Genomic DNA, 57671 nt, shown 5'->3' with positions numbered 1-57671 from the left:
ATTAGTAACACGCTGCGCATGTGGACCACCATAAACGTTAACCATTACAGGGTATTTTTTACCAGCCTCAAGCGCTTTCGGTTTAAACAAACGGTAATGCATTTGTTGGCCGTCATCAGCTTTTAATGTACCGTATTCTGGTTCAACTAGGTCGTTTAAATACGGTGTAAGAGGGTGGTTGTTATCAAGGCGATTCGGTTCTAACCAAGTAATAAAATTACCTAGGTTGTCACGTAGCGATACTTGTGCCGGTTGGTTTACACTTGAACTACGGTCAATAAAGGTTTTGTTATCTTTCGCCATAACGACCGAGTGGAATTTACCTGTGTCGGTTAAACGGCGAGGTTTTGATTCTTCAAATAGCTTTGCCGAGTAAAGATGGCTCTCAAGTGGTGTGTCAGCACGGCCTGAAAAGTAAATAAGGCCATTTTTTTCGTCAATGCTCTTAATGCTTTCAACAATCCAATCACCTTGCGTGATTTGACGCACTAAGGTGCCATCTACTTTATAAAGATATAGGTGTTTAAAACCATCGCGCTCAGATGCCCAAACAAAATGCTTTTTATCGTTTAAAAAACGTAAATCGAAATGCAAGTTAATCCAAGTATCGCTGGTTTCAGTGAGTGCAACTGTTTGTTTTTTGCTTTCACTGTTATAAAAACGCAATTCTAAACGTTGTTGAGAACGGTTTTGCCATTGGTATGAGAGTGTCTTGTCGTCGTTTAACCATTTAGCACGCGCAAGATAGATATCTTTATCTTCGCCCATATCAACCCAGTCAATCTGCTGCGAGTTAAGGCTAACCACACCTAATTGAATAGCAACATTGTTGGTGCCAGTGAACGGGTAGCGCTGATTAAAAAGCTTTACTTCGTCTGCGTATATTTCGTTACGAATAGCTTCAGCAACAGGTGATTCATCGATACGAGTGAATGCGATTTTCGCTTCATCGCCGCTCCACCAATAACCTGTCATTCGGCTCATTTCTTCTTGTGCAACAAACTCGGCCATACCGTTTTTAATGGTATCTGCGCCGTCGGTTGTTAGCTGGACTTCTTTACCCGTAGTTAGGTTTTGTACATATAAATTTTGCGCGCGAATATAAGATACAAAATTACCTTTTGGTGAAATCTTAGCGTCGGTTTCAAACTCTGGTGTATCGGTAAGTTTGCGCGATTGCTGTTTAGCTAGGTCGTAATAAAAAATATCACCATTAAGTGGGAATAAAAGCGCTTTGCCGTCTTTAGACCAAATGTATTCCATTATGCCTTTACCGAATACGCGCATACGTTCACGACGTGCTTTTTCTTCATCTGATAAAGTTTCTGGACCTGAAAAAATACTGTTTGAATCAACTAATAGTCGATTAGTTTTATCTTTTAGGTTGTATTCCCATAAGTCGTAACGGTTGTAGTCTTCTTTTTTGCCTTGCAGATAGGTTACACGGCTACCATCAGGTGAAAATTTTAATTTTACCGGTGCTTTTCCTGCCAAACTTGGATCAGAAAAAATGCGCTCAAGAGACAGTGGCTGAGCCAGTGCACTCGTGCTGATTAAGCTTGCACTTGCCAAAGCAATCAATCTTTTATTCATTATTTACTCTTAGTTGCTGTTATGTGTGATAACCAGATGGTATGAAGATATAGAATTAATGGCAACAAATTGCTATAAACGACGTAAATAAATTATAAGGTAATGTGATGTTTGAATTAGCAAAAGAGCTAAAACGTGACTGTATAGAGATCGCTGACTGGTCACTTTGTAAAGTGCTTTTAATGAATGATAGCCAATATCCTTGGTTTATTTTGGTACCAAAGGTTGACGGTGCGCGGGATATTATTGATTTAACAGAGCAGCAGCAGAATCAATTACAACTTGAGTCACGTCAATTACAGCATTTAATTCGTGAGGTATTCTCGCCTTATAAACTAAATGTGGCAGCGCTTGGTAATGTAGTGGAGCAATTACATATTCATCACATTGCGCGTTATCAAAACGATATTGCATGGCCACAACCTGTGTGGGGCGCTTTCCCAGTGAAACCATATAGTAATGAACAATTACTACAATTAATTGAGCAATTTAACTTAACTGAATAAATTGTTTAGCGCAGCAAAATTTATAGGCTAAGCTTAGTTTAAAGCGCTTTGAAATATAACATAAAACTACTTGGATATGCTGGCAAAAACCTGTTGGTTAATCGGTGCAACAAGTTCGCTTGAGCAAACAGAAAACTATAAAAAGGACGATCTTTATATGTCTACAGAAAACGCATTACTTACCATTTTGGTTGAAAAAATTAACAACGATACACTGGTATTACCAACCCTTCCGGAAGTTGCAGTAAAGGTAAGAGAAGCTGCTGACAACCCTGAGGTTAATTTAATGGATATGGGAGATGTTATTGCTCATGATCCCGCACTGTCTGCGCGCATGATTAAAGTAGCTAATAGTGCGTTTTTAGGACGTGCCGTTAAAGTATCAACACTTAATCAAGCGGTAACACGTATTGGTTTAAGGCAAATTAAAAATATTGCAACAGCGATGGCAATGGAACAACTGTTTATTTCAAAAAACAAAGTGGTAAAAGAGTATTTATCCAAAAGTTGGCAAAAGACAGTTGATGTCGCCTCTTCGGCTATTACGCTGTTAAGCCTGCATTTAAAAGATAACAAGCATAGCTCGCTTAACATCGACACCATTACCTTGGCATCGCTGGTTTATAATATTGGTATTTTACCAATTTTAACCGAAGCAGAGCGCCACCAAGAGGTGTTTGCTAACCCACAATTTTTAGCGCAAGCGATTCAAAAACTCGGTGGCCGTATCGGTGGTCATATTATGCGTGCATGGGATTTTACCGACGAGTTTGTGGAAGTAGCAGAGCTATGGGCTAACCCAGAATATAAGCCTGAAAACCCATGTTATGTTGATTTTATTCGTATGGCTGCGATTAGTGAGGGCTTACTGACTGTTGCAGATAAAGAAAAATCACTGCAAGCCTATGTAGATAAAGGTGTGCTCAGTGATGTAAGTGTTTTAGAGAGTGATGAATATACAGAGCTACTCAATGATGTAAAATCAATGTTTGCCTAACAACCTACAACATCACATAGCATTTTATGTGGTGTTGTTATTCCGCCGTAGTTTGATTCGCGAGTTGCATCGGCTTATCGCCGATTAACTCCGATACAGGCACCAGTTCAATACCTTGCTCTTTTAATGCAGTAATGGCATGGGGCAGGAATTTAATGGTTTCTGGGTAGGGGTGAGCAATGGCGATACCGCTTCCCGATTTTTTAGCAATATGAATTAATTGCTTTAAACGAAACATCATCTGTTTCTCATTCGGAATATTATCTATAAATACCTGACGCGATGCATTGGCAACGCCAAAAAGCTTTGCCATATTTTGAGCCTGGCTGTCTTTGGTGGTTTTACTATCGATAAAAAACAATGAGCGCTCACGAAGGATCTCCATGGTCCACGCCATAGGTACTACTTTTTGTGTTAAAAACGAGCCCATATGATTATTGATGCCAATCACATCAGGGTAATCGTTCAATGCTTCAACCAATTGCGTTTGCAATGCCTGTTTGTCCATATCTGACGTTAGTGCGCCAGGACCTAGCGCTTTACCACTGATTGCTTCCATTGGTACATGCAGAATGACATCGCGTGATAGTTGTGATGCTCTGGTTGCAAAGGGTTTAGCGTACGGGGTATAAGGCAAAATTGCGTATGACAATTCACCTGAGATATCTAACGCTGTTAAGTCGTTAGCGTGGTTACCAATATCATCAATTAAAATCGCCACACGAGCTGCAAAACAGTTGCTGCTGAAAAGGGTTACTGCTAGTAGAAATAAACAAGTAATTGAACGCACAGGTATTCTTATTATTCTTTTTAATTATTATACCAATTAACCTAAGTGACCAATTACCTTAGGCACTTAACAAACGGGTATTTAGTCAAGGCTCATCCTGAGCCTTTCTCGAAACTCTACTAATAATGACTTATTTTTCTAGTAATTGCCACGCTTTTTCAAGTTGTAAATCATGGACTTTTGCATTAATGAATATCTCTGTTTGTGGCTGTGTGAAATCGCCATTGTGGGCAAAGTTATGCTGTAAAACAGGGTAATCAGGTAGTATGCCTGAACCTTCGATTGAGCGACCACTAGGGGTGTAATATTTAGCTGTCGTAAGTTTTAACGCAGTTTGTCCATCACCCAGTGGAATAAGTGATTGCACAGAGCCTTTGCCATACGAACGTGTACCCACTAATTGTGCACGTTGATTGTCTTGCAGCGCACCGGCAAGAATTTCAGCAGCAGATGCAGACCCTTCGTTAATCAACACAATAATCGGCGCACCGCCTAGTACGTCACCTTCTTGTGCATAATATTCTTGATTGGCTTCAGCAAAGCGCCCTTTAGTGCTTACTATGACGCCGCTTTCTAAAAATAAATCAGAGACTTCAATTGCACTATCAAGAATGCCACCAGGGTTGTCACGTAAATCGATAATTAGTCCGTTAATTTCACCGGCGACAATTTGCGAAAGATGGGCAAGCTCTTTGGCAACATCATACAAAGTATGATTGTTGAAATTGATAATGCGTAAGTAGGCGATACCTTGGCTGTTAATATTACCTTTTACGCTTTTGAGGTCGATTTTTTTACGCTCAACCTCGAAAAGTAATGGTTGTTCATGGCCATTTCGTGCAATGGTGAGTTTAACGTGTGGTTTTTGCTGCTGGTTAATTAATTGAGATACTTGCTTGATTGGTTGGTTGATAACTGAAATGTCGTTTACTTTTAGTAGAATATCACCTTTTGTTAAGCCCGCTGTTTGAGCTGGTGAGTTTTCAATCGCAGCCACAATTACAATGTGCTTCTCACGTTGCTCTACCTCTATACCTAACCCGGTGTAGCGGCCATTGGCAACATTGAACAAGGCTTCAAGTTCAGTTTGGTCAAGAAACTCAGAATGGGGATCGAGTTGTTTGAAAATGGATTCGATAGCATGCTGGTTAAGTTTATTTGCGTCGATATCATCAACGTAAAAATGCTCGATATTGGCGAGCACTTCAGCCATCGAAATATGAGATGTAGTCTTCGAGTCAGCTGATACAGCCGACACCCAGAATAAACATGCAAAAGCACAGATTTTTAAACTATTAAGAAAAAAAGTCATTGGCTCACTCCTCAAATGAGGTGTAGCCAATTATGAATCCTAAATTCGTCTACACCATTTAATAGGGTTTACCGCTCTTCCCTTATGCCGTATTTCAAAGTATAGACTAGGATTTGATTGTCCACCGCTTTGTCCGACTAAAGCAATTTGTTCTCCGGCTCTTACTTTATCGCCAACTTCCTTCAAGAGCGCTTGGCTGTGGCCGTACAGGCTCATAAACCCTTTGCCATGATCAATTACAATTACCCAGCCAAATCCTTTTAACCAATCGGCAAATAAGACTTGTCCATCGGCAATTGTTTTTACCGGTGCACCTTCTTTACCATTCATTAAAATGCCTTTCCAGCGCAGACTACCGTGTTTTTTTTGGCCGAACCTATGGGCTAATTTTCCGTGTGATGGCCAATCGAGTTTGCCTTTTTGTTTTTGTAGGCCAACCAGCTTAACTTCGCTTTCTATGAGTTCTTGATTAAGCTGTTCAAGGGTTTGTTTTAATACTTGTTCGTTTTGCTTTAAATACACAAGTTGAGATTGGGTTTTTTGTAAAGTGCTTTTCAGCGATTGGTAATTCGCTTTTTGTTCTTTTTTGGCAACCAGTAGTTTTTCTTGCTGCTGTTGTTGCGTATTCAGCAGTTCTTCAAGCTGGGTTTGGTTTTGTGCTAGTAACTGTCGGCTATTTTCTAATTCAATCAGTGTTGCTTTTAATTTTTCGAGTTCTTTTATGCGCGCGTTATTTAAATATTGATAGTAATTTAATGTGCGCTCAACATTTTGCACCTGATCTTGGCTTAAGAGTAACTTGCCATAATCATGGTTGCCGGTCATAAAAGCGCTGCGTAGTTGCGCGGCAAGTGCTGACTGCTGATTTTTCTTGTCGATTTCGAGCGATTTTATTTTATCTTTAAGCGTTGCCTGTTCCGTTAGATTTAACTCAACATCAAACTTTAGTTGTTTTAGTTTTTTAGAGCTTTCGGCAATAGCGAGATCGGCTTTTTTAAGGTCTTTTTCAGTTTTATCTAGCAGTGCTTGCTGCTCTTTAAAGGTTTTATTAGTGTTCTTAAGTTGCTCTTGAACTTGGTTAAGATCATCTTTAGTACGCTCGGTATTAGCTTGCGAAGCGCAAGCTAATACCAATAAAACAACAAATAAATAACAGCGACGCATGGCTTAGTTTAACTTCATAATTGTTTCGCCAGTCATTTCGCTTGGCTGCTCCATGCCCATCAAGTGAAGCATTGTAGGTGCTACATCGCTTAACTTTTTACCCTGTAACGGTGTTGCATTGCGGCCAACATAAATAAAAGGCACTGGCTCACTGGTGTGTGCGGTGTGTGCTTGACCGGTTGTTGGGTTAACCATTTGCTCGGCGTTACCATGGTCGGCTGTAATAAGTGCTTCTGCCCCTGTTTTTTCTAACGCTTCGACAACACGGCCGATGCAGCTGTCAACTGCTTCGCAAGCTTTTACCGCGGCATCAAATACCCCAGAGTGGCCAACCATATCGCCGTTCGGGTAGTTACAAATAATTGCATCGTATTTACCTGACTCAATGGCTTCAACTAATTTGTCGGTTAGCATTGCTGAATTCATTTCTGGTTGAAGGTCGTACGTTGCTACTTGCGGTGACGGAATGAGTACGCGCTCTTCGCCTTCAAACTCCGCTTCACGACCGCCACTAAAGAAGAAAGTTACGTGCGCATACTTTTCTGTTTCAGAAATGCGAAGTTGGGTTTTATTGTGTTTTTCTAACCACTCACCAAACACGTTTGCTAGTTTCTCTGGTGGGAAAGCCACGGTTGTTTTGATGTCTGCAGCGTACTCAGTCAACATCACAAAATCAGCAAGTTGTGGTGATTTTTGTTTAGTAAAGCCAGCGAAATCAGCATCCACAAACGCACGTGTCATTTGACGCGCGCGGTCAGCTCGGAAGTTCATAAATAAAACAGCATCGCCATCATTAATGGTTGCTGGGCTGTCGTTATCAAGAATTGCGGATGCTGAAATAAATTCATCATTTTCGTCGCGCGCGTAGGCTGCATTTAGCGCCTCTAACGGACAAGTATAAGAATGTTCAGCAGTGCCTAATGTCATTAGATTATAGGCGCTTTCTACACGTTCCCAGCGGTTATCGCGGTCCATTGCAAAGTAACGGCCAACTAGGCTTGCAATGCGGCCTACACCGAGCTCTTCGCACTTTTGTAAAACATATTTAATTGGTTGCTCTGCACTTCTTGGCGCGGTATCACGACCATCTAAAAAGCCGTGTACATAGATTTTCTTTGCGCCACGCTTTGCGGCAACTTCAATCGCTGCAATAATATGTTCATGGTGAGAGTGTACGCCGCCTGGACTTAAAAGGCCCATTAGGTGAACGGCTTTATCATTGGCAACTGCTTTATCAATTGCGTTTACAATTGCTGGGTTTTCGGCAAATTCACCGTCATCAATTGCTTTAGTAATGCGTGTGAAGTCTTGGTATACAATGCGGCCAGCGCCTAAATTAACGTGACCTACTTCAGAGTTACCCATTTGGCCATGAGGTAAGCCAACATCTAAACCTGAGCCTGAAATAAGGGTACTTGGGTATTCTTGCCACAAACGGTCCATAACCGGTGTGTTAGCCGCTAAAATAGCATTGCTTTCTGTTTTTTCACTGTATCCCCAACCATCTAAGATAATCAGTACCAAAGGTTTTTTCTGTAACGACATTCTCATTCCTCATCCAAATAGAATTGCGCGTATCAGCACGGCGCACAAAATAGCGCGACATTTATACCATTTTTTAACCACAGATTCAGCAGTTAAGGTATTCACATTTAAAATTTTCAACTGAAACTCTAGCAGAGCTAGAATTTATTCATATCATCCGTGTATACTTGGCCACTTTTAATGTAAAGAAAAATTGAGAAAGTGATGGCACAATTTGTCGAATTTGTAACTAACAACCTGATTTTATGTTTAATTTGGGTTGGCTTATTAGGCGCCATTGTACTTGGGTGGTTTAAATCTCGCTTTTCAGCGGTAAAACAGGTTAATCCTCAACAATTGACACATTTAGTCAACCGTGAGAACGGTTTAGTTGTTGATATTCGTGCCTTAAAAGACTTTAATCAAGGTCATATTGCAGGCAGCGTTCACTTAGCTGCTGAAAAAGCCAAGCAAGGTGAATTTGTAGGCCTTGAAAAGTCAAAGAACGACCCAATTATCTTGGTATGTGTTTCAGGCATGACTGCGCAGTCTATTGCAAATGGGCTGGTTAAAGCAGGCTATGAACAGGTTAATGTACTATCGGGTGGTATTACTGCGTGGCAAAACGCTAACTTACCGCTGACTACAGGAAAATAATCATGGCAAATATTGTTATTTATACGAAACCAACATGTCCTTTTTGTGTGCGAGCAAAAATGCTGTTAGCGCAAAAAGGTGTTGAGTACACGGAAATTGATATTGCCGCTCAGCCTGAACTTCGCGATGAAATGATTGCTAAAGCAAACGGTGGATACACAGTGCCGCAAATTTTTATTAACGACCAACACATTGGTGGTTGTGATGATATGTTTGCACTAGAACAGTCTGGTCGTTTAGACGGTTTGCTTGTTTAAAACAAAATTTAGGAAAATAAAATGACAGAAGAGAATCAAAACTTAGGCGCAGAACAACAAGCAGAAGGTCCTCAGTTTGCAGTTCAACGTATTTACGTGAAAGACGTTTCTTTCGAAACACCAAACTCACCAACTATTTTCCAAAAGGAATGGACACCAGAAGTTAAACTTGACTTAGATACTCGTTCTAACAAGTTAGAAGACGGTGTATTTGAAGTAGTACTTTCAGTAACAGTTCATGCGACACTTGGTGAAGAAACAGCATTTTTATGTGAAGTTCAACAAGCTGGTATTTTTGCAATTGGTGTTGCAAACGAAGGTCAACTAGCGCATATGCTGGGTGCTTTCTGCCCGAACGTATTATTCCCATATGCACGTGAAACTGTGTCAAACATGGTTAACCGTGGTACTTTCCCACAGTTAAACCTAGCGCCAGTTAACTTTGATGCGCTATTTGCACAATACGTGCAACAGCAAGCCGCACAAGCTGCTGACGCATAATTAATTATGACTACTTCAGCAGATAATGCTGTTGCAGTACTAGGGGCGGGCTCTTACGGGACCGCCCTTGCTATTTGTTTTGCACGAAATGGTCACAATGTCGTCCTGTGGGGCCGCAATAAAGATCATATTGAAGCATTAGCAACAGCACGTGAAAACCAGCAATACTTGCCTGGTGCACAGTTTCCTGAATCACTATCATTAAATGATGATTTAGCTGCGACAGTGGCATCGTCTGATGTGGTGCTGGTGGTTGTGCCAAGTCACGCATTTTCCGAAACGCTTAAAGCGATTAAACCGCATTTAACAGCGGGGGCGAGAGTGCTATGGGCAACTAAAGGGCTAGAGCCCAATACCGGGCGCTTGTTACAGCAACTTGCTGCGGAAGTGTTGGGTGATGATGTGAGCCTAGGTGTGCTCTCGGGGCCCACATTTGCAAAAGAAATGGCTATTGGTTTACCGACCGCTATTTCACTGTCATCAGCGGATAAAAAATTAGTTGATGATGTATCTGAGATGCTTCACTGTGGCCGTTCATTCCGTGTTTACTCGAACGATGATTTAGTTGGTGTGCAGCTTGGTGGTGCGATTAAAAATGTGATCGCAATTGGAGCCGGTATTTCTGACGGCTTTGGTTTTGGTGCGAATGCACGTACTGCGTTAATCACCCGTGGATTGGCCGAAATGTCGCGCTTAGGTGTTGCTCTTGGTGCTAAACCTGAGACTTTTATGGGAATGGCCGGTTTAGGTGACTTAATCTTAACCTGCACCGACAATCAATCGCGTAATCGCCGTTTTGGTTTAGCGCTTGGTAAAGGTCAGTCAGTTGAGCAAGCACAACAAGAAATTGGCCAAGTGGTTGAAGGTTATCGCAATACCAAAGAAGTGTTTTTACTTGCTGAGCGCAGTGGTATTGAAATGCCAATTTGTGAGCAAATTTACAATGTGCTTTATAAAGGGCAAGACGTAAAACTAGCTGCAATGAACTTACTTGGCAGGCAGAAAAAAGCGGAAGCTTAGATCTAATTTCAAAAATAGCTATATCTGTTTAAAAAGGCTTTACCGCTTATGTGTGGTAAAGCCTTTATTTTTGTTAGCCTTGAATATCTTTTGATAAAGTAGCGCTATTCAATTGGTTTACACTGCGCCTTCAAAATCAAACTGACGCCACGCTTCGTAAATAAATACGGCAACGGCATTGGATAAATTCATGCTGCGACTATCTGGCATCATTGGAATACGCAGCCTTTGCTCTGTTGGCAGTGACTCAATCACGTCATTTGGTAAGCCGCGAGTTTCAGGGCCAAACATTAAACAGTCGCCGCGTTCGAATTTAGCTTTGTGGTAATGGCCTGAGCCTTTTGTGGTGCAGGCAAAAACGCGCTTTGGTTGTACTTTAGCAAAAAAGGCATCTAAATTTGCGTGACGTTCAACGTGGCTAAACTCATGGTAATCCAGTCCAGCTCTACGCACCCTTTTGTCGTCCCATTCAAAGCCTAATGGCTCAATAAGGTGAAGGTTAAAACCAGAATTAGCGCACAGGCGAATAATATTTCCGGTGTTGGGTGGGATTTCTGGTTGATAGAGTACAATGTCTAACATGGGAAGTCTCAAATTTATAATTTCTCTTAGTTTAACAAAGCTTTCAGGTTAGATACTATATGTTTTGAGCGTGATGCAGGTAAGGTATATCATATTAAAAATGAAAGAAAAAGATTATGCATATTGGGTTAAGCTTTCGAGTAGTTTAACCCTTGTTTTAGCAAGCACCATGGTTGCAGCAAAGTTTTGGGCCTGGATGAGCACTGGCTCAACTACTATGTTGGGTTCGTTAACTGATTCTTTGCTTGATATCACGGCATCTGCCATTAACTTTTGGGTGCTTCGAATTGCACTTGTACCAGCAGATGATGATCACCGCTTTGGTCACGGTAAAGCTGAATCACTAGTAGGGCTTGGGCAAGCAGCATTTATTGCTGGTAGCGCGTGCTTGCTGGCGTTCTATGGTGTAGAGCGATTATTTAACCCGGTAAAAAGCGAAGCAGTTTTTACTGGCGTTGTTGTTAGTATTTATGCCGTAGTGTGTACCTTGTTAATTATCGCAATTCAGCATTGGGCATTAAAGCAAACTAAATCGGTAGCGATAAAGGCTGATTCAGTGCATTACAAAGGCGACTTACTGCTAAATTTAAGTGTTATTGTTGCCCTTATACTGGCGAACATTGGTTGGGTATACAGTGATGGTGTATTTACCTTACTGATTGCGGGTTATTTATTTTACAACGCTTATGATGTTGCAAAAGAGTCAACAGATTATTTAATGGACAAAGAGTTAGCTGATGACATTAAGTTGCAAATTGAACAGGCGGTGTTATCTCACTCTGAGGTGCTTGGTTTTCATGAGTTACGCACCCGCCAAAGTGGGCCTACCAAATTTATTCAATTGCATTTAGAGCTTGATAGTAACCTTACTTTAGCAAATGCTCATCGTATTTCGGTTGAGGTGGAAGAGGCCATTCACAGTATTATTGATGGCGAAGTGGATGTGCTTATTCACAAAGATCCGTTTTAAAAAATTTAAAAATATCATTAAGAGCAAGATCGCGAATAGCATCTTGCTCAAACAAAATTTCATGCAAACTGCCGTGATAACATTTCTTTTTCATTGTTTTGTTGCGTGCTACAACCTTATCTTGCCATGTGTTGGCAACTATCGTATCACGCTCGGCCTGCATCAATAAAATAGGTAAGTCTGCAGAGGTGGATTGGATCTGGTCAATTGCCTGAAATGCTTGTTTGAGCCAACCTACAGTTACCCCACCGAGCTGCAGTGTTGGATTTTCTTTATATAGAGTGCGAAATGCATTGTAGCGCGTTTCACATTGCATAAGTGGATTGTCCTGAAATGGCTTTTCTAGGTATCCAGATTGGCCAAAAAAGTAATGTGTATTTAAGCCAAGTAAACTGAGTATATTTATGATTAATTTTGCTACAGGGTACGGAAAACCAGGCGTTGGAATGCCAAACATAGGGGCACTGAGCACAGCTTTCTCAAATGGGTGTGTATGATTTGCTAAGTACAAATAGCTAATTGCAGCGCCCATCGAGTGTGCCAGTAAATAGTGCTTACCTTGCCAATTTTGCTTTACGACTTGTTCAACAAAGAGTGAAAGCCCTTGTATATAGTCTTCGAAGCTATGAATGTAGCCCTTATCAGCAACGGGTAATAAACGGCTCGACACACCTTGTCCTAGATGATCGCACATAAAGACGGCAAATCCTTTGCTATAAAAGTCATAGGCGAGCTCTTGGTATTTTAAATAGCTTTCACAGCGACCATTTACTATGGTCACAGCCGCTTTGGCGTTATTCGGTATTATAAACGCGTAGCCAAGTTGATTGCCATGAAACGCTAACTTAGCGTGTGTTACAGTTGACCAAAATTGTTCGATGTTATGTTGTTTAGTCATGATTTAGGGTAATGGTTACTTTTAAGCCTGAATTGTGTTGATTTTCGAGTGCAATGGTACCTTTGTGTATTTCTACAGCATGTTTGGTAATTGCTAGGCCTAACCCAGTACCGCCGCTATTGCGCTCTCGCGATTGTGAAATGCGGTAAAAAGGTTCAAGTAGCATAGGTAATTCTGACGCTTCAACACCTTCACCATCATCGCTAATCGTTACAATTACGGCTTTGTCGTAATCTTTAATATCGCAGCTAATCGTTGTTTTTGCATATCTAATTGCGTTACGCAAAATATTTTCAAATGCGCTGGCGATAAGAGCGGCATCTAACTCGAGTTGTTTGCTGGTAGAGCCGTTTACTTTGAGCTGTTTATGCTGTTGTTCCGATTCAAATTCCGCATCTTTGAGCACTTGCTGCAGAATTGATTGCAGTGGCTGAAGATCTTTTTGAATATACTGATTATTCGCTTCTAACCTTGATAGCTTTAATACATCGGAGATCATCTGATCGAGATTGTTCGCTTCTTTTTCGATGCGTGATAAATAACTTTCTTGCTCACTCGATTGTTTAAGTTGTGCAAGCCCTGTGGCCATTTGTAAGCGTGTTAAAGGGGAGCGTAGCTCATGCGATACATCGGCCATTAGGCGTTTTTGGCTGGTGACCAGAGATTCTAGGCGCTGCGCCATGACATTGAAGTCGCTTGCAAGCATCGTGAGCTCATCGCCTGATTTACGATTCATTTCAATACGTGTATCAAGTTGTCCATTAGCAAGTTGTGTTGTTGCGCGTTTAATTTTATTTATTGGCTTTATTAGTGTTCGACTAAATAACAAGCTTAAAAGTAGGGTTGCACCGATAACGACCAGTGTTTTTAGCCATGCTGGCATTAAAATAATACGTAAACCAAGTGGCGGTGAACGCCAAGGTTCAATCTCGTACATCAGGAATGTTTGTTGCTGATACGATACTTTAACTGGCCCTAACGCGCGGTACTTATCTGTAGTGGTGATTTGTGGCTCTAGCTGTTGGGTAAATGCGAGTAAACTTACATCAGGCTGTTGTGTAGTTTGCTGGTTAAAAAACGACAGGTTGGAATCGATTTGCGTAAAATACAACAAACGATGACGGGCAATGCGCGGGTGTGATGCTAGTTGTTCAAGCGTTTTATCGGGTTTTTTATGCTGCGCGCGCTCTAAACCACTTGCCAAACGTTTTAGATTGATTAGCTTGGGGCCATGAAGTTTATGACTATCAACATTAGATTCAGTAAGCTGACTAAAAATAAACAGCACAGATAATGTGAATAAAATGGTTAGCCAAAACCAACTAAACACTTTAAAAAAGAGGTAATTTCTTGGGTTAAATTTATTTAGCATCAGTTAATTTCCGAGCAAAATATAGCCTGCACCACGCACGGTTTTAATTTTTTCTTGCTCGATGTGCTCTGCTATTTTTTTACGAATATTACTGACATGCATGTCGATAGAGCGATCAAAGGCCGCGAGTTTTCGGCCAAGCACCTGCTCGCTAATTGTCTCTTTGCTCACGATTTCGCCTTGGTTGTTTAACAGTAAAAATAAAATTTCAAACTCAGTACCAGTAAGCTCAATTTTTTGTTCTGCAGCAAATGCTTCGCGGGTATGCGGCGTTAGCCTAATGCCATTTTCTTCAATAATTGCGTTGCTGTGCATTTGCTGAATATTTTCGATTCGGCGTGTGATTGCTTTTACCCGAGCCAATAATTCGCGGTGATTAAATGGCTTTGCTAAATAATCATCAGCGCCAAGTTCTAAGCCAAATATACGGTCAAAATCTTCACCTTTTGCGGTTAGCATAATAACAGGAGTAAGTTTGCTTTGGCGCAGCTGTTTTAATACTTCGAACCCGTCAAGGCCAGGTAACATCACATCAAGTAAAATAACATCATAGTTTTGTGCAAGCGCGTGCTCTAAGCCCGTATCCCCGCGGTGACACGCTTTGATATTAAACTCATGAGAAGAAAGGTACTCGGTAAGTAACTCGCTAAGTTCTATGTCATCATCAATTAGAAGTACGTTCATTTCTTTGCCTTGCAATACAACTGATACGCTTATTTTAAGGGGAATTTACGCAGCCAAAAAGCAATTTACACAACCTTTACATTGCTTTGCGTTGCTTTTCGTTGAGCTTGCTAAAGTAACCATAACACCAAATAAGACCCAACTGGAGAATGTTATGAAATTTAAAATGTTAGTTTCGGCGGCAGTATTATCAATTGCGGCACTTTCAAGCAGCGTAGTAATGGCGAAACCTCATAAAGAGGGCTTTAACATGTACCGAATGTTACTTTCAGAGCGCGGTATTTCACGTTTAGATTTAACCAAGGTGCAACAAGATAAAATAAAAAGTATTGCTGATGCAGAAAAAACAGCGCTAAAAGCATTTAAAGAGCGCAATCCTAATTCGCGCGCCGATGTTAAGGCACTTGTGCATGCTGAAGTATTTGACGAAGTGGCATTTAGGCAAATGCTTGCCAAACAGCAAACTGAACGCACCGAGCTTGCTGTTATGAAGGCGAAAAATAAAAATGCAGTTTGGAATACGTTAACGACGGAGCAGCAGGAAAAGCTTAAAAAAGTAATGAAACGTAAAAATAAGCAAAAGCGCTCAAAGCAACATGCAGAAAAGTAGCTAACAGATTATGTAACTAACCAAATATACTGTTTGTATTTGGTTAGTGCATCTTTTTATCGTATTAATTTATGTTTGTGAATTTTTGTACAGTTTGAGCTGCGTGAGGTGTACGAATTTTATTCATTTAATCACAAAGTTAAACACTTTTTTCTAGTCCAAAGCGCTAATGTAATTTCAGGTCAATAAGGAAATTACATTATGAATAATATCAAGAACAAACTAGGATCGGCATTTGTTGTGCCGGCATTATGTGTACTGTCTATTGCGTGTGATAGTGACTCGCATCAATATCGAGATACGTCTCAACCGGTTGTCATCGACTTTAATGATGACCATCATGATTTTTCAGCGCTATTCTCGGACTACCCACAAGGGCAGGAGGATTTTTTCGAACTGGCATCTTCTTACCAACAGTTACCAACACCTTATGAAGATAAGCATGGTTATCGTCTGTATGGCAGTAACCGTTCAGATGATTTATTTATGGGGCTTTATGGAAAAATAGATAATTTAAAGCCAGCAAAGCGCTATAACCTTTTGTTTAAAGCCACCATAGTGACTAATATTCAATCAAATTGTGCGGGCATCGGCGGGCCACCAGGTGAGTCCGTTTATATCAAAGTCGCAGCTCACTCGGAGTTGCCTAAAAATAGCCTTAAAGATGGAATGTATCGCCTTAATTGGGATGTAGGCACACAAGGCGAACGAGGAGAGCATAGTCAGGTGGTTGGGGATATTAGTAACGGTATCGATTGTATGGCTGAAAATCGTTATGTTGCGAAAGAGATGACTTCCGAGGTAAGTATTCCTGTCACCGCAAATGATAATGGTGATGTATGGATTATGCTTGGCAGCGATTCGGGTTTTGAAGGGCCATCTGAATTATTTATTTCACATATTTCAGTGGCCTTTACTGATTAACCCGAATTCAGGTTAACTAATCTTTAAAAAAGCCTTCTTGGTTTGCAGCAAGCATTGCTTCAATGTCTTCTATAGACTCAGGAGTAAATGCTTGCTTGGGCGTCAGAGGTGTGGAAATCGTATGATTTTCTTCTGACCATTCGCCTAAATCAATAAGTTGACAGCGTTTAGAACAAAAAGGGCGAAATTTAGCGCTTTCTTGCCAGATAACCTCTTTTTGGCAAGTAGGGCACTTTACTGTTGTTGGCATAAAAATAACTTCAATTATGTTGATAGTGCAAATGTTAGAGAATAACTGTGTTTGAGTAAAGCGCTTGGTTTAAATCAGCCGTTCAATACCGCTTAGACAATGCAGGTCTGGCTCGTAGTTCTCCAAGCCAAAGTTTAAAGCGTAACTTAAGCTCTAAATTCACGCATTTAGTAACTGGTAACACGGTTTATCTCGGCAAGACTAGTTACCCCTGACGCCGCCTTTTCTAAACCTGAAAGTCGTAAACTATTAAATCCACTAGCTAACGATGCTTTGGCGATATCCAAAGAATTTCCGCCCGACATAATGATTTGTGATATTTCAGAGGTAATTCGCATTACTTCATAGATACCGACGCGACCTTTGTAACCTTCAGTACAATGTTCGCATCCAACGGCTTTAAATAACGTAATATTGCTAATCTGCTCGTCAGAGAAACCCTGTGATTTAAGCTCTTCGACTGGCAAAGCTTCAGGCGCTTTACAATTATTGCAAAGGCGACGAGCAAGGCGTTGCGCAATGATTAAGCTAATAGAGCTTGCAACATTGTATGCGGGTACGCCCATATTAAGTAAGCGGGTAAGAGTTTCGGGTGCTGAGTTGGTGTGTAGCGTACTTAACACTAAGTGACCCGTTTGCGCTGCTTTAATTGCGATTTCAGCGGTCTCCAAATCACGTATCTCACCAACCATAACAATGTCGGGATCTTGGCGAAGGAAAGCACGCAACGCGTTTGCAAATGTCATATCTGCTTTGGGATTTATTTGCACTTGGTTTACACCGACAAGGTTTATTTCGACAGGATCTTCGGCTGTGGAAATATTAACCTCAGCTTTGTTTAAAATATTTAAGCCAGTGTAGAGCGATACTGTTTTACCTGAACCTGTTGGACCAGTAACTAAAATCATGCCCTGGGGTTGTGACAGTGCTTCTAAATACATGGCTTTTTGTGCTGGCTCATAACCAAGCACATCAATACCGAGCATAGCACTACTCGAATCCAAAATACGCATTACAATTTTCTCTCCCCACAAAGTGGGGAGGGTAGAGACACGAAAATCGATACTTTTCTTTGCTGTAATTTTTAATTTGATACGGCCATCTTGTGGTTTACGCTTTTCTGCAATATCTAAACGAGACATTACTTTTACGCGAGCTGAAATGCGAGATGACAACATTTGCGGCGGCGATGCTACCTCATGCAAAATACCATCAATGCGAAAACGGATACGATAGGACTTTTCATAAGGTTCAAAATGTAAATCTGATGCACCTTTGCGTATCGCATCCATCAAAATTTTATTGATATAGACAATAATAGGGGCATCGTCTTTATCTGGTGTGCTGTCTTCAGATAAGTTAGCTTCGGTATCAGTTACTTCAATATCGCCAAATTGCTCAAACTCTTCATCTGATATTGCCAAGTCATCAGTTTTATTAAATATTGTTTCAATGAATTGCTCTAGCCCGTTGAAGTCGACGACAATAGCCTCTGTTTGAAGACCTGTATTGAATTCAAAATCCTCAAAGGCATCGAAATTTGTAGGATCTGATGTGGCTAGAAATAACGTTCTTCCGCGCTTTGATAAAGGGAGAAGATGATGCTTTTTAACTAACTCTTCGCTTATGTCATCAAGTGGTATGCTGCTTGGCTCTACCGTGGCAATATTTAGTACGGGCAGGTTAAACCAAGAAGAACAGTATCCTGCTAATTGTTTTGATGAAAGTTTACTGTTGTTTAAGATAAATTCGCTGATATGTGTGGTTGAACTCGCGGCTGAGATTACTTGTTCATGCGCGATAAACCCCATTGCTACACATTTACGAATAAGCGGAGAGTTTACATTCATCACTTGCCTCCAATTCAATCTACTTTAAGTGTTGTTGAGATTACTTGGATTGCAAGTTTTAAGAAAAATCAGGAGATTATTATGTTTTTGGGTGTAGAGTTTTAATTTTTAAATGGATTATGGAAGTTTTAGCTGTTAGATAACTTTTGGTGAATATCAGTGACTTGTGCATAGGTATTTTCAAGTGATAAGGTGTTGTCGATAACATAATCTGTTTTAGTTAATTTAATACTCCTAGACATTTGAGCAGCAATAATCTGTTTTATTTGTTCTTGATTGACACCGTCACGCTCACTACCTCGCATAATTTGCAGTTCCTCGGGAATATCCACCAATAGTGTTTTTTCACATAGCTTGTCAAGGTTGTTTTCAAATAATAGAGGCGCGTCCAAAATAACGTAGGGTCCACTTGCTGCATTTAACTGATCTAAGATTTCTTGGCGAATAACAGGATGCAATAAGTTATTAAGCCACATCTTCTCTGATTCGTTTGAGAAGATGATCTTTCTTAGTTCGGCTCGATTGAGTTCGCCGTTATTCAATATTATCTGAGAGCCAAAGTGTACTTTAATTTTTTCAAGGCTGGATGAGTTGGGGGTAACAACTTGTTTTGCTATCGCATCGGCATCAACAATAGTGATACCGAGTTTTTTGAAATAGTTTGATACAGTTGATTTTCCGGTGGCAATACCACCGGTTAATCCGATAACTGGAACAGGCATATTATAAAGTTAGGAAATTAAAATAAGCGGTTTGGATTTGTTCACCCCAAATGAGGGAAATCCAGCCAGCTATTGCAATGTAAGGCCCAAATGGAATCGGTGTTGCTTTGTCTTTCCCTTGAATCGAAAGAAGCGTAACCCCAATTACTGCGCCTACCAAACTCGACATTAACACTATCATGGGTAAATACTGCCAGCCTAAAAGAGCACCAAAAACAGCCATTAGCTTAAAGTCACCATAGCCCATACCCTCTTTGCCGGTGAGTAATTTAAATACCCAATATACCGACCAAAAAACGAGGTAACCTGCAGCTGCACCAATAATCGCTTGTGATGGTTCAATGGTAAGTCCCATAACAGACGCTATTAATACCATCCACAGTAATGGCAAAGTAATTTGGTCGGGTAGTAGCATATGATCAATATCAATGAAAATCAGTGATATTAGCGCGTAGGTCAGTATTAAGTACAAAGCTGCCTGCTCAGTTACGCCATAGTAATACGCTATCACAAGGCCAGCAAGACCCGTTAAAAGCTCAATACTCGGGTAACGAACAGAAATTTTGTTTCCACAGCAGGCCGCTTTACCGCGTAAAAAGAGCCAACCAAATACCGGTAAATTAAACCAAGGTTTAATTTGTGTATTACAGTGAGGACAGGTTGAACTAGGCGTAATTAAATTGAATACCTTTGTGCTTGCCTCATAAGGTGTTTCGAGATTATCAGCAAGTAACAAGCTGCATTCAGCTTTCCATTCGTTTTCCATCATTTTTGGTAAACGATAGATAACAACGTTCAGAAAACTGCCGATGCATATGCTGACTGAGAAAATGGTTAAGTAATAAAACCATAAAGAATCTTCGAAAAAACTAAGCATATTAAATTACGGAACCAAGTTGGAAAATAGGGAGATACATTGCAACAATAAGACCACCAACTAAAACGCCAAGTACAACCATAATTAATGGCTCCAACAAGCTTGACAATCCATCTACTGCATCATCAACCTCTTGCTCATAAATCGTAGCAACTTTACCTAGCATGTCATCTAATGAGCCAGATTCTTCACCTATCGCAACCATTTGCACTACCATATCAGGAAAAATCCCAGAGTTTCGCATAGCAAAGTTCATTTGGTTACCAGAGCTAACTTCATTTTTGATATCTAATATAGCTTCACGATATACCACGTTACCAGATGCTCCTGCCGCGGACTCTAATGCGTCCACTAAAGGTACCCCAGCTGCAAATGTAGTTGATAGTGTTCGAGCGTAACGAGCCACAGCTGCTTTATTTAATATGTCTCCTACGACTGGTAGCTTTAATATAGCTTTATCAGTGTTATCCCTCACATTTTTACTTTTAAAATGAGCTTGCTTAAATGCATAAAAAAGTATTCCAGTAAGTCCAAAAACAATATACCAATTGTTTTGCATAAAATCAGATATATTTATTACCAATTGAGTGAATGCTGGGAGTTCAGCTCCAAAGCTTTTAAATACCTCTTGAAACTGAGGTACAACAAAAATCAATAAAATAATTGTAACGGCGATAGCTACTGTTAGTACTGCAATTGGGTATATCATTGCTTTCTTTATTTTAGATTTTAGCGCTTCTGATTTTTCTTTATACAGCGCAACTCTGTCAAAAATTCTATCTAAAGCGCCAGATTTTTCACCAGATTCAACTAAATCACAATAAAGATCATCAAAGTGTTTAGGGTGAGCGCGAAGCGCCTTACTTAATGGGTCACCGGCTTTAACTTCATCTGTGATTTTAGTAATTAATTTTTCCAGGGATTTTTTTTCTGAACCCTTAGCAATCATTTCAAGCGCTTGTATCAGGCTAACACCAGCAAGAAGCATAGTAGCAACTTGTCGTGTGAATATCGCTATATCCTTGGGAACGATTTTTGGTTCATTGCTTAGACCTAAAAAAGGCTTTGCTTTTTTCTTTACTTTAGAGGGTGTTATGCCCTGTTTACGTAGCTGAGCTTTAACGATTGCAATACTTTGTCCATTCAATTCACCTTCCATTTTTTTGCCTCGTGCGTTAACTCCCACCCAGCTAAATGTTGTTAGGCTATTTTTTGTATCTTTCTTTGCCATTTATTTTCCTTTTTGAATATTTCAAAGTACATTTAAATATTAGCCCAATATTATTAAGTCATTAATAACTAGTAACGCGGTTAATTTCAACAATACTCGTAATACCATCTGCAGCTTTTTTTAAGCCTGACTTTCGTAAATTATTGATACCTTCTTTTTCTGCTATAGCGGCAATTTCTAAAGAATTACCGCCTTGCATTATAACATCAGCAATTTTTGGGGTGATAGGCATAACTTCATAAATACCTACCCGCCCTTTGTAGCCTTCAGTGCATTTGTCACAGCCTACTGCTTTATACAATTGCGCGGAAGTGACTTGCTCTGATGTAAAACCGAGATTTAATAACTCTTGTTCAGGAAGTGCTTCTGGCACTTTGCAAACAGGGCATAATCGTCTAGCAAGGCGCTGTGCAATAATTAAACTGACTGAGCTTGCAATGTTATATGAGGGCACACCCATATTAATTAAGCGCGTTAATGTTTCAGGTGCAGAATTGGTGTGGAGTGTACTTAAAACCAAGTGGCCTGTTTGTGCAGCCTTTATGGAAATTTCAGCAGTTTCTAAATCACGAATCTCACCGACCATTACGATATCAGGGTCTTGGCGCAAAAATGCACGTAATGCGTTGGCAAAAGTCATTTCAGCTTTTGCGTTAATTTGTACTTGGTTGATGCCTACTAAGTTTATTTCTACCGGGTCTTCGGCTGTTGAGATATTACGTTCAGGTTTATTAAGAATATTTAAGCCGGTGTAAAGTGATACTGTTTTACCTGAACCCGTTGGCCCGGTAACAAGTATCATGCCTTGTGGTTGGGCGAGCGCGTTTAAATAAAGTTCTTTTTGCTCAGGTTCATAACCCAATACATCGATACCCAGCATAGCACTTGATGAGTCGAGTATACGCATTACAATCTTCTCACCCCAAAGGGTAGGAAGTGTGGACACACGAAAATCAATGCTTTTCTTTGCAGTAATCTTTAATTTGATACGGCCATCTTGCGGTTTACGTTTTTCTGCAAGGTCTAGCTGCGACATTACTTTGATACGTGCTGAAATTCGACTCTCTAGGCCAACAGGGGGTTTAGCTATCTCATGTAAAACACCATCAACACGAAAGCGTATACGGTATTCTTTTTCATATGGTTCAAAATGTAAATCGGATGCGCCTCGTTTAATGGCATCCATCAATATTTTATTGATATAGACAATGATTGGCGCGTCGTCTTCTTTGCTATTTACATCGTTCTCGTCACTAACTTTTTCATCAACATCAGCTGTAACACCGTTTAACTCACTAAGTTGGTCATCACTTAATTCAATGCCATCTGAGGTGTCAAATAGGCTATCGATTGCTTTATCTAATTCATCATATGATGCCACTACAACTTCGGTTTGTAGGCCGGTATTAAATTCAAAGTCTTCAAAAGCATCAAAATTTGTGGGGTCTGCAGTGGCTAAAACAACAGTTCTACTTTTTAAAGCAACAGGTAGAACCTTATGCTTTTTTATTAGTTTTTCATTTTGAACTTTACCTTCAGGCAGAAAAGATAAGTCAACATCTTTGAGACTGATGATAGGAGCATTGAATAGTTGAGAAGCTTTGACAGCAATGTCTTGGGGAGTCAAATTTGATTCGTTGCAAATAACTTCAAAAACTGAGTTTGTTTTAGAGTTAGATAAAGCTTCGGGAGATACATAGCCAAAACTTGATAATTTACGAACAAGGGGAGAGTTTATTTGCATAAATTTTTACACGAAAGCTGCTTGCATTTAGCAAGCAGCTAATTAATTGTATTATAATAATATGAATAATTATTCAGGAAGCTTAGGTCTGTAACGAACGTCTACTGAACCACCAGAAATAGACCAAGACACTACATTGTTCGCATTTCTAACACCAGCGAAAATCACAGTTTGGCCAGCTAAATCATTATGTGCACCGTTTGCAACTGTATCAAATGTTGCTGTAACTGTAACGTTAGCATTATCTGTGTACGTTGCAGTTACGTCTGCCACATTACCCGTAGCAGCTGCTGTACCGCCAGTTAAACCGATTTCAGCATCATTGTTTGGCATACGGCCATTTGTCATAGCAAATTCACTAATACCAAGTTGCCAAGGGCGGATTGCATTGATGGCTTCACCTGCTGAAGCTCTTGCGGTGTAAGTGGTGTATTGAGGAATTGCTACAGCAGCAAGAATACCTATGATCGCGATAACGATCATTAATTCGATTAAAGTGAAACCCTTTTGGGCTGTTTGTTTCATGTTTTTCATAATGTACCTCTAACGAGTGTTTATGGGGCTAAGTTATTAAAAAGAGTTGCCTGTTAAGCTGGGCATACTCATTCCATTAATTAGTATAGTTAAACTTCTCTAATGAGAAAGTAAGTATTAGTAACTTTTCCCTAAGCGATTAATACCAAACCATAAAAAATTATTAATTTGTCTCTAAAAACCACCTAAAGGTACTACTAAGTTGGCTTACTAGGAACAAAACTAATTCCTTATTACTAGCCTGTACTTCCTGTACTCGCTATTTCTAATGAGATGCTAGCACGACATTTAAGACTTGTGTAGCATCTTTTTTTACAATTAGCTTACATGTTCCTAAATTAATACAAAAGGATTGCTCTTTCTGTATGAAAAAAGTTAAAGTTCACTAATTAGTCGCCATTATTTTCAAAACGCATTGATAAATCAAGCGCTTTTACATGTTTTGTTAAAGCACCTGACGAAATAAAGTCGACACCCGCTTGTGAATAGGTACGTAAAGTCTCTAATGTCATGTTACCCGACACTTCCAATTTGGCGCGTTTGTTGGTGATTGTTACCGCCTTGTTAATCATCTCAACTGTGAAATTATCGAGCATTATGATGTCAGCACCTGCATCAAGAGCCAACTGTAGTTCTGCTAAGTTTTCTACTTCTACTTCTACTTTTTTATCTGGATGATTTGTTTTCGCTTGTGCTACCGCTTTATCAATGCCACCGCAGGCAGCAATATGGTTTTCTTTAATTAGAAAAGCATCAAACAATCCGATGCGATGATTTTCGCCGCCACCGCATTTTACCGCATACTTTTGTAGTAAACGTAAACCCGGAATGGTTTTGCGAGTATCCAGTAATTGTGTGCCCGTACCAGTTAACTCTTTTACATAGTGGGCGGTAGTCGTTGCTGTGCCTGAAAGAGTTTGTGCAAAGTTAAGCGCGGTGCGCTCAGCAGTTAAAATTGCGCGAGCATTGCCAACCGCGGTGAATAACGTTTGGTTTTCTTCAATGGTATCGCCATCTTCAACAAGTACGTTTACTTCAACACTAGGGTCAACTTGCTCAAATACTTCTAAAATAAGTTGCTTGCCACAAAAAACACCCGCTTCGCGTGTAATTACTTTTGCGTTTGCTTGTTGAGTTGCTGGAATAAGCTGTGCAGTGATATCGCCGTCTGCACTTTGGTAGTTTAAGTCTTCGTCGAGTGCAGATTTAACGAGTTGAGAAATTAATTGTTGAGAGAGAGCCATAGTGAAATTACAGATAATGAACGTTGCAACAATTTTATCGTGTTGATTATAAGTTGGCTATGATTTTATTGGATTTCAGATTTCAGATTTCAGATTTCAGATTTCAGATTTCAGATTTCAGATTTCAGATTTCAGATTTCAGATTTCAGATTTCAGATTTCAGATTTCAGATTTCAGATTTCAGATTTCTTTCGGCAAGTGTTAATCTGAAATCTAAATTCTGTAAGCTTCTTCTAAACATGAAAATAGAACAACACGTATTACAAGGTATTAGCTTTTTATCTTCTCCTCATTTTAACGAACGACCAGATGAGCACGATATTTCCCTGATTGTGCTTCACAATATTTCGTTGCCAGCGGGTCAGTTTGGTTTGCCGTACATATCTGATTTATTTTTAGGCTGTTTGGATTGTAAGGCTGAACCGAGTTTTTCTGATTTAGATGGGCTTGAGGTATCGGCGCATTGTTTAATTCGCCGCGATGGCGAGGTTATTCAGTATGTACCATTTAACAAACGTGCGTGGCATGCTGGTGTATCTGAATATAAAGGTAGGCAGGGATGTAATGACTTTAGTATTGGTATTGAATTAGAGGGGAGCGATCATGTTCCTTTCACAAATGAGCAGTATGCTAGTCTTGAAGAACTGGTCAAAATGCTTTTAAAACATTATCCTAAGTTAAATTCAAAAGCGATCACGGGTCATAGTGATATCGCGCCAGGTCGGAAAACAGATCCTGGCCCACACTTTGATTGGGCCCGCTTTCATGCCTCATTAACCTAGTAGAGAACAAGATGATTTTAATTTCAGTAATCTTAGCACTTATTATTGAAAGACTAGCCGCAAAAGAAGATGCATGGCAGCTTAATACCTATGTTAAGCATTTTATTAGTGTAAGTGAGTCAAATGGCTTATTTAGTAAGATTTACTCGCGTCGAGTAGATTTCTTTATTTGGTTATTACTTCCCGTATTACTGCTCTTTGCTGTGAGCGAAACATTTGATTTTGTTTTGCTTGAACTTGCGATTAACGTGGTTGTGTTATTAGTGTGTTTTGGTTGTGCTTACTTGCGTGAAAAATATAAAGGGTATTTAAACGCGCTGCAGCGAGATGATGTTGAAGCTGCAACACTGTATGCGTTTCAACTAGGTCAAAAACGCACTGAACAGGAGGGTGGTGAAACGCTCGGCCAAACAATCGCATGGATTAACTTTCGTTATTATGGCGCGGTTATTTTTTGGTTTGTTATCTTTGGTGTGTGTGGCGCACTCGGTTATGCGTTGATTCGAAATTTTGCGGATTTAACCCGTAATGATCCTGAATCCGTCTTTCGAAAACACAAAAAGGAGCTTCATAAAACACTTTATTGGCTTGACTGGTTACCGGCACGTATTGTCAGCTTTGGTTATTTAATTATTGGTAACTTTAGCCAAGGCACGGCAACTTATTTAAAATATGTATTTAACTTTTCAGTACCAAATCGACGAGTCATCGGTGACATTGCCCATGCCGCTGAACGTGTAGAGCAAGAGTTTATCGGCTGCAGCTTTGAAGCCAAATGCATGGTGCGTTTAGTAAAGCGAAACATGCTATTAATGTTAGCGGCGATTGCAATCCTTACGTTACTGGGGTCGGTTGGTTAAAAAAAGAGTTGAGATTTCAGAGTTTAGGTTTCAGAATTTTTGCTGAACCCTGAACCCTGAACCCTGAACCCTGAACCCTGAACCCTGAACCCTGAACCCTGAACCCTGAACCCTGAACCCTGAACCCTGAACCCTGAACCCTGAACCCTGAACCCTGAACCCTGAACCCTGAACCCTGAACCCTGAACCCTGAACCCTGAACCCTGAACCCTGAACCCTGAACCCCACCTGGTCTGACCATTTTACTTTTTCACCAATTAAATAATTATTCTGTTATTTTTTGTCTACCTTTAATGGTGTTTGATTTCTTATCTCGTACGTAACCTGAGGTTTAGTGCATCGTTGCCAAACTATTTTTAGGCAAAAAACACCGCATTGAATAGTTATGCCATTAATCTTGATAATTTTGACTATTCACCGTATTTCTGATAATTTAAGCGCTAATTTTTGGTATGACCAATTTACCTTTTGCGAATTTGACACACTATTTGCTTGATTAGGAACGGAAAACAGAAGGTTACTTCAAAAGCCTATGTCATTTAAGATAAAAGCCGCTAAGCTGTCGGATGTGATTTTAGAACAACTTGAGAATATGATTCTTGAGGGCTCGTTGGCGCCCGGCGAAAAACTGCCGCCGGAGCGTGAACTAGCAAAACAATTTGAAGTGTCACGTCCTTCATTACGTGAAGCGATTCAAAAATTGGAAGCCAGAGGGCTGGTAACACGTCGCCAAGGTGGCGGTACTTATGTTAAAAATCAGCTTGAAGGTGGCATGACTGACCCTCTGTTTGACTTAATCTCCAAACATCCTGAATCACAATTCGACCTACTTGAATTCCGTCATGCCTTAGAAGGTATCGCAGCCTACTACGCGGCACTTCGTGGTACCGATACTGATTTTGAATATATTTCCAAGTGTTTTGATGCCATTGCAACTGCAAATGATATTGAAACCCAAGCCCAAATGATCAATGCCTTTCATTTTGCCGTAGCAGAAGCATCGCATAACGTAGTGTTGTTGCATTTAATTCGCGGCATGAAATCATTACTTGAACAAAATATTCAGCAGAATTTAATGGTATTAGTGCAAAAATCAGATGTTAAAACGCAACTGGCTGAACATAGAAAATTCCTGTTTGATGCAGTAATTACAGGACAACCAGATAAAGCGCGTGACGCAAGTAATGCGCACTTAGCCTTTATTGAAGAAGCTTTATTGCAAGCGGGTAAAGAGCACTCTCGTATTGAGCGCAGTTTACGCCGTTCGCAAAAAAATTAAACGATTTGAAACATAACTCGATTTATCTGTTAGGGATAAATTTGAATTTAAACATAAGGAACACTCCATATGTCTGAAGTCAATAAAATTGACGTTGACGCGTTAGAAACCCAAGAGTGGTTGCAAGCGCTTGAGTCAGTAGTAAAAGAAGAAGGCGTTGAACGCGCACAGTTTTTACTTGAACAAGTACTAGAGCAAGCACGTCTTGACGGCGTAGATATGCCAACTGGTATCACAACTAACTATGTGAATACTATCCCAGCAGATCAAGAGCCTGCATACCCAGGTGACACAACAATTGAGCGTCGTATTCGTTCAATCGTGCGTTGGAATGCAATCATGATCGTATTACGTGCGTCTAAGAAAGACTTAGAGCTAGGCGGCCACATGGCGTCTTACCAGTCTTCAGCTGCATTCTACGAAATGTGTTTTAACCACTTCTTCCGTGCACCAAACGAGAAAGACGGTGGCGATTTAGTTTATTACCAAGGTCACATTTCACCTGGTATCTACGCACGTGCTTTTATAGAAGGCCGTTTAACAGAAGAGCAACTAGATAACTTCCGTCAAGAAGTAGACGGCAACGGTATCTCTTCATACCCACACCCTAAATTAATGCCTGAATTCTGGCAGTTCCCAACGGTATCTATGGGTCTAGGTCCAATTGCATCTATCTACCAAGCACGTTTTCTTAAATACCTAGAGGGTCGTGGTCTTAAAGAGACTAACGAACAGCGCGTTTATGCGTTCTTAGGTGACGGTGAGATGGATGAGCCAGAATCACGTGGTGCAATTTCTTTCGCTGCGCGTGAGAAGCTAGATAACCTATGTTACCTAATTAACTGTAACCTACAGCGTCTAGATGGCCCAGTAATGGGTAACGGTAAGATCATTCAAGAACTTGAAGGTCTATTTAAAGGTGCTGGCTGGAACGTAATTAAAGTAGTTTGGGGTTCTGGTTGGGATCTACTACTTGCCAAAGATACGTCGGGTAAGCTTTTACAGCTTATGAATGAAACAATCGATGGTGATTATCAGACTTATAAGTCAAAAGACGGTGCTTACGTGCGTGAACACTTCTTTGGTCGTTACCCAGAAACTGCAGCGCTTGTTGCAGATATGACTGATGACGAAATTTTCGCGCTTAAGCGTGGTGGTCACGATACGTCTAAGCTTTTTGCGGCTTATAAAGCAGCACAAGAGACAAAAGGTCGTCCTACTGTAATCCTAGCTAAAACGGTTAAAGGTTACGGCATGGGTGAAGCAGCTGAAGGTAAAAACATTGCGCACCAAGTTAAGAAAATGGACATGACGCATGTTGAACACCTACGTTCACGTCTTGGTCTAGAAGACTTGGTATCTGATGAGCAAATCAAAGACTTACCATACCTGAAACTTGAAGAAGGTTCTGCAGAGTACGAATACTTACATGCGCGTCGTAAAGCACTACACGGCTACACGCCACAGCGTTTACCTAACTTCACGCAAGCACTAGAAATTCCAACGCTAGAGCAATTTAAGCCACTTCTAGAAGAGCAAAAGCGTGATATCTCTACGACTATGGGTTATGTACGTGCGCTAAATATCTTATTAAAAGATAAAGGCGTAGGTAAAAACATCGTACCTATTATTGCGGATGAAGCACGTACCTTTGGTATGGAAGGTTTATTCCGTCAAATCGGTATTTACAACCCGCATGGCCAGAACTACACGCCTCAAGACCGCGATATCGTTTCTTACTACAAAGAAGCAACATCAGGTCAGGTACTTCAAGAAGGTATCAACGAGCTAGGTGCAATGTCTTCATGGGTTGCGGCTGCAACATCATACTCGACAAATGACCTGCCGATGATCCCATTCTACATCTACTACTCTATGTTCGGTTTTCAGCGTGTTGGCGACATGGCGTGGATGGCGGGTGACCAACAAGCACGTGGTTTCTTACTAGGTGCAACAGCAGGTCGTACAACGCTTAACGGTGAAGGTTTACAGCACGAAGACGGTCACTCGCATATTCAAGCGGGTACTATTCCTAACTGTATTTCTTACGACCCAACGTTCGTATTTGAAGTAGCAGTTATCTTACAAGACGGTATCCGTCGTATGTACGGTGAGAGCCAAGAAAACGTGTTCTACTACTTAACGTTAATGAACGAGAACTATGCTCAGCCTGCAATGCCAGAAGGTGCGGAAGAAGGTATTCGTAAGGGTATCTACAAGCTTGAAGACAACGCTGGCGACAAAGCACACGTTCAGCTAATGGGTTCTGGTACTATCTTAAACGAAGTACGTAAAGCAGGTCAGATCCTAAGCGAAGAATATGGCATTGGTTCAGATGTATTCTCTGTAACCTCATTCAATGAGCTTGCGCGTGACGGTCAAGACGTTGAGCGTTTCAACATGCTTAACCCAACAAGCGATGCAAAAGTACCTTATATTACATCTGTATTAGGTGAGTCGCCGGCAATTGCTGCAACTGACTACATGAAGAACTATGCAGAGCAAGTACGTGCATACATGCCTAGCGCATCGTACAAAGTACTTGGTACTGATGGTTACGGTCGTTCAGACAGCCGTGAAAACTTACGTCGTCACTTCGAAGTAAATGCAGGTTACGTGGTAGTAGCTGCGCTTACAGAGCTTGTTAAGCAAGGTAAAGTTGACGCATCAGTTGTGGCAAGCGCTATCAAGAAATTTGATATCGACACAACGAAAACTAACCCACTATACGCATAAGAGGCAGATAGAATGGCAATCGAAATTCATGTTCCAGATATTGGTGCAGATGAGGTTGAAGTAACTGAGATCCTAGTTAACGTAGGCGATACAGTTGAAGTTGATCAATCTCTTATTTCAGTTGAAGGTGACAAAGCTTCAATGGAAGTGCCAGCTGCACAAGCGGGTACAGTGAAAGAAATTAAAGTAGCAGAAGGCGACACTGTTGCAACTGGCTCTTTAATTATGATTTTTGATGCTGCGGGTGATGCACCCGCTGCAGCCGAGCCTGAAGCACCAGCAGCCCCTGCGGCTGCACCTGCTCCAGCAGCGGCGTCTGAATTAGTTGAGGTTCACGTACCAGACATCGGTGGTGACGAAGTTGAAGTAACGGAAATCATGGTTGCCGTAGGCGACGTGGTTGAAGCTGACCAATCAATCTTAAATGTAGAAGGCGACAAGGCTTCTATGGAAGTACCAGCACCATTTGGCGGTACAGTTAAAGAAGTGAAGGTTGAAGTTGGCGGCAAAGTTTCAACGGGCTCGTTAGTATTCGTATTTGAAACGGGTGCATCTGCGCCGGCAGCTGTTGAAGCGGCTCCTGCGGCAGCGCCTGCTCCAGCAGCGGCAGAACTTAAAGAGGTTCACGTACCAGACATCGGCGGTGACGAAGTTGAAGTAACAGAAGTCATGGTTGCGGTAGGCGATGTGGTTGAAGCTGACCAATCAATCTTAAACGTAGAAGGCGACAAGGCTTCTATGGAAGTACCAGCACCATTTGCAGGTACTGTTAAAGAAGTGAAGGTTGAAGTTGGCGGTAAAGTGTCGACTGGTTCTCTTGTTTTTGTATTTGAAATACAAGGTTCTGCACCAGCTCCTGTAGCTGCTGCACCTGCAAAAGCGGCTCCGGCAGCACCTGCGGCAAAACCAGCGCCAGCAGCGGCACCTGCAGCTTCAGCGCAAAAAGATGAATTTGTAGCGAACGACCAATACGCACATGCATCGCCTGTAGTTCGTCGTCTAGCGCGTGAGTTTGGTGTAAACCTAGCGCGCGTTAAAGGCACGGGTCGTAAGAACCGTGTACTTAAAGAAGACGTACAAAACTATGTGAAAGAGTTAGTTAAGCAAGTTGAATCAGGTCAGCTATCTAAAGGTGGCAACGCTGGCGGTGGCGAGCTAAACCTAATTCCTTGGCCAAAAGTAGACTTCAGCAAGTTTGGTGAAGTTGAAGAGAAGAAACTTTCTCGTATTCAAAAGCTTTCTGGTGCAAACCTTCACCGTAACTGGGTACAGATCCCACATGTTACGCAATTTGATGAAGCAGACATCACCACGCTAGAAGCATTCCGTAAAGAACAGAATGTACTGGCTGAGAAGAAGAAAATGGGCGTGAAGATCACACCACTAGTATTCGTAATGAAAGCCGCGGCTAAAGCACTAGAAGAATTCCCAACGTTTAACTCATCACTGTCTGAAGATGGCGAAAGCTTAATTCTTAAGAAGTATGTAAACATTGGTATCGCGGTTGATACACCAAATGGTCTAGTTGTTCCTGTTGTTCGTGACGTGAATAAAAAAGGCATCATTGAGTTATCACGTGAGTTGATGGAAATCTCTGGCAAAGCACGTGAAGGTAAACTAACAGCATCTGATATGCAGGGCGGTTGTTTCACGATTTCTAGCCTAGGTGGCATCGGTGGTACTGCGTTTACCCCAATCGTAAATGCGCCAGAAGTTGCTATCTTAGGTGTCTCTAAGTCTGACATGAAGCCGAAGTGGAATGGTAAGGAATTTGAGCCGCGCTTAATGGTGCCGCTAAGCTGTTCATACGACCACCGTGTAATTGACGGTGCGTTAGCAGCACGCTTTACTGCAACTCTTGCAGCTTACTTGAGCGACATTCGCCAGTTAGTAATGTAAGAAAAGAGCTTAACGCATAACTTCGGTTATGCGTTTTGTTTATTGCTCTGATGTAGCAAATAGTATTAATTGAACGAAATCTCTTGAAAATTGCACGACATATGTAAACGGCAATGCTAGAATTTCGCGCAATATTAATTTATCTGCCCAAAGTCTTGTTAATTGAGATAAATAGGCAGGAGTTTGGGTGATACAATTCTCGTATTATCCCGTTCGAATAACAGTTAAGGTAATAACATGAGCAACGAAATCAAAACTCAAGTTGTTGTACTAGGCGGTGGTCCTGGTGGTTACTCTGCAGCATTCCGTGCTGCTGATTTAGGTTTAGATGTAACATTAATCGAATCACGCAATACTTTAGGTGGTGTGTGCTTAAACGTAGGTTGTATTCCTTCAAAAGCACTTTTACACGTAGCTAAAGTAATTGATGACGCAGCTGAAATGGCGTCTCACGGTGTTACTTTCGGTGCTCCTCAAATCGACCTAGACAAAATCCGTTCATGGAAAGAGTCTGTAATTGGGCAACTTACTGGTGGCCTAGACGGCATGGCGAAAATGCGTAAAGTTAACGTTGTTAATGGTTACGGCAAATTCACTGGTTCTAACACAATTGCTGTTGAAGGCGAAAACAGTACGACTACGGTTACTTTCGATAACGCAATTATCGCTGCGGGTTCTCAACCTGTAAACCTACCTTTCATTCCTGAAGATGATCGTGTAATTGATTCAACAGGTGCACTTGAACTTAAAGACGTTCCTGAAAAGCTACTTGTATTAGGTGGTGGTATCATCGGTTTAGAGATGGGTACTGTTTACCGTGCACTAGGTTCACAAATCGACGTAGTTGAATTTGCTGATCAACTAGTACCTGCAGCTGATAAAGACGTTATCAAGATTTACCAAAAGTACGTTAAGAACAAGTTCAACGTAATGCTTTCTACTAAAGTTGTTGCAGTTGAAGCGAAAGAAGACGGTCTATATGTTTCATTTGAAGGTAAAAACGCACCAGCTGAAGCTGTTCGTTACGACAAAGTACTTGTTGCTGTTGGCCGTACACCGAACGGTAAACTACTTGACGCTGAAAAAGCGGGCGTAGCAGTTGATGAGCGTGGCTTTATCAACACTGACAAGCAAATGAAGACAAACGTAAACCACATCTTCGCGATTGGTGATATCGTTGGTCAACCAATGCTTGCACACAAAGCGGTTCACGAAGCGCACGTAGCTGCTGAAGTTATCTCTGGTAAGAAGCATTACTTCGACCCTAAATGTATCCCTTCAATTGCATACACAGATCCAGAAATTGCATGGGTTGGTGTAACTGAGAAAGAAGCAAAAGAGCAAGGCCTTAAAATTGAAACAGCGGTATTCCCGTGGGCAGCATCTGGCCGTGCAATTGCTTCAGCACGTACTGAAGGTTCAACAAAGCTTATCTTCGATAAAGACTCAGGTCGCGTTATCGGTGGTGCTATGGTTGGTATCAACGCAGGTGAAATGCTTGGTGAAATCGGCCTAGCCGTTGAAATGGGCGCAGATGGTGAAGACTTAGCGTTAACAATTCACGCTCACCCAACACTGAACGAGTCAATCGGTCTAGCTGCAGAAATTTTCGAAGGTTCAATCACTGACCTTCCAAACAAAAAAGCAGTTAAAAAGAAGTAATCTAACACTTCTTTAGAAAAACCCAGCCACTGTGCTGGGTTTTTTATTATCTGGATTTTGTACATCGGCTTAGTATTAGCTCAAAGCGCCAAAAAAAGTTAGAATACGCCGCTTGTTTGGGAGAGGTCGATTGAAAAATTCAGTATTAGCACTTAGGCAACAACAGATCGCTGCAGCAAAGCGTGAATATAAAGCGCGCGGTTCAAAATTATCGCGCTGTGAGCATTGTTTGTTATCTGAAACCTTATGTATTTGTGATGGTATCGAAGAGGCAAATTGTGATGCTGCAGTTTGTTTGCTGATGTATCACAATGAGAGTTTTAAACCATCAAATACAGGACGTTTAATTGCTGATATTGTGCCCGACAATTATGCGTTTCGTTGGGACAGAACAGAGCCTGATAAAGCGCTTTTAGATTTGTTACAAAGTGATAAATACCAGCCTTTTATTGTGTTTCCTGAAGATAATATGCCAGTAGAACGGGTTGTTAAACAGGTCAATCGTATTGCAGGTAAAAAACCGTTATTTGTCTTTTTAGATGGTACTTGGCGAGAAGCGAAGAAAATGATTCGCAAAAGCCCTTATCTGGACGGCTTCCCTATTTTATCAATTAGCCCTGAAAAGCTTTCAGAGTATCATTTACGTGTTGCCGCATTTGAACATCAATTAGGTACCGCTGAAGTGGCCATTATGGTGCTAGAGCTTGCAGGAGAGCTTGATGCGTCTCAAAAGTTAGAGCGTCACTTTATTGATTTCAGAAATGCCTATCTAAAGGGTAAACGCAGTAAATTAGTGCCGTAATAACGGGATTAAAACTTGAAGTATGACATTGCTGATTTTAGAAATGAGTCATTTCTTGAAGGGGAAATGCAGTAAACTAGTGGCTTAAAGCGCCTATTCAAAACGTGATAAGTGAATTTTAGGCAAATAAAAAGCGCAGCTTGAAGCTGCGCCTTAACGGAATCTTATTAGCGTCCTGCTATGCACATATCGTTGTTTGATTAGCGCAATCCTTGATATCCCTATTTTGACATGACTCGTCAATGAGCTAACTCCGTGCTCAATCCATCTATCCTATTTACAATCCTGTAAGAAAATCCGTTTAAGGTCCACATCCTGTAAACCATCAATTCCCTTGGCATCCTAGCCCAAAATCCATCTAGTAAATCCTACCAGCTCCTGCCGCTTACTAATCCTAAGTAAGGTCAATTCAGTCCATTTCCTTTTGACACTGTTAATTCTAGAGTAGTGGTTGTTGAATAAAACTATATTAAGTGGCTTGGTGAATTTGTTTTATTGCTGAAATATAGTGTTTTACGTGGTGAAGTTCTTATAAAACAAAATATTAGCTATTTTAGGTGCGTGTGTGCACCTAGTTTTTTGAGATAAGTAGGAGTATTCTGTGAGATATTTCCTACAGCTAAATTCGCTAATGTCTTTTGCTCTTCTAACTGAAAATTGTTTTCATTTAATTAAATTGAGTGCATTTAACGCTGTACATTCAATATCAGACAGATACAATTCAAGTGATAATACTTCTTATTAATGGTTCTAGAATATGAAAAAAGCAATCGCATTACTCGCACTGCTAGCAGCTGGTGAAGTTGCAGCAAAAGATGTTGTTAATATTTACTCTTATCGTCAGGGCTTTTTAATTGAACCTATTCTGCAAGAGTTCACAAAAGAGACAGGTATTGAAACAAAAGTTGTTTTTGCCAAAAAAGGTTTAATTGAAAAACTTAAAAAAGAAGGCAAATACACCAAAGCCGATATGGTACTTACGTCTAATTTTAGTGCGCTATTACAACTTGAAGATGAAGGCTTAGTGCAACCGATTAAAAGTAACGTAATCGAAAAAAATGTACCAAAGCAATTTCGTGATGACGAAGGAAATTGGGTTGCACTGACTAAACGTGTACGTAATGTTTACTCGTCTAAAGAGCGTGTTGGTAAGTTAGATACGTTAACCTATGAAGATCTCGCAAAACCTGAATACAAAGGCAAAATTTGTATGCGTTCAGGTAAGCACCCATACAACTTAGGTTTAGTTGCTTCTATGATTGCACATCATGGCGAGGCAGAAGCGCGTGAATGGTTAAAGGGATTAAAAGCAAACTTGGCTCGTAAGCCACAAGGTAACGACCGTGCACAAGTAAAGGCAGTAAAAGAGGGCTTGTGTGATGTAGCGCTTGGTAACAGTTATTACTTTGGTAAAATGCTGAACGATCCAAAGCAAGTGCCTTGGGCTGAGTCTGTGTACATTAATTTCCCAAATCAGCAAGATCGTGGCTCACATATCAATGTATCTGGTGCGGTTTTAACCAAGCACGGAAAAAATACGACTAACGCATTAAAATTAATCGAATTTATGACTGACAACAAAGCTCAGAATATGTATGCTTCAGTGAATATGGAATATCCGGTAAAGACGGATGTTGAAGTGTCTGAGTTAGTGGCGTCTTGGGGCAAATTTAAGGAAGATGCACTGCCATTAACAAAGGTAAGTGAATACCGTCCATTGGCATTGAAGCTAATCGACGAGGTAAAATTTGATCTTTAATGCGCCTTAATTTTTCACTGTCTAAATGGCAGTTTATTGCTTTCGCGACAGGCTTTTGCCTGTCGCTTCCGTTATTGTTCCTGATTTTTGAATCCTTCCAGCCTGATAAGGAAGTCTTTGAACACTTAAAACAAACAGTATTGTGGGATTACACCTTTAATACCATAGTGTTGATTTTTGGCGTCTGCTTGCTTAGTTGTGTGATTGCGTTGCCGCTAGCATGGCTTTGTGCGTACAGTGACTTTCCCGGTAAAAAGCATTTTGAGTGGGCATTAATGCTACCACTTGCAATGCCAACTTATATTATTGCCTACATTTACACAGACTTATTTGATTATGCGGGCCCTATTCAGTCATGGTTGCGCGCGGTTTTTGGCTGGCAATCACCGAGTGATTATTGGTTTTTTGATATTCGCACGCTAGGCGGTGCAATCGTAATGATTGCATTAGTGCTATACCCATATTTATTTTTGATTTTTAAAACCGCACTTAAAGAGCAATCTTATAAATTAGTTCAGGCCAGCCAAGTAATGGGTTACTCGCCTGTTAAAAGCTTTTTTAAAGTATCGATCCCGCTAGGGCGTGGCGCAATTGCTGCGGCACTAGCACTTATCAGCATGGAATCAATGGCAGATTTTGCAACTGTAAATTATTTTGCAGTAAGTACCCTGACAACCGCAGTATACGATACCTGGCTTGGTTACTATTCACTTACTGCGGCAGCGAAAATCTCCGGCATTATGTTGCTGTTTTTGTTTGTCGTGATAGGTGTAGAAAAATTTAGCCGACGCAACCAAGCGGTATTTGAGCGTGGTGCAAGTGAGAATAACGAACCACTTTACTACCTATCAGGAAAATCAGCGTGGTTAGCAACAGCCTATTGTGCATTAATACTTTTTGCTGGGTTTGTGCTGCCAATTCTTATTTTGATGAGTTACGCAGTGAGCTATTTTAGTGAAGCGTTCAATAGCGATGCGTTTTTATATGCGTGGCAGAGTTTGAAAATAGCGCTAATAGTGAGTTTTGTTTGTGTTGCGTTAAGTGTGTTGGTGAATTTCTATCAACGTTCAAGCTTGTCGCGCTGGGCAGGAATGCCAGGCAAAGTTGCCAGTACTGGTTATGCATTACCTGGCACTGTATTAGCAATAGCAGTGCTACTGCCGCTTACCGCACTTGATCAACAGCTCAATATGGTTGCCGAATCAACACAGTGGTTTGCCGAGCCAGGATTGTTGTTTAGTGGTTCTATTTTTGCCTTAATGTTTGCTTACGTTGTGCGCTTTTATGCGATTTCACAAGGTGCAATAGAATCTAGCTATGCGCGTATTTCACCATCGCTCGACATGGCAAGTCATTCAATGGGTGTAAGTGCAGGCAATACTTTGCGCCGAGTACATATGCCGCTGCTTAAGCGCGGTATGCTTACTGCTGGTTTAATTGTATTTATTGAATGTATGAAAGAGTTACCTGCGGCACTGTTATTACGTCCTTTTGACTTTGAAACGCTGGCAACCTATGTTTTCCAATACGTCAGTGATGAGCAACTAGAGCTTGCCTCAGTGTCGGCGTTATTTATCGTACTCGTCGGTTTAATCCCTTTATATTTAGTTAATAACACTATGGAAGCTAAAGCATCTCATGAGTAATTTGTCGATTAACAATTTAGAATATAGCTACAATGGCAAACCGATCTTAAAAGATTTGTCATTGCAGGTAAAAGACAATGAAATTGTGTGTTTACTCGGTGCAAGTGGCTGTGGCAAAACCACCACGTTAAAAGCAATTGCTGGCTTGTTGAAACCTAGCAAAGGCGATATCTCGATTGCGCAAGTTGCGGTTAACGGTGATTCGCTTTATGTGCCGCCACAAGAGCGCAATATCGGTATGATGTTTCAAGACTATGCGTTGTTTCCTCATTTAACCGTTGAGCAAAACATTGCGTTTGGCTTACATAAAGAATCCTCGAGTGTACGCAATGAGCGTGTTAAAGAAATGCTGTCACTGATTAAGCTCGAGGCATTTGCTGAGCGCTATCCTCACCAATTATCAGGTGGTCAGCAACAGCGCGTGGCAATTGCTCGCGCGCTCGCGTATAAACCGAGCTTATTGCTACTTGATGAACCATTTTCCAATATCGATCACCAAGTACGTTTTCAATTAATTGATGATATTCGCCGTATTATTAAAGATCAGCAAGTTTCCGCTATTTTTGTAACCCATTCCAAAGAGGAAGCTTTTGCCTTTGCTGATAAATTGGCAATTATGGAAGAGGGCAAAATTGCACAATTAGGCACGGCAGAAGCACTTTATCGCAAACCTGCGACAAAAGGTGTTGCGGCATTTTTAAGTGCTGGTATTTTTATCGATGCAGAAGCGACATCCAGCACTGAATTTAAAACTGAGTTTGGCACGATTACTTCACTTGAACCTGTTACCAATGACCAAAATGAGGTGTCAGGAAAAGGCTGTATATACTTAAAGCCTCAATATTTAACTTTGAGCGAAAACGAACAGGGAGTAGGCGAGTTTGTCGCGAGCCGTTTTGTTGGTAATCGCTATTTATGTCGTGTAAAACTAGGGCAACAAGAGCTTGAAATTCCATGCACGCAACATCAGCGCTATGCTTATGGTCAGCGATTAGCTATTGATGTTCGTCCGCATTTGGTTAATTATTTCGCTTATACTAATAACAATTAAGTAGGAAACCCGCTATGCCACAAGCGCAATCAGGAGTTTGTGCTGAAGCCAATTTACATGGTGTGCATTTATTTTTAAATGTATTAGATGGCCAAGAACTCAGCTTGTCGAAAAAATTGGCAAGTATTATTGATATGCAAGAGCGGTTTGATCACGAATTTTCAGAAGCACTTGTGTCTTGTGTTGTGGCGATAGGTTCACAGTTCTGGCCACATATTTACCCCAGTAAAATGCCAAAAACGTTGGCGGGTTTTCCGCAATTTGAACATATTGAGCATGCTACGCCATCACGTCCAATAGATTTAATGATTCAAATTAGGGCAGATCGCCTTGATGTAGTTCATTTGTTTGTGATGGAAGTGATTGAATTACTGAGTGGTGATATTGAACTGATTGACCAAGTAAAGTGTTTTCATTATTTAGACGGTCGTGACCTAAATGGCTTTATTTATGGTGTAGCTAATCCCCATGGTCGCAAAAAGCAGCTTGTTGCTTTAGTGGGAGATGAAGACGCTGCATTTTCTGCGGGCAGCTATATTCATGTGCAGCGTTATCGTTATGATTTAAAGGCGTGGCAAGAAATCTCAAAAGCAGAACAAGAAATTGTAATGGGGCGAATGGCTAATTCTAACCAAGCGGTTAGCTGCGCTCCGGAAAACAGCCATAGTGCTCGTACAGAGCTTTACGATGAACATGGCAATGCATTATTTTTAAATCAAGGCATGCCATTTGCTGATATTAACCAACAGGGCTTTTTATTTATTAGCTGTGCAAATAATGGCTATGCGTTTCAAACGCTTCTCAAACACCGTTTAGGCTACATTGATGATAATGGCCCAGATATGTGGCTGGAGTTTGCGAAAAGTGATTTTGGTGCGGCGTTTTTTGCACCATCTGTGAATATGCTTAGGGAATTAGCTAGTTAGATTTAACAAGCTAGAGTTTAAGAGAGTTATGCGACACAAAACTCTCTTAATTAGTTTTAAACGTTTTCGAATAACTTTTTAACGCGTTCTAGTGTAACGTCAATTTCAGAGACTTTTTCAGGGGCGATAAAAATCGTGTCATCACCGGCAATGGTGCCTAACACACCGTCTGCTTTACCAAGTGAATCGAGCAAACGCGCAATTAGTTGTGCAGCACCTGGACTGGTACGAATGATGATCATCATTTCGTTATGCATAATATCAATTACCAGCTGGCGCAGCGGGCTTTTCGCTGTCGGTACACCCATTTCTGCGGGTAAACAATACACCATCTCTTGTTTTGCATTACGTGTACGTACAGCGCCAAATTTACTTAACATGCGAGACACTTTGCTCTGACTAATATTGTCAAAACCCATGTCTTTTAAGGCATCAACAATCTCGCCTTGTGAACCAAAGTTTTCTTCTTTTAAAAGGGCTTTGAACGCTTTAACCAGCGCTTCTTGTTTATCTTGTATTTGCATGTGAACGGGCTGTTTAACCAATTGATGGACGTTACCTTAAATTTTACACAAGTTAGGGCTAATTGCATTAATAAAATCGTCATCTTAATTCAATTAGAGTTGAATTAATCTCAATGAAAACGCGATTTTTTTAATTGATAGCGTTGTCAACTAATCTAGTCGGATAAAGTTTACAACTATGGTCGAGATTTATATAAAAAATACCTGTTTTATTTGTTTTTATGCGCACTTTTCATTATCTTTATGGCACTTTTTTAAATACCTACCTCTAATCACGGAGAATTCACATGAAAGTTGCAGTTTTAGGCGCAGCTGGTGGTATCGGCCAGGCCCTTTCTTTATTACTTAAAACACAATTACCAGCTGGTTCTGAGCTATCGTTATATGATGTAGCGCCAGTTGTTCCAGGTGTTGCTGTTGACCTATCACATATCCCAACTGCAGTTAAAGTTGAAGGTTTTGGTAAAGACGATTTAGATGCAGCACTTGCTGGCGCAGATATCGTAATTATTCCAGCAGGTATGCCGCGTAAGCCGGGTATGGACCGTGCAGACTTATTCAATGTTAATGCAAGCATTGTTAAAACACTTGCTGAAGGCATTGTTAAAAACTGTCCTAAGGCGCTTGTAGGTGTTATCACTAACCCTGTAAACGGCACTGTACCAATCGTTGCTGAAGTATTCAAAAAGGCAGGTACTTACGAAGCTAACCGTGTATTCGGTGTAACGACACTAGACGTTATCCGTTCAGAAGCGTTTATCGCTGAACTTAAAGGCGTAGACGTTGCTTCTGTTAAAGTACCAGTAATCGGTGGTCACTCAGGTACAACTATTCTTCCTCTTCTTTCACAAGTTGAAGGTGTTGAGTTCACTGCAGAAGAAGTTGAAGCACTTACTCCACGTATTCAAAACGCAGGTACTGAAGTTGTTAACGCAAAAGCGGGTGGCGGTTCAGCGACACTTTCAATGGGCGCAGCAGCTGCACGTTTCACTCAGTCTTTAGTTAAAGGCTTACAAGGTGAAGAAGGTGTTATCGACTACGCATACGTTGCAATCGACGGTGGTGACGCAGCATACTTCGCACACCCAGTACGTTTAGGCAAAAACGGTGTTGAAGAAATTCTTTCTTACGGTGAGCTTAGCGCATTCGAAGAGAAAGCAAAGAACGACATGCTTGAAACGCTTAACAAAGACATTCAGGAAGGCATCGACTTCATCAACGGTTAATGCCGCGATAAGTTGTTTGACCCATACTAGCATGGGTTGACACTTTTAATATTAAAACGCTCGATGCACTTCATCGGGCGTTTTGTATTTTAAAGCCGTGTGTGGCCTTCTTTGATTATAGATATCAATGGATTGTTTCACCATTTTCGCAGCTTCTTCCAAGTTATTAGGCTTTGTCAGTAAATACTCGTTTTTCAGTATACCGTTTACGCGTTCCGCCAAGGCATTTTGGTAGCAGTCATATCCATCTGTCATTGAGCACGTTATGCCATATTCTTCGTGTATGCGTTGGTATTCATTTGAGCAATATTGAATACCTCTATCAGAATGATGGATAAGAGGTGAAGTGACTTTTCTATTTTTTAACGCTTGTTTAAACGCCTGTTTTACTGAACTCGTTTTTAAATTATCACTTAGGCTATAACCCACTATTTTTCTAGAGTAAGCATCTGTTACTAGACTTAGATAGGACTCGCATTCTTTCGTTGGCAGGTAAGTGATATCCGCCACCCATAATTGCTCTGGACGAGTTAATTCAATCCCATCTTTTATGATGTTTGGGTGTTTATAAAATCGATGCAGACTCTGTGTTGTTCGGTGATAGGCGCGCTTAGTTAGCACTAATAAGCGGTTTACTCTCAGTAAGGCAAACAAGTGGTCTCGGCCAATGTGTAGCTCTGACTGTTGCATTATGTACTGTAACTTTCTGGTACCAATGCGAGGATGAGTCATCCGCTGTGCCTTTACGAACGATAATACTCGTTGCTCAAACTGCTCTTTTATTACCGCCACTTTACAGCGTTTATAATAAGCTTGTCGTGTTATACCCAAGTACTTACACGCCTTGGTCACTGACAGTTTGGCTATGACTTTTGATTCAACAACCTGTCGCGTTGCTTTTTTGTGATACGTACCCCAAAGTCTTTATCAAGCACATCGACAATTTTCTCGAAGAACTCGGCTTTTAACTTGGTATCTTCTAACTCTTTCTCAAGGGCTTTAATCTTTTGCTCTGGTGTTAAATCTTTAGGCTCTGACATACCGGTAGCCTCACTCATGTGATTAGGTGTTCCCTTACTCCAATCTAGTCGACCATGCTTACGAAGCCAAACTAAAACTGTTGAAGCACCTTGGATACCATAGTGGTCTTGCGCTTGTTTGTATGTACACTCGCCTTTTTCTACTTTTTCCACAATTGATAATTTAAAGGCAAGTGAATAATCTTTTTGAGTTCTCTTAGATATAGGGTTCATAACATTCTCCAAATTTAAGTTGGAAAAGTGTCAACCGTATTTAGGACGGGTCAGTTACAGTAAAAAAAGGCCGCAATTGCGGCCTTTTTTGTATCTTAATTGATAACAAATAAAAGGCGCTTTATACGCCTTTTATTTTTTAATGCTTATTAACCTTGTTTGCTTGCAACCCAATCGTTTACAAAGCCTTCAAGAGTATTAAGTGGCACCGGGCCGCTCTTAAGCACTACATCGTGGAATTCACGAATATCGAACTTTTCACCAAGTTGCTTTTTCGCGCTTTCACGTAATTCTACAATCTTGATCATACCGATTTTGTAGGCCGTTGCTTGTGATGGCATTACAATGTGACGCTCTACCATCTTAACGCCGTCTGACGTTGCATTTGGCGTGTTATTTACGTAGTAGTCGATACCTTGTTGGCGCGTCCACTTCATTGCGTGAATACCTGTATCTACTACTAAGCGACATGCACGCCACAACTCCATTGCTAAACGACCAAAATCTGAATATGGGTCTTCATATAAGCCCATTTCTTTTGGCACCATTTCAGAGTATAAACCCCAGCCTTCAACGTATGCTGTGTAACCGCCAAACTTACGGAACTTAGGAACGCCTTCAAGCTCTTGCGCGATAGCAATTTGCATGTGGTGGCCTGGAATACCTTCATGGTAAGCAAGCGCTTCCATTTGGTAAGTTGGCATCGCTTCCATATCGTAAAGGTTGGCATAGTAAATACCAGGGCGTGAGCCATCTGGCGCAGGTTGCTGGTAAAATGCTTTACCTGCTGCTTTTTCACGGAATGCTTCAACACGTTTTACAATCATGTCGGCTTTTGGCTTAACGATAAATAACTCATCAAGGCGCGACTTCATGTTATCGATCATTGCCGTCGCATCAGCAAGGTACTTTGCTTTACCTTCTTCCGTGTTTGGCAAGTAGAACTGCTTATCAGTTTTCATGAATTCCATGAACGCATTTAAGTCGCCTTTAAAGCCAACTTTATCTTTGATTTCACGCATTTCATCATGAATACGTGCAACTTCAGCTAAACCAATCGCGTGAATTTCTTTCGCCGTAAGATCGGTTGTTGTCGTGCGTGCTAACGCATTGTTGTAGTAAGCTTCGCCTTCTGGGAACTTCCAAGCACCATCGCGGTTATCAGCGCGAGATTCTAAACCAATTAAGTAGCTGATAAGCGATTCATAGGCAGGGCCAACCGCTGTTTTAAGCGCATTTGTTGCATCAGTGATAAGAGCGTCTTTTTCATCTTGTGCGATTTCTAACTTTGCCACTTTGCGTTTAAAGTCAGCAAGCAGGGTTGAATCTTCACCAGTAGTGAAAGGCGCACCTTTCAAAATGTTTTTGCTTGAATCAATTACATGTGGGAACACGAATTTAGGCGCGATAATGCCTTTTTCAGCGCGCGTTTCTAAATCTTTTTCAAGTTGTTCAAATACGGTTGGTACGCCATTTAAACGAGAAATATACGCTTTTGCATCACTTAAATCGGCAATTTGATGTTGGTTAATCAAAAATGCAGGGATCATTGAGTGTGTGCCATACATTTGATTTACTGGATATGTGTGGTAGCGCCATTTAAAGTCATCAATGCTTTGTACTAAACGCTGTTCCATTAAGTCATAGCTAACTTGTGTCGTGCTATCTAGCTTGCTGCGGTCAAATGCGCGCAGCGTTTCAAGGTCTTTTTTGGCAAGCGCTAAATCTTCTAACGCACGTGCTTCAGAACCGTCGTCCCATTTGTCATAGTCTTTTTTGATGCCCATGTAGGTTTGGTAAACAGGGCTGCGCATTACGCCGCGCATAAAAACTTCTTCAAAGAACGCGTTTGCACGTTCGCTTTCTGATTGTTGTTTAACTACTTCAGCAGTTGTATCTTGTGTTGTTGCTGGTGTTTGACAACCAACTAAAAAAACAGAGCTGATTGCTGCTGCAATTAATGAGCGCTTAAGCATTTTGTTTTACCTTTATAGTTATGACTTTATAACGAAGTATTTACTCAACGTTACTGTTTTACAGGAGTCGCTACAAACGACGTTACACAAATAATTGTAACAAGTCATTTAAAAAGCGGTGTCCTTTTGCGGTAACTTGCCAGATATTGTCGTCTTTTTGCATTAATCCTGCAGTAACCGCGTGATTTAAATTAGTTTCAACGTGTTCAAGTGGTAGCCCAGTAAACTCACCAAACTCGTTGATGTTGAATGATTCATGTAGGCGTAAGCGGTTCATGAAATATTCAAAAGGCAGTTCATCGTTTGTTACGTGCCAGCTATCAAATAGGTATGGCCTAGTTAAGTCCATATAGCCTTTAGGGTGTTTTACCTTAACAGTGCGTACCAGTTTTTGTGTTGTTAAATCGGTGATTTTGCCATGGGCGCCACAGCCAATACCTAAGTAATCACCAAAACGCCAGTAATTTAAATTATGCTGACATTGAAAACCCGGTTTGGCGTAGCCTGATATTTCATATTGCTCGTAACCTGCATCCGTTAACAGCTGGTGGCCTTGCTCTTGAATTTGCCACAAGGTTTCATCTTCAGGCAGTATAGGCGGTTTTGATGCAAATTGGGTATTAGGCTCAATGGTGAGTTGATACCACGAAATATGAGGCGGATTGAGCGCGATAACTTGTTTAAGATCACTCAGTGCATCATCGATGGATTGATCTGGCAATCCATGCATTAAGTCCATATTAAAACTGTTTAAACCTATGGTCTTTGCTAATTTTGCCGCATTAATTGCTTCATCGGCATTATGAATACGGCCAAGGCTTTTTAGTTTGTCTTGTTGCAGTGATTGAACACCAATAGAAATCCGATTGACGCCAGCTGCACGGTAGCCAATAAAGCGCTCAGCCTCGACAGTGCCTGGGTTGGCTTCAAGCGTAATTTCAATCGTGTTAGAAAATGGAATAAGGCGTTCAATTCCTTGCAACAAATCTGAAATCGCTTTCTCGGAGAATAAACTCGGTGTACCGCCACCGATAAATATACTAGTGAGTTTACGGCCTTGCACATAAGCGAGGTCGGTTTTTAAATCATCTAGCAAGTGCTGTACATAAGCTGATTCAGGAATATCTGACTTTACGCCATGACTATTAAAGTCACAGTACGGACACTTTTGCACACACCAAGGTATGTGTATGTAAAGACTTAATGGTGGCAGTTTCATTAATTAGCCTTGAGCAAGTCGAGCAGTTGATTAAGCGCCTTACCGCGGTGGCTTAGGCTATTTTTAGTTGCCTTATCAAGCATTGCTGCGCTGCAATTTTTCTCGTGACTAAAGAATACAGGGTCGTAACCAAAGCCTTGTTCACCTTGACGCTCGGGTAAAATTTCACCTTGCCATACGCCTTGGCAAATTAATGGGGTAGGGTCGTCTGCGTGGCGCATTAATACTAATACACACCAAAAACGGGCTGTACGATTTGGATTATCGCCTAGTTCACTTAATAGCTTATCAATGTTATCAGAGTCATTCGCATCAACACCTGCAAATCGTGCTGAGTAAATTCCCGGAGCACCGCCTAGGGCTTCAACTTCAAGACCTGAATCGTCGGCGATTGCCGGTAAGCCGGTAATCTTTGCCGCATGCCTTGCTTTGATTATGGCATTTTCAATAAATGTGGTGCCGGTTTCTGCAACTTCTGGCACATCAAACTCTGACTGTGCGACTACTTCAATATTCAAACTAGCAAGTTTATGCGCAAGCTCAGCAACTTTACCTTGGTTACCTGTTGCCAAAACGATTTTTTCAAATGACATAAAACGAAATTTCTAAAGGAATGATGTTAGTTATTATATCAAGAGCGCAAGCGTATTGCTTTGTGGATTTTATGAAATGTTATATTGTTACTTTTCAATGGGTTAGAGTATGAGTGATTATTCTAAATGCCATAAATATGAAATCTTAGTTTAACAATAGAAAAGTAGGCTATCGCAAATTTTAAATCATATGGGTACAAAATAATGAAAAAAACATGTGTCGCCCTAGCAGTTGCTAGCTTACTAATGACGGGTTGTGGTTCTGACGATAAAGAAATCGTAGAAGTAATTAAAGAAGTTGAAGTGATTAAAGAGGTGGAAGTACCACCAGTAGCGGTTACCGAAGTTAAAAACGTGATTTTAATGATCGGTGACGGTATGGGCCCGCAGCAAGTTGGCTTACTTGAAGAGTATGCACGCCGCGCACCTAATTCAACATACAGTACTAAAAATGGTGTGACTGCGTTATCTAATTTTGCCAATCAAGGTGTAATGGGCTTATCGCTTAATGCACCACACGGTGATAATGGTAAGTTGGTTGTAGATTCGGCGTGTTCTGCAACACAATTAGCAACAGGCTTAGCGGCAGGTTCTGAAATGATTGGTCTTGATGACCAAGGTAATATTGTTGAAACCATTTTAGAAAAAGCGAAAAAAGCAGGTAAAGCAACAGGCTTAGTATCAGATACTCGCATTACCCACGCAACACCAGCGGCATTTGCCGCGCACCAACCACATCGTTCACTTGAACCTGCGATTGCTGAAGAGCTAATCGAAAGTGGTAATGTTGATGTATTACTTTCAGGTGGTGCTCGCGTATTCTTACCGTCTGATATTAAAACAGATGCGGCCGATCGTGACGTTATGAGTGCACTTGGCGCACCTGAGTCGGTATATAAAAAATCAAAGCGTAGCGACAACCGTAACTTAGTCGTTGAAGCGAAAGAACAGTTTGGTTATGAACTAGCGTTTGATAAAGCGCAGCTCGCTGCAACAGAAACAACTAAATTACTTGGTTTGTTCGCAAACTCGGGTATGGCTGACGGTATTGCCTACTCAGCATGTAAAGAAGCAAATAACTGCTCTCAGCCATCGCTTAAAGAAATGACTAAAAAGGCACTTGATGTGCTTTCTAAAGATGAAGATGGCTTCTTCCTAATGATTGAAGGTGGTCAGATTGACTGGGCAGGACACGCGAACGATGCGGGTTGGATGCTACATGAACTATTAAAGTTTGACGAAGCGGTAGAAGCGGTTTACGAATGGGTAAAAGACCGTAACGATACGCTAGTTGTTGTAACAGCTGACCATGAAACGGGTAGCTTTGGTTTTAGTTACTCACGTTACAATATGCCTGAAGCAACAACACTTCCAGGCGATGGCATGCAAGGTCGCGATTACAAGCCTAACTTCAACTTTGGTGATTTAAGCCACTTAGAAATGCTTTATAAGCAGTCGGGTACTTTCTACAACATGCTTGATATGGCAAACGCAGATTGGAACTTTGACGCTGCAACAGCAAACGATTGGATGACTGCAATCAATAACTACAGCGCGTATAAAGTGACACTAGAGGAAGCTGAGAAAGTAGGTGAGCGTGAAAACAACCCTTACTATGACCCAGATCACTCGTATCAAAGTGCTGACGTAACACCAAAGTTTGACGACTTTAACGAGTTTTATGTGTACGCAGATGAAGACCATACAGCAAAAATTGGCCGTGCACTTGCTCGCCATCAAAATGTTGTTTGGGGTACAGGTACACATACAGCGGCGCCTGTTCCAGTTTATGCGTTTGGTCCTGAAGGTGTAACTAAACAGTTCTCAACCATGCAACACCATGTTGATATTGGTCAGAAAATGATGGCAGCGCTTGGCTTGTAAACCCGCTTTAAGAGTAACACTAGCCAATAACAAAAAAGCGCCGTAAGGCGCTTTTTTAATGTGTAGACTAATTTGTTTAAGAAAAAACATTAATCAACATAAAATTTTTGTTGAAAGCTGAGCACTTCGCTTTTATTTTGCCCTTTAATGTCAAGCTTAAAGCGATACAGTTCTTCATTGCTGTAGCCAAGCTCTGCAATATAGTAAATTGCATCACCATCAATGATCTCTTTAAATGCTAGCGTTTCATTGTGACCAAGTAAGTTTTTGGCAGTGCCTGAAATAGCTACTTTTTGTGCTTTTTTCGTTGCTTTATCCAATACCGAAATATTGATAACCGCATTGTAGTTACTGCGCTCAATACCATAGTGTTGTGCTATTTTTGGTTGCAATACAGTTGATGGAAAAGCTATGTAATGCACTTGCCAGTTTCCAAGCTCTTTGTATTGCCCACCTTGCTCGGAATTTGCTAAAACGCTTGTAGCCATAAATGCACAAAATGCTAAACAAAGTGAAATTAGGGTTTTCATAATCCGCCCCTTAAATTAAGTATTAATATTAGTATAGATGACAAAAAAGCCGCATTCTGCGGCTTTTTTATTCTACCTGAATTTATTCTTTTTTATCTAAATAAATCAAGGAATAAGATTTGCAGAAACTGTAATCCAATAATCAACACTAAGATTGATAAATCTAATCCGCCAATGGGTGGAATTATCTTTCTAATCGGGCGTAGCATTGGCTCAGTAAGTTGATGGAAAATCGCTTCGATTGGGTTATGTCCTTGGCTTACCCAACTTAAAATTGCTCGGATAATTAGTACCCAAAAGGCCAAGTTTAAGCCTTCTTTGATCACAGTAATCAAACTGCCAACCAATACAGTAACAGGTTCAATTCCACCAAAGAAAAGCAGTGAAATAGTCACTATTTTGAGCGCTGCGACAATCAGCGCAAGCACTAATGAGGCAAGATCAAAACCGCCTAGCCCCGGAATTACCTTGCGAATTGGGTTGAGTAAGGGGCTGGTGGCTTTTACTACAAACTGACTGAGCGGGTTATAGAAATCAGCGCGTGCGGTTTGTAGCCAGAAGCGCAGCAATACAACCATCAAGTACAAGTCAAAAACGACTTCAACTAAAAATCGAAATGCGTCATTCATTAAAATTCTTGCTCCATTTGTTGTGCGCGAGCGATACACGCATCCATCGCATCGGCGACAGTTTGCGTTAAGTTTTGCTGCTCTAAATGCGCAATTGCCGCGGCAGTTGTACCGCCTTTTGAAGTAACATTAGCACGTAACTGACTAATTGATAAGTCAGGCGATTTTGCTACCATATCGCTGGCACCTACAGCCACTTGCTGTACCAGTTCTCTTGCTTGTTCAGCGTTAAAACCGAGCTCTTTTGCTTTTTGTTCAATCGCTTCTAAGAACAAAAATACATACGCAGGAGATGAACCCGTTACCGCAATAATATCGTTAATTTGGTCTTCTTCTGAAAGCCACGTAACAATACCTGTTGCACTAAATACCTCGGTAGCAAATTGCTTTTCTTGTTCACTGGTATTATTGCTGAATAAGCCGCTTACGCCTTTGCTTTGTAAGCTAGGGGTATTTGGCATGCAGCGGATCATCTTAACCGGGTGGTCTAGCATTTCTTGTAAACGCGCCACTTTAATGCCCGCCGCAACGGAAATAAACACTTTGTCTTGGTAGGCGATACCTGAATCTTTAATGGTTTGGCATAGGTCTGCCATCATTTGCGGTTTAACCGAGAGTACAACGTAATCGGCTTGGTCGATTGCTTTAATGTTGTCGTTAGTTACTTGAATACCAAAGTCATCGCCAACTTTGGCAAGTTTTTCTGCATTGCGGTTGGTTGCGATAATATTGTTTGGGGCAAAGCCGCCATTGATTAATCCACCAATAATGGCGTAACTCATATTACCGGTACCAATAAATGCAATGGTGTTTTGTGACATAGGAACTCTCTTTTTGGTTAATCGTTAGTTTCTTGGGCCAAAGATATCGGTGCCAATACGCACCATTGTGCTGCCTTGGCTTATTGCTGCTTCAACATCGTTACTCATGCCCATTGAAAGTGTATCTATACTATCATATTGGGATTTCAATTGATTAAAACAAGTTTGCAGTTTGGCAAAGCTGTGTTGTTGCTCGTTTAGTGAGTCGCTTTTTTTAGGAATGGCCATAACACCACGCAATACCAAATTGTCAGATGTTGCAATGTACTGTGCTAAGGCATCGACTTCTGACAGCGAACAGCCAGACTTGCTCAGCTCATCATCAATATTAACTTGTATAAGCACGTTTAATTTAGCGCGTTCAGAGGGGCGTTGATCATTTAGGCGCCTGGCTATTTTAATGCGGTCGACACTTTGCACCCAGTCAAAATGAGCTGCTACTTGCGCGCTTTTATTCGATTGAATAGGGCCGATAAAGTGCCATTCAATGTCGCTTAAATCGGATAGTTCAGCGATTTTATCGACCGCTTCTTGCACGTAAGATTCGCCAAATTGACGTTGACCAGCTTGGTAGGCCTCTCGTATTAAAGTACTAGGCTTTGTCTTGCTGGCCGCCAATAAAGCCACTTTTTGCCCTAAAATGTGAGAATTTTTTATCGCTTTTGCGATTCTGTCATAGGCTATTTTAAGTCGTTCTGCTATTGTAATCATATAATTATTCAAATAAGTAACTTAGTGGAGCAATCCAATGGACATTACTGAATTACTGGCATTCAGTGTGCAACATAATGCATCAGATTTACACTTATCATCAGGTGTTTCACCTATGATCCGCGTTGATGGCGACGTTCGAAGAATCAATATCCCCGCACTTGGACCAAAAGACGTAAACGGCTTAGTGTATGATATTATGAATGATAAGCAGCGAAAAGAATACGAAGAAAACTTAGAATGTGACTTTTCTTTCGAAGTGCCAAACCTAGCTCGTTTCCGTGTTAATGCCTTTAATTCTAACCGTGGTCCAGCCGCGGTATTTCGTACCATCCCAAGCACCGTTTTAACCCTTGATGACTTAGGCTGTCCTGAAATATTCAAAGATATTTCCAATAACCCGCGTGGCTTAGTGTTGGTAACAGGGCCGACAGGTTCGGGTAAATCAACAACGCTTGCAGCGATGATTGATTATATTAATTCGCATAAGCACCACCACGTACTTACCATTGAAGATCCAATCGAATTCGTACATGATAATAAGCAAAGCTTAATAAACCAACGTGAAGTACACCGTGATACACACAGCTTTAATAACGCACTTCGCTCGGCGCTTCGTGAAGATCCAGATGTTATTCTGGTCGGTGAATTACGTGACCTCGAAACCATTCGCCTTGCAATGACTGCGGCAGAAACCGGTCACTTAGTATTTGGCACCTTGCACACCACCTCTGCACCAAAAACCATTGACCGTATTATTGATGTTTTCCCAGGTGAAGAAAAAGACATGGTGCGTTCAATGCTATCTGAATCGTTACGTGCTGTAATTTCACAGACACTGGTGAAAAAAGTAGGTGGTGGACGAATCGCAGCACACGAAATCATGATAGGTACCCCAGCAATTCGTAACCTTATTCGTGAAGACAAAATTGCACAAATGTACTCATCGCTACAAACCGGTGCATCGCACGGCATGCAGACGATGGACCAGTGTTTAGGTAACTTGCTAAATCGCGGCTTAATTACACAGCAAGATGCATATGCAAAAGCCCACGATAAGAGCAACTTTGGCGCAGCAGGCGCACGATCTTACTAGGGGTAAATTATGCACGGCTTAGATCATTTTTTAAAACAAATGGTAGAGAGTGAAGCATCGGATTTATTCGTGTCTACATTCTTGCCTGTAAGTGTAAAAGTTAATGGCGAACTTCGTCCAATTGGTCATTCAGATTTAACTGAAGAAGAAGCGTTAGAGCTGGTTGAATCGGCAATGAGCGATAAGCAGAAAACCGAATTTCACGAAACCAAAGAATGTAACTTTGCGATCGCACGTGATTCGGGCCGTTTCCGTGTTTCGGCTTTTTGGCAGCGCGATAAAGCGGGCATGGTTGTTCGTCGTATCGTAACCACCATTCCGGAAGTGCACGATCTTGGCTTACCACCGGTATTAACCGACGTGATTATGTCAAAACGTGGCTTAGTGCTGTTTGTGGGTGGTACGGGTACCGGTAAATCAACCTCACTTGCGGCGCTGTTAGGGTATCGTAACCGCAACCAGCGTGGTCATATCTTAACTATTGAGGACCCGATTGAATTTGTTCACGAACACCAAAAGAGTATTGTAACGCAACGTGAAGTGGGATTGGATACTGAAAGTTTCGAATCGGCACTAAAGAGCTCTCTGCGTCAGGCTCCTGATGTAATTTTGATTGGTGAGATCCGCTCGCAAGAAACCATGGAATATGCGCTTTCGTTTGCTGAAACGGGTCACTTGTGTGTGGCTACACTGCACGCAAACAACGCGAACCAAGCAATCGATCGTATTATGCACTTAGTGCCAAAAGAAAAGCACGATAAGTTAAAGTACGATTTAGCGCTTAACTTACGTGCTATTGTTGCACAACAACTTGTGCCGACCAGCGATGGACACGGCCGTGCAGCTGCAATTGAAATCTTACTTAACTCGCCAATGGTGGCAGAACTAATAAAACGCGGTGAAGTAGGGGCAATTAAAGAAACCATGTCTAAATCGCGCGAAATGGGTATGCAAACCTTTGACCAAGCGTTATTTGACCTTTACCAGCAGCATCGCATTAATTATGCCGATGCGCTACACCATGCTGACTCACCGAACGATCTGCGCTTAATGATTAAATTACGCAATAATGAGCAACAAGGAGCAGGCTTTTTACAAGGTGTTACGGTTGATGGCCTTGATGGCGATAAAAACCAGTAGTAAGTGATACGCTTATGTTGAAGTTAAGTCGTTTTAAAATTTGTTTTTGTGTATTAGCGAGTATGTTATTTGGTTTTGCGGCGAACGCGGCGAATTCAAGTAACTCCGTTGATATGTATATTCGCGATGATGTGTATGTTGATTTTCAGGCGTTTCTAGCTGGACGTGATGTACATCAGATTTCCTCGTTTAGTGGTTATCGCATGCGTCGCGACGTAGTGGATATGGTACTTGCATTGCAGGCATTAAAACTCGGTGGTTTTGATAAAACATTTAACTACCAAGTGGGCAAAGTAACGCTGCGCAACACCAATATTTTAGAGCGTGGTAAGCAATTACTTAGCTTCGACACATACTGGTACGCAGATGCAGAAAAAATAGCAGAGCACGCTTATATTTCTGCAGCTGTGTTTAACAAAGGTGAGTACCTAGCAGGCGTATTTGCTCATCCTGAAAACCGAAAAGTCTTCGCAATTGACAGCCTAGATGATTTTTCTCATTTCACATCGATTTCAACTCCCCGTTGGCACGCCGACTGGCAAACTCTCAAAAGCTTAAAGTTAAAAAAGCTGTACAAAGATGATGAATGGTTACAGCAAATTCGTGCAGTTGATAAAAAGTGGGCGGACTTTGCTTTGTTGCCGTTTATGCCTGCTGTTAACAACCACTACAAACTGCATTCGTTAGAATTACTTGCTGTACCGGGCATTGCACTTACATTTGATGATAGTCGTCATTATGTGGTGAGCAAAACCCACCCTGATGGTAAGGCGGCGTTTGAGGCGTTACAAAAAGGGTTAGCAATACTCGCAGCGCAAAAACGCATTAAATCGGCATATATTGAAGCGGGTTTTATTCCTGAAAAAGGCAGTGTGAAAGTGCTAAATAGTGAGTTAATTAGTAAAGACTAAGCGAGGCACTTAGTCTCCATACAAGCTTTCAAAATAGCTTTCTAAAATAATTTGTGCCGACATGCTATCTACTTTATCTTTCGCTAAATTTCGGTAGCCACCGTGATCAAATAAGCGTGCTTTTGCATCCGTCGTGGTAAGGCGCTCATCTTGCACTTCAACTTGGTAACCGAACATGCCATGCAAGCGTTTTGCAAACTTCTTGGCTTTAAAGGTTACTTCTTGGTTGGTGCCATCCATATTGAGCGGTAAGCCGACTATTAATAAATCAGGCTGCCATTCATCGAGAATTTTTTTTACGTTGTCCCAATTTGGAATACCGTCTTTTGCAGCGACAGCGCTAAGTGCGGTTGCCGTACCTGATATTTCCTGACCTACGGCAATGCCAATGCTTTTGGTACCAAAATCAAAACCAATTAGTGTACGTTGCCCGATAGGGTTTTTACTCATTTACGCATTTCCTGAATAGAGAGAAAGTTTATCGATATCAATGCCTAAACTCTCTATTGCTTTTTGCCAACGCAAGTGCGCTGGTGTATTAAAAATAATCTCAGGGTCGGCAGGTACGGTAAGCCAAGTATTTTCGACCAGTTCTTTTTCAAGCTGACCGGGATCCCAACCTGCATAGCCTAAGGTAATCAGAAATTGATCTGGTGCTTCATGGCTTGTTAGCTCGTGAAGCACATCTTTCGAGGTGGTGATCATAATATCAGAGCTAATATTCGAGCTTGAACTATAACCTGGCTTAGTACTGTGCAATACAAACCCTCGGTCAGTGTGAACTGGACCGCCCGACATTACTGCAACGCTACTGTTAGTTGCCATCTTGTTATTCTCGATATCTATTTGGTCGAGTAACTCGCCCACCGTAAGGTTAGTAGGTTGATTAATAACAAGCCCCATTGCCCCAGATTCATTGTGCTCACAAATGTAAGTCACGCTGTGTTTAAAGCGTGGGTCGGGCATGTTTGGCATTGCAACTAAAAAGGTATTTTGTAATGACTGGGTTTGATTACTCATTGATTGCACCTTTTGTATTATCTTCAGCTTTAAGTATGCGCCACTTTTTGCTCAATTGCGTCGAATAACTTACCGGTAATTGAAATATCAAATGCCGCTTCAATTTCTTTTACGCACGTTGGTGCAGTAACATTAATCTCAGTAAGCCTATCGCCAATAATATCAAGACCGACAAAAATTAAGCCTTTTTCAACTAATGTTGGCGCCACTGCTTCGGCAATTTTGCGTTCTACATCGGTAATTGGGCGTGCTTCGCCTCGGCCACCGGCTGCTAAATTACCGCGGGTTTCACCGCCTTGTGGAATACGCGCTAAGCAATAGGGAATAACTTCACCATTAACCACTAATACGCGCTTATCGCCATCTTTGATCGCTGGAATGTAATTTTGTGCCATTGCATATTGGCTGCCGTGTGCTGTGAGTGTTTCGCAAATAACGCCAATATTTGGGTCATCTTGTTTAACGCGGAAAATTGACGCGCCGCCCATGCCATCAAGAGGTTTTAGAATAATGTCTTTGTGTTCTTCTAAAAACGCGCGGATATGTGACTGCTCACGTGTTACCAGTGTATCTGGGGTATGTTCACTAAACCACGCAGTAAATAGTTTTTCGTTAGCGTCACGTAAGCTTTGCGGTTTGTTAATTACGAGAGTACCCGCTTGCTCAGCACGTTCTAATAGGTAAGTTGCGTAAATATATTCGGTATCGAACGGTGGATCTTTACGCATTAAAATCACGTCTAAATCAGCTAGAGCAATGGTTTGTTTATCTTCAAGTTCATACCATTTTTCGGTGTTATCAAACACGGTAGCAACAGACGACGTTGCGAAACTTTGCCCACCACGTAAAAACAAGTCATTCATTTCCATATAATGAATTTCATAGCCGCGTTTTTGCGCTTCGAGCATCATGGCGAAGCCGGTGTCTTTTTTGATATTAAATCCAGCAATAGGATCAGAAATGATGCCAAGCTTAATCGTCATGTTAGTTTCCTTTATTTTCAACTCTCTAAGTTATGGGGATGCTTGCAGCTTAAATCAAGCTAAATCACCGTAGACAAGCTGCAGCGCAGAGAGAACAGTAAGTGCTGCAGTCTCAGTACGCAGTACACGTGGTCCCAACTTAATATCAACAAAGTCTGCGGCTTTTGTTGCAGCAATTTCGGCATCGGTAAATCCGCCTTCTGGGCCAACCACAAAGCGCATTGCTGTGGCGTTAAAGTTTTCAAGTTTATCTATGGTTTTAATGCTGTGCTCAGCTCGCGGGTGTAGGGTTAGCTTTGTTTCGTCACTTTGCTGGGTTAGCCATTGCTCTAATTTTATTGGTGGGTGAACAACGGGTACAAAGTTGCGACCTGATTGCTCCGCTGCCGCAATTGCGATTTTTTGCCATTGCTGGTGTTTCTTTTCAAGGCGTTCACCTTGTAATTTAACGCCGCAGCGCTCGCTAAATAATGGGGTGATTTCAGTAATACCAAGCTCTACTGATTTTTGAATGGTGAACTCCATTTTTTCGCCGCGCGAAATTCCTTGCCCTAAGTGGATTTTTAGTGGTGACTCACTGGTGACATCGTGAAATTCATCAACGCTAACGTATACATTTTTTTTATTGGCTTGTGAAATGGTACATAAGTATTCGCCACCTTCACCGTTAAATAAGCTAACCTGTTGACCTGGTTGCATTCTTAGAACGCGGCCTATGTGTCCTGCGGCATCATCGCCGAGTTGTAATTCTGTGCCGACTTCAATAGTGCCGGCTTGGTAGATATGGGGAATGCGCATAATGACTCTCAGCGATTAATATGCTTATATGGTATGAAAAGCGCAATAACAAAGGCAAGTAATAAAGGCAGTTATGACAACAATTCTTGAGGTTAAGCAGCTTAGTAAGCATTTCTCAGACTTTTGTGCAGTCGATAAAATT

At 41.2% G+C, this 57671-nt stretch carries 56 protein-coding genes (2 of these 56 only partly in view); 26 read left to right on the top strand and 30 right to left on the bottom strand.

Features of this window, described 5'->3' with window-relative positions; translation table 11 throughout:
- A protein-coding gene (locus ACXAFE_RS10605; protein ID WP_475152176.1) for a S9 family peptidase crosses the window boundary here: on the bottom strand, positions 1 to 1593 show its 5' portion. 621 nt of this gene lie to the left of the window's left edge; the window shows 1593 of its 2214 coding nt (coding positions 1-1593); its start codon is at positions 1591 to 1593; its stop codon lies beyond the left edge, outside the window.
- Positions 1594 to 1700: 107 nt separating this feature from the next.
- Here ACXAFE_RS10605 and ACXAFE_RS10600 point away from each other — a divergent pair, with 107 nt between their 5' ends.
- Positions 1701 to 2099, top strand: coding sequence for an HIT domain-containing protein (locus tag ACXAFE_RS10600; RefSeq protein WP_475152172.1), 399 nt, complete (start codon positions 1701 to 1703; stop codon positions 2097 to 2099).
- 157 nt (positions 2100 to 2256) lie between these two features.
- Positions 2257 to 3096 (top strand): HDOD domain-containing protein, encoded by an 840-nt coding sequence (locus ACXAFE_RS10595; protein WP_475152169.1) that lies wholly within the window; start codon positions 2257 to 2259, stop codon positions 3094 to 3096.
- Between the two features lie 37 nt (positions 3097 to 3133).
- On the opposite strand, the gene ACXAFE_RS10590 is transcribed toward ACXAFE_RS10595, so the two are convergent.
- The 4 genes from ACXAFE_RS10590 to gpmM form a co-directional block, all read right to left on the bottom strand.
- Positions 3134 to 3886, bottom strand: coding sequence for a divergent polysaccharide deacetylase family protein (locus ACXAFE_RS10590; RefSeq protein WP_475152163.1), 753 nt, complete (start codon positions 3884 to 3886; stop codon positions 3134 to 3136).
- A gap of 130 nt (positions 3887 to 4016) precedes the next feature.
- Positions 4017 to 5198 carry a S41 family peptidase gene (locus tag ACXAFE_RS10585; protein WP_475152158.1) on the bottom strand — a complete coding sequence of 394 codons (1182 nt, stop codon included), beginning with the start codon at positions 5196 to 5198 and terminating at the stop codon, positions 4017 to 4019.
- Positions 5199 to 5237: 39 nt separating this feature from the next.
- Entirely contained in the window at positions 5238 to 6362 is a 1125-nt protein-coding gene (locus tag ACXAFE_RS10580; RefSeq protein WP_475152155.1) for a murein hydrolase activator EnvC family protein, read from the bottom strand.
- 3 nt (positions 6363 to 6365) lie between these two features.
- Positions 6366 to 7907, bottom strand: coding sequence for a 2,3-bisphosphoglycerate-independent phosphoglycerate mutase (gpmM, locus tag ACXAFE_RS10575; protein ID WP_475152153.1), 1542 nt, complete (start codon positions 7905 to 7907; stop codon positions 6366 to 6368).
- A 204-nt stretch (positions 7908 to 8111) separates the two neighbouring features.
- On the opposite strand from gpmM, the gene ACXAFE_RS10570 reads away from it, so the two are divergent.
- The 4 genes from ACXAFE_RS10570 to gpsA are packed head-to-tail and all read left to right on the top strand — an operon-like array spanning position 8112 to position 10321.
- On the top strand, positions 8112 to 8543 hold the full coding sequence (locus tag ACXAFE_RS10570) for a rhodanese-like domain-containing protein (RefSeq protein ID WP_100913906.1): 432 nt from the start codon (positions 8112 to 8114) through the stop codon (positions 8541 to 8543).
- A gap of 2 nt (positions 8544 to 8545) precedes the next feature.
- Positions 8546 to 8800, top strand: a complete 255-nt coding sequence (gene grxC, locus ACXAFE_RS10565; protein ID WP_054981163.1) for a glutaredoxin 3 — start codon at positions 8546 to 8548, stop codon at positions 8798 to 8800.
- Positions 8801 to 8821: 21 nt separating this feature from the next.
- A complete protein-coding gene (secB, locus tag ACXAFE_RS10560) occupies positions 8822 to 9301 on the top strand; it encodes a protein-export chaperone SecB (RefSeq protein WP_010561759.1) in 480 nt (159 codons plus the stop codon).
- Between the two features lie 6 nt (positions 9302 to 9307).
- The gene (gene gpsA, locus ACXAFE_RS10555) at positions 9308 to 10321 is read left to right on the top strand and encodes an NAD(P)H-dependent glycerol-3-phosphate dehydrogenase (RefSeq protein ID WP_475152143.1); all 1014 of its coding nucleotides are present in this window, start codon (positions 9308 to 9310) and stop codon (positions 10319 to 10321) included.
- 117 nt (positions 10322 to 10438) lie between these two features.
- Here gpsA and trmL read toward each other — a convergent pair whose 3' ends face one another.
- Entirely contained in the window at positions 10439 to 10903 is a 465-nt protein-coding gene (gene trmL, locus ACXAFE_RS10550; protein ID WP_475152138.1) for a tRNA (uridine(34)/cytosine(34)/5-carboxymethylaminomethyluridine(34)-2'-O)-methyltransferase TrmL, read from the bottom strand.
- A gap of 100 nt (positions 10904 to 11003) precedes the next feature.
- On the opposite strand from trmL, the gene ACXAFE_RS10545 reads away from it, so the two are divergent.
- On the top strand, positions 11004 to 11873 hold the full coding sequence (locus tag ACXAFE_RS10545; RefSeq protein ID WP_475152133.1) for a cation diffusion facilitator family transporter: 870 nt from the start codon (positions 11004 to 11006) through the stop codon (positions 11871 to 11873).
- Here the strand turns inward: ACXAFE_RS10545 and ACXAFE_RS10540 are convergent.
- The 3 genes from ACXAFE_RS10540 to ACXAFE_RS10530 are packed head-to-tail and all read right to left on the bottom strand — an operon-like array spanning position 11851 to position 14827.
- Positions 11851 to 12771: an alpha/beta fold hydrolase gene (locus ACXAFE_RS10540; RefSeq protein ID WP_475152130.1), complete on the bottom strand. Its 921-nt coding sequence runs from the start codon at positions 12769 to 12771 to the stop codon at positions 11851 to 11853. The two genes, ACXAFE_RS10545 and ACXAFE_RS10540, sit on opposite strands and share 23 nt — an antisense overlap.
- Positions 12764 to 14143 carry an ATP-binding protein gene (locus ACXAFE_RS10535; protein ID WP_475152127.1) on the bottom strand — a complete coding sequence of 460 codons (1380 nt, stop codon included), beginning with the start codon at positions 14141 to 14143 and terminating at the stop codon, positions 12764 to 12766. The genes ACXAFE_RS10540 and ACXAFE_RS10535 overlap by 8 nt, the downstream gene beginning before the upstream one ends.
- A gap of 3 nt (positions 14144 to 14146) precedes the next feature.
- Positions 14147 to 14827 (bottom strand): response regulator, encoded by a 681-nt coding sequence (locus tag ACXAFE_RS10530; RefSeq protein WP_475152125.1) that lies wholly within the window; start codon positions 14825 to 14827, stop codon positions 14147 to 14149.
- 154 nt (positions 14828 to 14981) lie between these two features.
- Here ACXAFE_RS10530 and ACXAFE_RS10525 point away from each other — a divergent pair, with 154 nt between their 5' ends.
- Both ACXAFE_RS10525 and ACXAFE_RS10520 read left to right on the top strand, forming a co-directional pair.
- Positions 14982 to 15437: a Spy/CpxP family protein refolding chaperone gene (locus ACXAFE_RS10525; RefSeq protein ID WP_475152122.1), complete on the top strand. Its 456-nt coding sequence runs from the start codon at positions 14982 to 14984 to the stop codon at positions 15435 to 15437.
- Between the two features lie 201 nt (positions 15438 to 15638).
- Positions 15639 to 16361, top strand: coding sequence for a hypothetical protein (locus ACXAFE_RS10520; RefSeq protein WP_475152120.1), 723 nt, complete (start codon positions 15639 to 15641; stop codon positions 16359 to 16361).
- 16 nt (positions 16362 to 16377) lie between these two features.
- Here ACXAFE_RS10520 and yacG read toward each other — a convergent pair whose 3' ends face one another.
- The 8 genes from yacG to nadC all read right to left on the bottom strand — a co-directional run bounded on the left by yacG (position 16378) and on the right by nadC (position 24813).
- Positions 16378 to 16611 (bottom strand): DNA gyrase inhibitor YacG, encoded by a 234-nt coding sequence (yacG, locus tag ACXAFE_RS10515; protein WP_475152118.1) that lies wholly within the window; start codon positions 16609 to 16611, stop codon positions 16378 to 16380.
- A gap of 167 nt (positions 16612 to 16778) precedes the next feature.
- Complete coding sequence (pilB, locus tag ACXAFE_RS10510; RefSeq protein WP_475152114.1) at positions 16779 to 18461, bottom strand: type IV-A pilus assembly ATPase PilB; 1683 nt, start codon at positions 18459 to 18461, stop codon at positions 16779 to 16781.
- 128 nt (positions 18462 to 18589) lie between these two features.
- Positions 18590 to 19183: a dephospho-CoA kinase gene (coaE, locus tag ACXAFE_RS10505; protein WP_475152112.1), complete on the bottom strand. Its 594-nt coding sequence runs from the start codon at positions 19181 to 19183 to the stop codon at positions 18590 to 18592.
- 1 nt (position 19184) lies between these two features.
- The gene (locus ACXAFE_RS10500; RefSeq protein ID WP_475152109.1) at positions 19185 to 20060 is read right to left on the bottom strand and encodes a prepilin peptidase; all 876 of its coding nucleotides are present in this window, start codon (positions 20058 to 20060) and stop codon (positions 19185 to 19187) included.
- A gap of 1 nt (position 20061) precedes the next feature.
- Positions 20062 to 21291 carry a type II secretion system F family protein gene (locus tag ACXAFE_RS10495; protein ID WP_475152105.1) on the bottom strand — a complete coding sequence of 410 codons (1230 nt, stop codon included), beginning with the start codon at positions 21289 to 21291 and terminating at the stop codon, positions 20062 to 20064.
- Between the two features lie 61 nt (positions 21292 to 21352).
- Positions 21353 to 23035: a type IV-A pilus assembly ATPase PilB gene (pilB, locus tag ACXAFE_RS10490; RefSeq protein ID WP_475152103.1), complete on the bottom strand. Its 1683-nt coding sequence runs from the start codon at positions 23033 to 23035 to the stop codon at positions 21353 to 21355.
- Between the two features lie 69 nt (positions 23036 to 23104).
- The gene (locus ACXAFE_RS10485) at positions 23105 to 23569 is read right to left on the bottom strand and encodes a pilin (protein ID WP_475152098.1); all 465 of its coding nucleotides are present in this window, start codon (positions 23567 to 23569) and stop codon (positions 23105 to 23107) included.
- A 389-nt stretch (positions 23570 to 23958) separates the two neighbouring features.
- Positions 23959 to 24813: a carboxylating nicotinate-nucleotide diphosphorylase gene (gene nadC, locus ACXAFE_RS10480; protein WP_475152095.1), complete on the bottom strand. Its 855-nt coding sequence runs from the start codon at positions 24811 to 24813 to the stop codon at positions 23959 to 23961.
- A 239-nt stretch (positions 24814 to 25052) separates the two neighbouring features.
- On the opposite strand from nadC, the gene ampD reads away from it, so the two are divergent.
- The 11 genes from ampD to ACXAFE_RS10425 all read left to right on the top strand — a co-directional run bounded on the left by ampD (position 25053) and on the right by ACXAFE_RS10425 (position 40215).
- Entirely contained in the window at positions 25053 to 25595 is a 543-nt protein-coding gene (gene ampD, locus ACXAFE_RS10475) for a 1,6-anhydro-N-acetylmuramyl-L-alanine amidase AmpD (protein ID WP_475152092.1), read from the top strand.
- A gap of 11 nt (positions 25596 to 25606) precedes the next feature.
- Positions 25607 to 26455: a beta-lactamase regulator AmpE gene (ampE, locus tag ACXAFE_RS10470; protein WP_475152089.1), complete on the top strand. Its 849-nt coding sequence runs from the start codon at positions 25607 to 25609 to the stop codon at positions 26453 to 26455.
- A 532-nt stretch (positions 26456 to 26987) separates the two neighbouring features.
- A complete protein-coding gene (gene pdhR, locus ACXAFE_RS10465; RefSeq protein ID WP_010561738.1) occupies positions 26988 to 27734 on the top strand; it encodes a pyruvate dehydrogenase complex transcriptional repressor PdhR in 747 nt (248 codons plus the stop codon).
- Between the two features lie 69 nt (positions 27735 to 27803).
- The gene (gene aceE, locus ACXAFE_RS10460) at positions 27804 to 30470 is read left to right on the top strand and encodes a pyruvate dehydrogenase (acetyl-transferring), homodimeric type (protein ID WP_475152086.1); all 2667 of its coding nucleotides are present in this window, start codon (positions 27804 to 27806) and stop codon (positions 30468 to 30470) included.
- Positions 30471 to 30482: 12 nt separating this feature from the next.
- Complete coding sequence (aceF, locus tag ACXAFE_RS10455; RefSeq protein WP_475152082.1) at positions 30483 to 32369, top strand: pyruvate dehydrogenase complex dihydrolipoyllysine-residue acetyltransferase; 1887 nt, start codon at positions 30483 to 30485, stop codon at positions 32367 to 32369.
- Between the two features lie 237 nt (positions 32370 to 32606).
- On the top strand, positions 32607 to 34031 hold the full coding sequence (gene lpdA / locus ACXAFE_RS10450; protein WP_475152080.1) for a dihydrolipoyl dehydrogenase: 1425 nt from the start codon (positions 32607 to 32609) through the stop codon (positions 34029 to 34031).
- Between the two features lie 130 nt (positions 34032 to 34161).
- Positions 34162 to 34833, top strand: coding sequence for a tRNA-uridine aminocarboxypropyltransferase (locus tag ACXAFE_RS10445; protein ID WP_475152076.1), 672 nt, complete (start codon positions 34162 to 34164; stop codon positions 34831 to 34833).
- 757 nt (positions 34834 to 35590) lie between these two features.
- Positions 35591 to 36592 carry a Fe(3+) ABC transporter substrate-binding protein gene (locus ACXAFE_RS10440; RefSeq protein WP_475152073.1) on the top strand — a complete coding sequence of 334 codons (1002 nt, stop codon included), beginning with the start codon at positions 35591 to 35593 and terminating at the stop codon, positions 36590 to 36592.
- Positions 36592 to 38238 carry an ABC transporter permease gene (locus ACXAFE_RS10435; protein WP_475152070.1) on the top strand — a complete coding sequence of 549 codons (1647 nt, stop codon included), beginning with the start codon at positions 36592 to 36594 and terminating at the stop codon, positions 38236 to 38238. Before ACXAFE_RS10440 ends, ACXAFE_RS10435 begins: the two co-directional genes overlap by 1 nt.
- A complete protein-coding gene (locus ACXAFE_RS10430) occupies positions 38231 to 39289 on the top strand; it encodes an ABC transporter ATP-binding protein (protein WP_475152066.1) in 1059 nt (352 codons plus the stop codon). The genes ACXAFE_RS10435 and ACXAFE_RS10430 overlap by 8 nt, the downstream gene beginning before the upstream one ends.
- 14 nt (positions 39290 to 39303) lie before the next feature.
- Complete coding sequence (locus ACXAFE_RS10425; protein ID WP_475152064.1) at positions 39304 to 40215, top strand: Dyp-type peroxidase; 912 nt, start codon at positions 39304 to 39306, stop codon at positions 40213 to 40215.
- Positions 40216 to 40271: 56 nt separating this feature from the next.
- On the opposite strand, the gene argR is transcribed toward ACXAFE_RS10425, so the two are convergent.
- On the bottom strand, positions 40272 to 40739 hold the full coding sequence (gene argR / locus ACXAFE_RS10420) for a transcriptional regulator ArgR (RefSeq protein ID WP_054979988.1): 468 nt from the start codon (positions 40737 to 40739) through the stop codon (positions 40272 to 40274).
- A 287-nt stretch (positions 40740 to 41026) separates the two neighbouring features.
- On the opposite strand from argR, the gene mdh reads away from it, so the two are divergent.
- Positions 41027 to 41965: a malate dehydrogenase gene (mdh, locus tag ACXAFE_RS10415; RefSeq protein WP_010561728.1), complete on the top strand. Its 939-nt coding sequence runs from the start codon at positions 41027 to 41029 to the stop codon at positions 41963 to 41965.
- 51 nt (positions 41966 to 42016) lie between these two features.
- On the opposite strand, the gene ACXAFE_RS10410 is transcribed toward mdh, so the two are convergent.
- The 4 genes from ACXAFE_RS10410 to rdgB all read right to left on the bottom strand — a co-directional run bounded on the left by ACXAFE_RS10410 (position 42017) and on the right by rdgB (position 47006).
- A protein-coding gene (locus ACXAFE_RS10410) for an IS3 family transposase (protein ID WP_475151200.1) occupies positions 42017 to 43218 on the bottom strand; the annotation gives its coding sequence in 2 pieces (ribosomal slippage) (positions 42017 to 42870 and positions 42870 to 43218; 1203 coding nt in all).
- Between the two features lie 149 nt (positions 43219 to 43367).
- Positions 43368 to 45194, bottom strand: a complete 1827-nt coding sequence (locus tag ACXAFE_RS10405) for a DUF885 domain-containing protein (RefSeq protein ID WP_475152056.1) — start codon at positions 45192 to 45194, stop codon at positions 43368 to 43370.
- An 82-nt stretch (positions 45195 to 45276) separates the two neighbouring features.
- The gene (gene hemW, locus ACXAFE_RS10400) at positions 45277 to 46413 is read right to left on the bottom strand and encodes a radical SAM family heme chaperone HemW (protein WP_475152054.1); all 1137 of its coding nucleotides are present in this window, start codon (positions 46411 to 46413) and stop codon (positions 45277 to 45279) included.
- A complete protein-coding gene (gene rdgB / locus ACXAFE_RS10395; protein ID WP_475152050.1) occupies positions 46413 to 47006 on the bottom strand; it encodes an RdgB/HAM1 family non-canonical purine NTP pyrophosphatase in 594 nt (197 codons plus the stop codon). Before rdgB ends, hemW begins: the two co-directional genes overlap by 1 nt.
- A gap of 204 nt (positions 47007 to 47210) precedes the next feature.
- Here rdgB and ACXAFE_RS10390 point away from each other — a divergent pair, with 204 nt between their 5' ends.
- Positions 47211 to 48890, top strand: a complete 1680-nt coding sequence (locus ACXAFE_RS10390) for an alkaline phosphatase (protein WP_475152047.1) — start codon at positions 47211 to 47213, stop codon at positions 48888 to 48890.
- Positions 48891 to 48979: 89 nt separating this feature from the next.
- Here ACXAFE_RS10390 and ACXAFE_RS10385 read toward each other — a convergent pair whose 3' ends face one another.
- The 4 genes from ACXAFE_RS10385 to ACXAFE_RS10370 all read right to left on the bottom strand — a co-directional run bounded on the left by ACXAFE_RS10385 (position 48980) and on the right by ACXAFE_RS10370 (position 51581).
- Positions 48980 to 49420, bottom strand: a complete 441-nt coding sequence (locus ACXAFE_RS10385) for a DUF4426 domain-containing protein (RefSeq protein WP_475152044.1) — start codon at positions 49418 to 49420, stop codon at positions 48980 to 48982.
- A 92-nt stretch (positions 49421 to 49512) separates the two neighbouring features.
- Entirely contained in the window at positions 49513 to 50049 is a 537-nt protein-coding gene (locus tag ACXAFE_RS10380) for a YggT family protein (RefSeq protein WP_475152042.1), read from the bottom strand.
- A complete protein-coding gene (gene proC, locus ACXAFE_RS10375) occupies positions 50049 to 50870 on the bottom strand; it encodes a pyrroline-5-carboxylate reductase (RefSeq protein ID WP_475152039.1) in 822 nt (273 codons plus the stop codon). The genes ACXAFE_RS10380 and proC overlap by 1 nt, the downstream gene beginning before the upstream one ends.
- Positions 50871 to 50894: 24 nt before the next feature.
- Positions 50895 to 51581, bottom strand: a complete 687-nt coding sequence (locus tag ACXAFE_RS10370) for a YggS family pyridoxal phosphate-dependent enzyme (RefSeq protein WP_475152037.1) — start codon at positions 51579 to 51581, stop codon at positions 50895 to 50897.
- Between the two features lie 37 nt (positions 51582 to 51618).
- Here ACXAFE_RS10370 and ACXAFE_RS10365 point away from each other — a divergent pair, with 37 nt between their 5' ends.
- From ACXAFE_RS10365 to ACXAFE_RS10355, 3 genes are read left to right on the top strand one after another with little or no spacing between them, the layout of a single operon-like run.
- On the top strand, positions 51619 to 52677 hold the full coding sequence (locus ACXAFE_RS10365; RefSeq protein ID WP_010561719.1) for a type IV pilus twitching motility protein PilT: 1059 nt from the start codon (positions 51619 to 51621) through the stop codon (positions 52675 to 52677).
- 9 nt (positions 52678 to 52686) lie between these two features.
- A complete protein-coding gene (locus tag ACXAFE_RS10360; protein ID WP_395388021.1) occupies positions 52687 to 53817 on the top strand; it encodes a PilT/PilU family type 4a pilus ATPase in 1131 nt (376 codons plus the stop codon).
- A 14-nt stretch (positions 53818 to 53831) separates the two neighbouring features.
- Positions 53832 to 54728: a hypothetical protein gene (locus ACXAFE_RS10355; RefSeq protein WP_475152031.1), complete on the top strand. Its 897-nt coding sequence runs from the start codon at positions 53832 to 53834 to the stop codon at positions 54726 to 54728.
- Between the two features lie 9 nt (positions 54729 to 54737).
- On the opposite strand, the gene ruvX is transcribed toward ACXAFE_RS10355, so the two are convergent.
- From ruvX to rsmE, 4 genes are read right to left on the bottom strand one after another with little or no spacing between them, the layout of a single operon-like run.
- Complete coding sequence (ruvX, locus tag ACXAFE_RS10350; protein ID WP_010561716.1) at positions 54738 to 55178, bottom strand: Holliday junction resolvase RuvX; 441 nt, start codon at positions 55176 to 55178, stop codon at positions 54738 to 54740.
- On the bottom strand, positions 55179 to 55748 hold the full coding sequence (locus ACXAFE_RS10345) for a YqgE/AlgH family protein (protein WP_054979997.1): 570 nt from the start codon (positions 55746 to 55748) through the stop codon (positions 55179 to 55181).
- 29 nt (positions 55749 to 55777) lie between these two features.
- On the bottom strand, positions 55778 to 56731 hold the full coding sequence (gene gshB, locus ACXAFE_RS10340) for a glutathione synthase (RefSeq protein ID WP_475152021.1): 954 nt from the start codon (positions 56729 to 56731) through the stop codon (positions 55778 to 55780).
- A 54-nt stretch (positions 56732 to 56785) separates the two neighbouring features.
- On the bottom strand, positions 56786 to 57529 hold the full coding sequence (gene rsmE / locus ACXAFE_RS10335; protein WP_475152019.1) for a 16S rRNA (uracil(1498)-N(3))-methyltransferase: 744 nt from the start codon (positions 57527 to 57529) through the stop codon (positions 56786 to 56788).
- 73 nt (positions 57530 to 57602) lie between these two features.
- Here rsmE and ACXAFE_RS10330 point away from each other — a divergent pair, with 73 nt between their 5' ends.
- Positions 57603 to 57671, top strand: partial view of an ABC transporter ATP-binding protein gene (locus ACXAFE_RS10330; protein WP_475152016.1) — the beginning only. 831 nt of this gene lie beyond the right edge of the window; only the first 69 of its 900 coding nucleotides appear in the window; its start codon is at positions 57603 to 57605; its stop codon lies beyond the right edge, outside the window.

The sequence above is a fragment of the Pseudoalteromonas sp. ABV4_021 genome (assembly GCF_056159365.1).
This window is presented reverse-complemented; position numbering and strand designations above follow the sequence as displayed.

Excerpts from the sequence above, each read along its gene's own strand:
- ACXAFE_RS10600 (WP_475152172.1), top strand. The coding sequence starts at position 1,701 with ATGTTTGAATTAGCAAAAGAGCTAAAACGTGACTGTATAGAGATCGCT.
- ACXAFE_RS10595 (WP_475152169.1), top strand. The coding sequence starts at position 2,257 with ATGTCTACAGAAAACGCATTACTTACCATTTTGGTTGAAAAAATTAAC.
- ACXAFE_RS10585 (WP_475152158.1), bottom strand. The coding sequence starts at position 5,198 with ATGACTTTTTTTCTTAATAGTTTAAAAATCTGTGCTTTTGCATGTTTA.
- ACXAFE_RS10580 (WP_475152155.1), bottom strand. The coding sequence starts at position 6,362 with ATGCGTCGCTGTTATTTATTTGTTGTTTTATTGGTATTAGCTTGCGCT.
- gpmM (WP_475152153.1), bottom strand. The coding sequence starts at position 7,907 with ATGTCGTTACAGAAAAAACCTTTGGTACTGATTATCTTAGATGGTTGG.
- ACXAFE_RS10570 (WP_100913906.1), top strand. The coding sequence starts at position 8,112 with ATGGCACAATTTGTCGAATTTGTAACTAACAACCTGATTTTATGTTTA.
- grxC (WP_054981163.1), top strand. The coding sequence starts at position 8,546 with ATGGCAAATATTGTTATTTATACGAAACCAACATGTCCTTTTTGTGTG.
- secB (WP_010561759.1), top strand. The coding sequence starts at position 8,822 with ATGACAGAAGAGAATCAAAACTTAGGCGCAGAACAACAAGCAGAAGGT.
- gpsA (WP_475152143.1), top strand. The coding sequence starts at position 9,308 with ATGACTACTTCAGCAGATAATGCTGTTGCAGTACTAGGGGCGGGCTCT.
- trmL (WP_475152138.1), bottom strand. The coding sequence starts at position 10,903 with ATGTTAGACATTGTACTCTATCAACCAGAAATCCCACCCAACACCGGA.
- ACXAFE_RS10545 (WP_475152133.1), top strand. The coding sequence starts at position 11,004 with ATGAAAGAAAAAGATTATGCATATTGGGTTAAGCTTTCGAGTAGTTTA.
- ACXAFE_RS10540 (WP_475152130.1), bottom strand. The coding sequence starts at position 12,771 with ATGACTAAACAACATAACATCGAACAATTTTGGTCAACTGTAACACAC.
- ACXAFE_RS10535 (WP_475152127.1), bottom strand. The coding sequence starts at position 14,143 with ATGCTAAATAAATTTAACCCAAGAAATTACCTCTTTTTTAAAGTGTTT.
- ACXAFE_RS10530 (WP_475152125.1), bottom strand. The coding sequence starts at position 14,827 with ATGAACGTACTTCTAATTGATGATGACATAGAACTTAGCGAGTTACTT.
- ACXAFE_RS10525 (WP_475152122.1), top strand. The coding sequence starts at position 14,982 with ATGAAATTTAAAATGTTAGTTTCGGCGGCAGTATTATCAATTGCGGCA.
- ACXAFE_RS10520 (WP_475152120.1), top strand. The coding sequence starts at position 15,639 with ATGAATAATATCAAGAACAAACTAGGATCGGCATTTGTTGTGCCGGCA.
- yacG (WP_475152118.1), bottom strand. The coding sequence starts at position 16,611 with ATGCCAACAACAGTAAAGTGCCCTACTTGCCAAAAAGAGGTTATCTGG.
- pilB (WP_475152114.1), bottom strand. The coding sequence starts at position 18,461 with ATGAATGTAAACTCTCCGCTTATTCGTAAATGTGTAGCAATGGGGTTT.
- coaE (WP_475152112.1), bottom strand. The coding sequence starts at position 19,183 with ATGCCTGTTCCAGTTATCGGATTAACCGGTGGTATTGCCACCGGAAAA.
- ACXAFE_RS10500 (WP_475152109.1), bottom strand. The coding sequence starts at position 20,060 with ATGCTTAGTTTTTTCGAAGATTCTTTATGGTTTTATTACTTAACCATT.
- ACXAFE_RS10495 (WP_475152105.1), bottom strand. The coding sequence starts at position 21,291 with ATGGCAAAGAAAGATACAAAAAATAGCCTAACAACATTTAGCTGGGTG.
- pilB (WP_475152103.1), bottom strand. The coding sequence starts at position 23,035 with ATGCAAATAAACTCTCCCCTTGTTCGTAAATTATCAAGTTTTGGCTAT.
- ACXAFE_RS10485 (WP_475152098.1), bottom strand. The coding sequence starts at position 23,569 with ATGAAAAACATGAAACAAACAGCCCAAAAGGGTTTCACTTTAATCGAA.
- nadC (WP_475152095.1), bottom strand. The coding sequence starts at position 24,813 with ATGGCTCTCTCTCAACAATTAATTTCTCAACTCGTTAAATCTGCACTC.
- ampD (WP_475152092.1), top strand. The coding sequence starts at position 25,053 with ATGAAAATAGAACAACACGTATTACAAGGTATTAGCTTTTTATCTTCT.
- ampE (WP_475152089.1), top strand. The coding sequence starts at position 25,607 with ATGATTTTAATTTCAGTAATCTTAGCACTTATTATTGAAAGACTAGCC.
- pdhR (WP_010561738.1), top strand. The coding sequence starts at position 26,988 with ATGTCATTTAAGATAAAAGCCGCTAAGCTGTCGGATGTGATTTTAGAA.
- aceE (WP_475152086.1), top strand. The coding sequence starts at position 27,804 with ATGTCTGAAGTCAATAAAATTGACGTTGACGCGTTAGAAACCCAAGAG.
- aceF (WP_475152082.1), top strand. The coding sequence starts at position 30,483 with ATGGCAATCGAAATTCATGTTCCAGATATTGGTGCAGATGAGGTTGAA.
- lpdA (WP_475152080.1), top strand. The coding sequence starts at position 32,607 with ATGAGCAACGAAATCAAAACTCAAGTTGTTGTACTAGGCGGTGGTCCT.
- ACXAFE_RS10440 (WP_475152073.1), top strand. The coding sequence starts at position 35,591 with ATGAAAAAAGCAATCGCATTACTCGCACTGCTAGCAGCTGGTGAAGTT.
- ACXAFE_RS10435 (WP_475152070.1), top strand. The coding sequence starts at position 36,592 with ATGCGCCTTAATTTTTCACTGTCTAAATGGCAGTTTATTGCTTTCGCG.
- ACXAFE_RS10430 (WP_475152066.1), top strand. The coding sequence starts at position 38,231 with ATGAGTAATTTGTCGATTAACAATTTAGAATATAGCTACAATGGCAAA.
- ACXAFE_RS10425 (WP_475152064.1), top strand. The coding sequence starts at position 39,304 with ATGCCACAAGCGCAATCAGGAGTTTGTGCTGAAGCCAATTTACATGGT.
- argR (WP_054979988.1), bottom strand. The coding sequence starts at position 40,739 with ATGCAAATACAAGATAAACAAGAAGCGCTGGTTAAAGCGTTCAAAGCC.
- mdh (WP_010561728.1), top strand. The coding sequence starts at position 41,027 with ATGAAAGTTGCAGTTTTAGGCGCAGCTGGTGGTATCGGCCAGGCCCTT.
- ACXAFE_RS10405 (WP_475152056.1), bottom strand. The coding sequence starts at position 45,194 with ATGCTTAAGCGCTCATTAATTGCAGCAGCAATCAGCTCTGTTTTTTTA.
- hemW (WP_475152054.1), bottom strand. The coding sequence starts at position 46,413 with ATGAAACTGCCACCATTAAGTCTTTACATACACATACCTTGGTGTGTG.
- rdgB (WP_475152050.1), bottom strand. The coding sequence starts at position 47,006 with ATGTCATTTGAAAAAATCGTTTTGGCAACAGGTAACCAAGGTAAAGTT.
- ACXAFE_RS10390 (WP_475152047.1), top strand. The coding sequence starts at position 47,211 with ATGAAAAAAACATGTGTCGCCCTAGCAGTTGCTAGCTTACTAATGACG.
- ACXAFE_RS10385 (WP_475152044.1), bottom strand. The coding sequence starts at position 49,420 with ATGAAAACCCTAATTTCACTTTGTTTAGCATTTTGTGCATTTATGGCT.
- ACXAFE_RS10380 (WP_475152042.1), bottom strand. The coding sequence starts at position 50,049 with ATGAATGACGCATTTCGATTTTTAGTTGAAGTCGTTTTTGACTTGTAC.
- proC (WP_475152039.1), bottom strand. The coding sequence starts at position 50,870 with ATGTCACAAAACACCATTGCATTTATTGGTACCGGTAATATGAGTTAC.
- ACXAFE_RS10370 (WP_475152037.1), bottom strand. The coding sequence starts at position 51,581 with ATGATTACAATAGCAGAACGACTTAAAATAGCCTATGACAGAATCGCA.
- ACXAFE_RS10365 (WP_010561719.1), top strand. The coding sequence starts at position 51,619 with ATGGACATTACTGAATTACTGGCATTCAGTGTGCAACATAATGCATCA.
- ACXAFE_RS10360 (WP_395388021.1), top strand. The coding sequence starts at position 52,687 with ATGCACGGCTTAGATCATTTTTTAAAACAAATGGTAGAGAGTGAAGCA.
- ACXAFE_RS10355 (WP_475152031.1), top strand. The coding sequence starts at position 53,832 with ATGTTGAAGTTAAGTCGTTTTAAAATTTGTTTTTGTGTATTAGCGAGT.
- ruvX (WP_010561716.1), bottom strand. The coding sequence starts at position 55,178 with ATGAGTAAAAACCCTATCGGGCAACGTACACTAATTGGTTTTGATTTT.
- ACXAFE_RS10345 (WP_054979997.1), bottom strand. The coding sequence starts at position 55,748 with ATGAGTAATCAAACCCAGTCATTACAAAATACCTTTTTAGTTGCAATG.
- gshB (WP_475152021.1), bottom strand. The coding sequence starts at position 56,731 with ATGACGATTAAGCTTGGCATCATTTCTGATCCTATTGCTGGATTTAAT.
- rsmE (WP_475152019.1), bottom strand. The coding sequence starts at position 57,529 with ATGCGCATTCCCCATATCTACCAAGCCGGCACTATTGAAGTCGGCACA.